General features: G+C 70.4%; 35 protein-coding genes and 1 tRNA gene. 16 read left to right on the top strand and 20 right to left on the bottom strand.

Translation table 11 applies throughout. From position 1 onward, the window contains the following. Positions 1-92 precede the first annotated feature (92 nt). Together ABS52_14910 and ABS52_14905 are read left to right on the top strand one after the other, a co-directional pair. On the top strand, positions 93-1,178 hold the full coding sequence (locus tag ABS52_14910; protein ODT02220.1) for a cysteine synthase: 1,086 nt from the start codon (positions 93-95) through the stop codon (positions 1,176-1,178). Positions 1,179-1,184: 6 nt separating this feature from the next. Next, entirely contained in the window at positions 1,185-2,687 is a 1,503-nt protein-coding gene (locus tag ABS52_14905) for a hypothetical protein (protein ID ODT02219.1), read from the top strand. An 82-nt stretch (positions 2,688-2,769) separates the two neighbouring features. Here the strand turns inward: ABS52_14905 and ABS52_14900 are convergent, their stop codons facing one another. The 4 genes from ABS52_14900 to ABS52_14885 form a co-directional block, all read right to left on the bottom strand. Further along, the gene (locus tag ABS52_14900; protein ID ODT02224.1) at positions 2,770-3,441 is read right to left on the bottom strand and encodes a di-trans,poly-cis-decaprenylcistransferase; all 672 of its coding nucleotides are present in this window, start codon (positions 3,439-3,441) and stop codon (positions 2,770-2,772) included. An 83-nt stretch (positions 3,442-3,524) separates the two neighbouring features. Further along, positions 3,525-3,851 (bottom strand): transcriptional regulator, encoded by a 327-nt coding sequence (locus tag ABS52_14895; GenBank protein ID ODT02218.1) that lies wholly within the window; start codon positions 3,849-3,851, stop codon positions 3,525-3,527. An 82-nt stretch (positions 3,852-3,933) separates the two neighbouring features. Beyond that, complete coding sequence (locus ABS52_14890; GenBank protein ID ODT02217.1) at positions 3,934-4,587, bottom strand: hypothetical protein; 654 nt, start codon at positions 4,585-4,587, stop codon at positions 3,934-3,936. A 177-nt stretch (positions 4,588-4,764) separates the two neighbouring features. After that, positions 4,765-7,851, bottom strand: coding sequence for a hypothetical protein (locus tag ABS52_14885; protein ID ODT02216.1), 3,087 nt, complete (start codon positions 7,849-7,851; stop codon positions 4,765-4,767). A 387-nt stretch (positions 7,852-8,238) separates the two neighbouring features. Here ABS52_14885 and ABS52_14880 point away from each other — a divergent pair, with 387 nt between their 5' ends. Next, positions 8,239-9,591: a peptidase M24 gene (locus ABS52_14880; protein ODT02215.1), complete on the top strand. Its 1,353-nt coding sequence runs from the start codon at positions 8,239-8,241 to the stop codon at positions 9,589-9,591. Between the two features lie 64 nt (positions 9,592-9,655). Further along, on the top strand, positions 9,656-10,888 hold the full coding sequence (locus ABS52_14875) for a hypothetical protein (protein ODT02214.1): 1,233 nt from the start codon (positions 9,656-9,658) through the stop codon (positions 10,886-10,888). Positions 10,889-11,048: 160 nt separating this feature from the next. Here ABS52_14875 and ABS52_14870 read toward each other — a convergent pair whose 3' ends face one another. Beyond that, positions 11,049-14,354: a protease gene (locus ABS52_14870; GenBank protein ID ODT02213.1), complete on the bottom strand. Its 3,306-nt coding sequence runs from the start codon at positions 14,352-14,354 to the stop codon at positions 11,049-11,051. Between the two features lie 116 nt (positions 14,355-14,470). Further along, on the bottom strand, positions 14,471-15,010 hold the full coding sequence (locus tag ABS52_14865) for a hypothetical protein (protein ODT02212.1): 540 nt from the start codon (positions 15,008-15,010) through the stop codon (positions 14,471-14,473). A 382-nt stretch (positions 15,011-15,392) separates the two neighbouring features. Here ABS52_14865 and ABS52_14860 point away from each other — a divergent pair, with 382 nt between their 5' ends. The 8 genes from ABS52_14860 to ABS52_14825 all read left to right on the top strand — a co-directional run bounded on the left by ABS52_14860 (position 15,393) and on the right by ABS52_14825 (position 24,569). Beyond that, positions 15,393-17,132 (top strand): peptidase M28, encoded by a 1,740-nt coding sequence (locus ABS52_14860; GenBank protein ID ODT02223.1) that lies wholly within the window; start codon positions 15,393-15,395, stop codon positions 17,130-17,132. A gap of 80 nt (positions 17,133-17,212) precedes the next feature. Then, complete coding sequence (locus ABS52_14855) at positions 17,213-18,751, top strand: peptide ABC transporter substrate-binding protein (GenBank protein ODT02222.1); 1,539 nt, start codon at positions 17,213-17,215, stop codon at positions 18,749-18,751. 10 nt (positions 18,752-18,761) lie between these two features. Continuing rightward, positions 18,762-19,715: a diguanylate cyclase gene (locus ABS52_14850; GenBank protein ID ODT02211.1), complete on the top strand. Its 954-nt coding sequence runs from the start codon at positions 18,762-18,764 to the stop codon at positions 19,713-19,715. Beyond that, positions 19,712-20,515, top strand: a complete 804-nt coding sequence (locus tag ABS52_14845; protein ID ODT02210.1) for a hypothetical protein — start codon at positions 19,712-19,714, stop codon at positions 20,513-20,515. Before ABS52_14850 ends, ABS52_14845 begins: the two co-directional genes overlap by 4 nt. Before the next feature lie 11 nt (positions 20,516-20,526). Continuing rightward, entirely contained in the window at positions 20,527-22,119 is a 1,593-nt protein-coding gene (locus ABS52_14840) for an amidase (protein ODT02209.1), read from the top strand. Positions 22,120-22,145: 26 nt separating this feature from the next. Then, a complete protein-coding gene (locus tag ABS52_14835; protein ODT02208.1) occupies positions 22,146-23,231 on the top strand; it encodes a hypothetical protein in 1,086 nt (361 codons plus the stop codon). A gap of 88 nt (positions 23,232-23,319) precedes the next feature. Beyond that, positions 23,320-23,796, top strand: coding sequence for a molybdenum cofactor biosynthesis protein C (locus tag ABS52_14830; GenBank protein ID ODT02207.1), 477 nt, complete (start codon positions 23,320-23,322; stop codon positions 23,794-23,796). 80 nt (positions 23,797-23,876) lie between these two features. Continuing rightward, positions 23,877-24,569, top strand: coding sequence for a hypothetical protein (locus tag ABS52_14825; protein ODT02206.1), 693 nt, complete (start codon positions 23,877-23,879; stop codon positions 24,567-24,569). A 54-nt stretch (positions 24,570-24,623) separates the two neighbouring features. Here ABS52_14825 and ABS52_14820 read toward each other — a convergent pair whose 3' ends face one another. Further along, entirely contained in the window at positions 24,624-26,363 is a 1,740-nt protein-coding gene (locus ABS52_14820; protein ID ODT02205.1) for a hypothetical protein, read from the bottom strand. Between ABS52_14820 and ABS52_14815 the strand changes: the two genes are divergently transcribed. Beyond that, positions 26,362-26,598 carry a hypothetical protein gene (locus ABS52_14815; GenBank protein ID ODT02204.1) on the top strand — a complete coding sequence of 79 codons (237 nt, stop codon included), beginning with the start codon at positions 26,362-26,364 and terminating at the stop codon, positions 26,596-26,598. The genes ABS52_14820 and ABS52_14815 overlap by 2 nt on opposite strands. Positions 26,599-26,715: 117 nt before the next feature. Here ABS52_14815 and ABS52_14810 read toward each other — a convergent pair whose 3' ends face one another. After that, positions 26,716-27,195: a hypothetical protein gene (locus ABS52_14810; GenBank protein ID ODT02203.1), complete on the bottom strand. Its 480-nt coding sequence runs from the start codon at positions 27,193-27,195 to the stop codon at positions 26,716-26,718. A 133-nt stretch (positions 27,196-27,328) separates the two neighbouring features. Between ABS52_14810 and ABS52_14805 the strand changes: the two genes are divergently transcribed. Next, entirely contained in the window at positions 27,329-28,237 is a 909-nt protein-coding gene (locus ABS52_14805) for a serine hydrolase (protein ODT02202.1), read from the top strand. A gap of 29 nt (positions 28,238-28,266) precedes the next feature. On the opposite strand, the gene ABS52_14800 is transcribed toward ABS52_14805, so the two are convergent. The 11 genes from ABS52_14800 to ABS52_14750 all read right to left on the bottom strand — a co-directional run bounded on the left by ABS52_14800 (position 28,267) and on the right by ABS52_14750 (position 35,790). Beyond that, a tRNA-Lys gene (locus ABS52_14800) sits at positions 28,267-28,339 on the bottom strand. 150 nt (positions 28,340-28,489) lie between these two features. Next, positions 28,490-29,128, bottom strand: a complete 639-nt coding sequence (locus ABS52_14795; GenBank protein ODT02201.1) for a hypothetical protein — start codon at positions 29,126-29,128, stop codon at positions 28,490-28,492. A 222-nt stretch (positions 29,129-29,350) separates the two neighbouring features. After that, on the bottom strand, positions 29,351-30,199 hold the full coding sequence (locus tag ABS52_14790; protein ID ODT02200.1) for a hypothetical protein: 849 nt from the start codon (positions 30,197-30,199) through the stop codon (positions 29,351-29,353). A gap of 4 nt (positions 30,200-30,203) precedes the next feature. Continuing rightward, complete coding sequence (locus ABS52_14785; GenBank protein ID ODT02199.1) at positions 30,204-30,860, bottom strand: ribonuclease HII; 657 nt, start codon at positions 30,858-30,860, stop codon at positions 30,204-30,206. A gap of 18 nt (positions 30,861-30,878) precedes the next feature. Continuing rightward, on the bottom strand, positions 30,879-31,253 hold the full coding sequence (locus ABS52_14780; GenBank protein ID ODT02198.1) for a 50S ribosomal protein L19: 375 nt from the start codon (positions 31,251-31,253) through the stop codon (positions 30,879-30,881). 112 nt (positions 31,254-31,365) lie between these two features. Continuing rightward, positions 31,366-31,917, bottom strand: a complete 552-nt coding sequence (locus ABS52_14775; protein ODT02197.1) for a hypothetical protein — start codon at positions 31,915-31,917, stop codon at positions 31,366-31,368. 81 nt (positions 31,918-31,998) lie between these two features. Further along, positions 31,999-32,700, bottom strand: coding sequence for a tRNA (guanosine(37)-N1)-methyltransferase TrmD (locus ABS52_14770; GenBank protein ODT02196.1), 702 nt, complete (start codon positions 32,698-32,700; stop codon positions 31,999-32,001). Then, on the bottom strand, positions 32,697-33,206 hold the full coding sequence (locus ABS52_14765) for a 16S rRNA processing protein RimM (GenBank protein ID ODT02221.1): 510 nt from the start codon (positions 33,204-33,206) through the stop codon (positions 32,697-32,699). The genes ABS52_14770 and ABS52_14765 overlap by 4 nt, the downstream gene beginning before the upstream one ends. A 43-nt stretch (positions 33,207-33,249) precedes the next feature. Continuing rightward, positions 33,250-33,627: a 30S ribosomal protein S16 gene (locus tag ABS52_14760; GenBank protein ID ODT02195.1), complete on the bottom strand. Its 378-nt coding sequence runs from the start codon at positions 33,625-33,627 to the stop codon at positions 33,250-33,252. Between the two features lie 90 nt (positions 33,628-33,717). Further along, positions 33,718-35,055 carry a signal recognition particle protein gene (locus tag ABS52_14755; GenBank protein ID ODT02194.1) on the bottom strand — a complete coding sequence of 446 codons (1,338 nt, stop codon included), beginning with the start codon at positions 35,053-35,055 and terminating at the stop codon, positions 33,718-33,720. 48 nt (positions 35,056-35,103) lie between these two features. Then, positions 35,104-35,790: a MarR family transcriptional regulator gene (locus ABS52_14750; GenBank protein ID ODT02193.1), complete on the bottom strand. Its 687-nt coding sequence runs from the start codon at positions 35,788-35,790 to the stop codon at positions 35,104-35,106. Between the two features lie 193 nt (positions 35,791-35,983). On the opposite strand from ABS52_14750, the gene ABS52_14745 reads away from it, so the two are divergent. Together ABS52_14745 and ABS52_14740 are read left to right on the top strand one after the other, a co-directional pair. Further along, on the top strand, positions 35,984-36,817 hold the full coding sequence (locus tag ABS52_14745) for a hypothetical protein (GenBank protein ODT02192.1): 834 nt from the start codon (positions 35,984-35,986) through the stop codon (positions 36,815-36,817). Between the two features lie 285 nt (positions 36,818-37,102). Then, positions 37,103-39,577 carry an endopeptidase La gene (locus ABS52_14740; protein ODT02191.1) on the top strand — a complete coding sequence of 825 codons (2,475 nt, stop codon included), beginning with the start codon at positions 37,103-37,105 and terminating at the stop codon, positions 39,575-39,577. A gap of 166 nt (positions 39,578-39,743) precedes the next feature. Here the strand turns inward: ABS52_14740 and ABS52_14735 are convergent, their stop codons facing one another. Then, on the bottom strand, positions 39,744-40,622 hold the full coding sequence (locus tag ABS52_14735; GenBank protein ID ODT02190.1) for a hypothetical protein: 879 nt from the start codon (positions 40,620-40,622) through the stop codon (positions 39,744-39,746). Between the last annotated feature and the right edge of the window lie 110 nt (positions 40,623-40,732).

Genomic DNA, 40,732 nt, shown 5'->3' with positions numbered 1-40,732 from the left:
CCCATGGAACCAACACGCGAGTCGTACCGCGTCGGGCGTGTCCATCCCGGCCGTCGTCGATTCCGCGCCGCTGACAACCAGAGGAGCGCCGCATGACGTCGAACGGATCCCGCAGGACCGAGGGGCAGGGCCGCCTGTACGACAGCGTGGTCGACACCATCGGCAACACCCCGTGCATCCGCATCAATCACCTGGCCCCCGCGCACGTCCGCCTCTACGTGAAGGCGGAGTACTTCAACCCCGCCGCCTCGGTCAAGGATCGCCTCGCCATCAGCATCATCGAAGAGGCCGAGCGTCGCGGTGACCTCAAGCCGGGACAGACGGTGGTGGAAGCGACCAGCGGCAACACCGGCATCGGGCTCGCCATGGTCTGCGCGGCCAAGGGGTACCCGCTCGTCGTCACCATGGCCGACTCCTTCTCGATCGAGCGCCGCAAGCTGATGCGCTTCCTCGGGGCGAAGGTCGTGCTGACGCCCCGGGCGGCGAAGGGCGTGGGGATGTACCAGAAGGCCAGGGAGCTGGCCGACGCCAACGGCTGGTTCCTCGCTCGCCAGTTCGAGACGCCCGACAACGCCACGATCCACGAGAACACCACGGCGCGCGAGCTGCTGGCGGACTTCGCGGGCGAACGGCTCGACTACTGGATCAGCGGCTATGGAACGGGAGGCACGGTCACCGGCGTCGCGCGCGTCCTGCGGCGGGAGCGCCCGAACACGCGCATTGTCCTGTCCGAGCCGGAAAATGCGCAACTCCTTGGCAGCGGGATTGCGCAGGAGCGAGGGACCGACCACTCGCCGGCCGCCAGCCACCCGGCCTGGCAGCCGCACCCCATCCAGGGGTGGACGCCGGATTTCATTCCGCACGTCCTGCAGGAATCGGTCGACCGGCACTACTACGACGAGCTGGTCCCGGTCTCGGGGCCGGTGGCGATGGAGTGGTCGCGCAAGCTCGCGCAACGGGAGGGGATCTTCACCGGCATCTCCGGCGGCGCCACGTTCGCCGTCGCGATGCAGCTGGCGGAGAAGGCCGCTCCCGGCTCGGTGCTGTGCTGCATGCTCCCCGATACCGGCGAGCGCTACCTCTCCACTCCGCTGTTCGACGGCGTCGCCGCCGACATGACGGAGGAAGAGATGGCCCTCTCGCGCTCGACCCCCAGTCACCAGATGGAACCCGCGTAGGAGACGATGGACGAACGTTCGCCGCAGGATCGGCACGCGCCGATCGAGATTCCCCCGGAGCGCTTCCGCGCCGCGGGGTACGCCCTGGTCGACCGCATCGCCGACCTGCTGGCGAACATGCGCGACCGCCCGGTCACCGGCGGGCTCTCCGTCTCGGAGATCCGCGAGGTGATCGGCGCCGGCGCGCGGGTGCCCGAGGACGGGAGCGACGTGGAGGAGATCCTCGCGCACGCCACCGACCTCCTCACCCGGCATTCGCTCTACAACGGGCACCCGAAGTTCCTCGGGTACATCACCTCGGCCCCCGCCCCGATCGGGATGCTCGCCGACCTCCTCGCCGCGGCGGTCAACCCCAACGTGGGGGCGTGGACGCTCTCCCCGGTCGCGACCGAGATCGAGGCCCAAACGATCCGCTGGATCGCCGAGCTGCTCGGCTATCCGAGCGGATGCAGCGGGCTGTTGGTCAGCGGCGGCAACGTCGCCAACTTCGTCGGGATCTACACCGCGCTTCGCGCCGCCTTTCCCCGGGACGCGGACGACCGCAGTGCCGAGCGGCTGGCGCGGGCGACGATCTACGCCTCGACCGAGACCCATACGTGGATCGAGAAGGCGATCGACATGTACGGGCTCTCTCCCGACGCGCTGCGCCCCATTCGCGTCGATGCCGAGCGTCGGCTGGTGCTGGACGACCTGGCGTCGGCGCTCACCGCCGACCTGCGCGAAGGGCGCATCCCGGTCGCGGTGGTCGGATCGGCGGGAACGGTGAGCACGGGCGCCATCGACCCGCTGCGTGCCATGGCGGAGCTGTGCCGCCAGCAGGAGGTCTGGTTCCACGTCGATGGCGCGTACGGCGGATTTGCCGCCATGCTCCCATCTGCCCCGGACGACCTTCGCGCGCTGGCGCTCGCCGATTCCGTCGCGATCGACCCGCACAAGTGGCTGTATGCGCCGCTGGAAGCCGGGTGCGCGCTCGTGCGCGACCCGGCCAGGCATCGCGCGGCATACAGCTACCATCCGCCGTACTACCACTTCGGCCAGGAGGCGACGAACTTCGTCGACTTCGGCCCCCAGAACTCGCGCGGCTTCCGCGCGCTCAAGGTGTGGATGGCGCTGCGACAGGTGGGGCGGCGCGGCTACCAGCGCATGATCGCCGACGACATCGCGCTGGCCGGGGCGTTGCATGCACGGCTGGCCACCGACCCGCGCTTCGAGGTGGCCACGCTGAGCCTGAGCATCTCGACCTTCCGCTACGTCCCGGAGGGGTACCGGCTGCGCGTGGGCGACGAGGCCGCCGAGCACTACCTCAATGAGCTGAACCGGGCGATACAGGCACGGCTGGAGGTGACGGGAGAGCTCTTCGTCTCGAACGCGGTGATCGACGGACGCTACGTGCTGCGCGGGTGCATCGTGAACTTCCGCACGTCGGAGCGGGACATCGCGGAGATCCCGGATATCGTCGCCCGCCACGGCGACGCGGTGCATCGGGAGCTACAGGGCCGGCGCACGTAGGGGCGCTTGGCGGCACGCGCGCCAGACGGGACGAGGAGCGGGTGGGCCCACGCTCGTCGTCCCGTCTTTCCGCCTTCTCTCGCTAGATCGCCTTCGACAGCCCGCCGAAGCGCCGGTCGCGCGCCCGGAAGTCGTCGACCGCGGCGTCGAAGTCGGCGTTGGAGAAATCGGGCCACATGCGGCGCGAGAAGGCCAGTTCCGCGTAGGCGCACTCCCAGAGGAGGAAGTCGCTGAGGCGCTGCTCGCCCCCGGTGCGGATCATGAGGTCCACGTCGGGGACGCCGCCCGGGCAGTGATTGGCCTGCGCCATGGCCCGCGCGAAATCGTCGCGCGTCAGCGGCGCGCCCTGCGGCATGAGGGCGGCGGCGCGCCGCATCGAGTCGCGCGACGAGTAGTCAACCGCCAGCCGCAAGCGCATGCCGTCGCACCCCGCCGTCTCGCGCTCCGACGCCTCGATGGCGCGGCACAGTTCGGGCGAGAGGCGGTCGCGGCGCCCGATGACGCTGAGGCGGATGTCGTTCTCGAGCAGGCGCGGCGTCTCGGACGCCAGGTGACGGCGAAAGAGCTTCATCAGCGCCTGCACCTCGTCCGGCGGCCGGTTCCAGTTGTCCGACGAGAAGGCATAGAGGGTCAGGAAGCGCACCCCCGAGCGCCGCGCATGCTCCACGATGCGCCGCACGGTCTTGGCCCCCTCCACGTGTCCCATCGTCCGGGGCTTTCCCCGCTGCTGCGCCCACCGCCCGTTGCCATCCATGATGATGGCCACGTGCTGCGGCCCGAACGGCGAGGCCGAGACCGTCTCCCGTCTCCCGTCTCCCGGTTCCCGTCTGAATGCTGTCACCGATGATTCTCGCGCGTGGCCTTGATGATCGCTTCCATGTGTCCCAGGTACCGTTCGAGCGCCTTCCGTCCGGTGGCGGTGAGGGCGAAGTCGGTCTTGGGGTGGCGTCCTTCAAACGACTTGGTGCAGCGGATGTAGCCCGCGTCCTCGAGCTTGCGCGCGTGGACGGAGAGGTTCCCGTCCGTCGTCCCCATCAACGACTTGAGGGCGTTGAAGCTCAACGACTCGTTCACGGCCAGGGCGGAGACGATGCCCAGCCGGATGCGTTCGTGAATCAGACGATCGAGTTCGGCCGGCGTCGCATCGGGGGCATGCCCCTCCACCGCGGCGAGCCCGCTGGGGGTGGCGCGTGCACCTGCCGGATGGCGTTCCGCCGACGCCCGGGAGGAAGGAGACGGATGCCGCTTAGCCACCGTACCTCCGCGAGATGGCGAAGCCAAAGAGGATGTGCAGCCCGCCGAACCCGGCGGCCATGATGCCGTTGAGCACGATCGCCTTGTGCTCCGGCGGCCACCCGGCGAAGACCAGGGGAGCGGCGAGGGCGGCGCCGCCGAACACCATGAAGAGCGCCCCCATGACCGGGACGATGGGGACCGACATCGCGCCGCCCGCCATCACGGCGGCGCCGTACATCATGAGCCACATGCCCGGGAGTGCCGAGTACCACCCGGCGCGCAGCGCAACGGCGGTCAGGATCGCCCCGGCCACGAGCGAGGGGAAGAAGGCGAGGGCCAGCTTGCGGGCGAGGGCGGCCGTGACGTTCGCCTGCGACGACCTGGCCTTGAGGACGGTCAGCGTCGCCGCGGCGGAGAAGGCGACCGGGGCGGCCGCGATCCACGTGAAGAGCCAGCGAGGGGAATTGAGCTGCGTCCCCGCGACGAGGGTGGCGACGAGCGCCAGGATCCCGGTGAGGGTGATCCCCGTCCCCGAGATGGCGGTGAAGGTCCCCGCCCGCTCCATCGTCTCCCGGATGAACTTGAGATTGTCGATGGCGCGATCCGACAGCGCCGGGGGAGGCGCGGGCGGTTCGAGCCGGAGCGGACGGTCCTGGCGCGTCATGGGTGGAGGATCGCCTTCAGGCCTTGGTTCGTCAAGTGCTTTGCCATGTAAAGACGATCACGGGGGGCCGGCCGTCACCCCCCTCCCCCTCGTCCGGCGGCCCCCCGTCCTGGGCCCCCCCCGTCCGGGGGCCCCCGTCCGGAGGGGCCCTCCGTCCGCCCTCCCCCGCTCAGCCCGTCAGGGGCGCCCTCCAGCCGCGTCGTCCGAGACCGCGGGGGTCCCCAGCACCCGCCGCAGCTCGGCGATGCGCTCGTCCAGCTCCTTGCGGAGCACCCCGTACCGCGTGATCGCGTCGCGCCCGATCTTCTGGTCGGCCTGCATGGTCATGCCGTAGAGGTACTGGATGTGCGCCTGCAGCTCCGGCTTGGAATAGCGCACCGCCGGCGTGACGATCTTCGCCCGCAGCGCCTCGAGCGCCCGCAGCGTGTCGGCCGCGCTCGCCGCTCCGCCCAGGCGCCGGCGCCCCTCCTCGATCTGGGCCGCGACCTGGTTCACCTCCGTCACCATGTCGCGCACCTTGACGTTGTGCCGGAACTGCTCGCGCAGGTCGGCCAGGGTGACCCCGTCACGTGCAACGCGCGGATCCATCCGGAGCTCGAGCGGCTTCGTGGCCGACCAGCTCCCGGCCGTCAGGCGCACGCTGTACCGCCCCGGGACCACGCGCGGGCCGTTGCGCCCGCTGCGCGCCGGGTTCGCGTCCCACGGCCCGGCGAGGGTGAAATCCCAGTAGAAGCGGTTCATCCCCGCCGACGCCGGGAGGCGCGGCGTCCCCAGGCGTTCGGTGACCATCTGCCGCATCGACGGCTGCACGGTCGCGGTCTCCCCCGCCCCCGCGCTGCTGAACGAGCGGATCACCGCCCCCGTCGCGTCGAGGATCTCCAGCGTGACCGGCGACGACGGCGCGCTCGCCAGCCAGTAGTCCACCTGCGCCCCCGCGGGCGGATACTGCGGGTCGGCGGGGTCGAAGCGCGACGACTCCACGCCGCCGAACGACCCCGCATACCGCTGCATCACCGCCACGCGCGGCGCCAGGAGCTCGGCCGGCGCCGACACCAGCCGGTCGGAGAGCTGGTGCAGCGACGACAGGTTGTTGAGGATCCAGAACGAGCGCCCCTGCGTGCTGACCACCAGGTCGCCGTGCTGCACGCGCAGGTCGGTGATGGGGACCACCGGGAGGTTGAGCTGGAACGGGTGCCACTGCCCGCCGTTGTCGAACGAGATGTACATCCCGAACTCGGTCCCCGCGTACAGCAGCCCCTCGCGCGCCGGGTCCTCGCGCACCACGCGCGTCGGCGTGCCGGCCGGGATCCCGTTGGTGCCGGGGGTCAGGAGCGTCCAGCTCGCCCCGTAGTCGTCGGTGCGGTAGAGGAACGGGCGGAAGTCGCCTAACAAGTAACAGTGCACCGCGTAGTACGCCGACCCCTTGCGGTGCGGCGAGGGCTCCACCTGCTGCGTACGGCACCCGTCGGGCGGCCCCTTGAACAGGTTGCGCGTGAAGTGCTCCGACGTCGGCACGAGCCCGCGCGGCGTGATGTCCTTCCAGGTCCTCCCGCCATCGCGCGTCACGTGGAACGGCCCGTCGTTGGCGCCGACCCAGATCACGCCGGGCTCCAGCACCGACTCGCGGATGGCGTAGGTGACCGAGAAGTACTCCTCCCCGGTCACGTCGATCGTGATGGGCTCCCCGCTCGGCGACTGTTGCCGCTCTTTGGGATTCAGCGTGAGGTCCGGCGAGATCGTCTGCCACGTGACACCGCCATCGCGCGTGCGGTGCACGTACTGCGAACCGTAGTACACCGTGTTCGGCTCGTGCGGCGACACCTCCATCGGCGACACGCGCTGGAAGCGGAGGATCAGCTCCTTGCCGGGATTGCCGTACAGCGACTGCCCGCCGTTCCAGTAGGGCTGCTCCTGCCCGCTGCGCATGTTCATTCGCGAGAACTGCCCCTTGCACGCGCCGTAGACCGTGTCCGGGTTGGTGCGGTGCGGCATGATGGGCCCCGTCTCGCACCCCGGCCCCTGCATCCACTCCTGCATCGGCGAATCCGGGCGCCCCGACGTGAGCGGGAGCGAGGGGACGATCAGCGTCGAGTTGTCCTGCTGGGCGCCATACAGCCGGTACGGAAACTGGTTGTCGGCGACCACCTGGTAGATCTCCGCCGTCGGCTGGTTGTACAGCGTCGACCAGGTGCGCCCGCCGTTGATCGAGACCGTCGCCCCGCCGTCGTTGGATTGCACCATGAAGTCCGGGTGCTCGGGATTGATCCACAAGTCGTGGTTGTCGCCGTGCGGGATGTCCTGCGCCCGGAAGCTCTTCCCCCCGTCGGTGCTCTTGTAGAAGCCCTCGCTCATCGTCCAGATGACGTTGGGATCACGGGGGTGCACCACCACGCCGGTGTAGTAGAACGGGCGCGTCAGCATCGGGGCAAAGGCGCTCACCAGCGTCCAGTGCTCGCCGGCATCGTCGGAGCGATAGAGCCCGCTCCCCGGCTTGGCCTCGATGATCGCCCACACCGCGTTGGGGGCCGCGGGGGTGACGGCGATGTTGCTCTTCCCGAACAGGTCGTTCGGCAGCCCGGCGGTGAGCTTCTTCCAGGTGCTCCCCCCGTCCGTCGACTTGTAGATCCCCCCTTCACGCGCCCCCGAGATGATCGTCCACGGCTTCCGCTCGGCGCGCCACATCGAGGCGTACACGACGCTCGGGTTGCCGGGCATGAACTCGACGTCCACCGCCCCCGTCGAGTCGGAGACGTACAGGACGTTCGTCCATGTCTTCCCCCCATCGGTCGTCCGATACAGGCCGCGGTCCCTGTTGGGGCGGAACGGGTTCCCGATCGCGGCCACGAAGGCGATGTCGGGATTGGTCGGGTGGATCTCCACGCCGCCGATGTTCCCGACGCTGTCGAGGCCGACGTGCGTCCAGCTGGCGCCCGCATCGGTCGACTTGTACACGCCGTTCCCGATCGAGACGTTCGACCGCAAGCCATCGGAGCCGGTCCCGGCGTAGATGACCTTCGGGTCGGAGTCGGCGACGTCGATGTCGCCCATCGACCCGACCGTGAAGTACTTGTCGCTGATGTTGCGCCAGCTCTGGCCGGCATCGGTCGTCTTCCAGACCCCGCCCCCCGTGGAGCCCATGTAGAACGTGAGCGGCTCCTGCGCCACGCCGGTCACCGTCGTCACGCGCCCGCCACGGGCGGGGCCCACGTTGCGGTACTGAAGGTTGGCGAACAGCGACTGGCTCACCTGCGTGAGCGGCGCCACGGGCGAGGGGCGCGCCACGGCAGGCCGAGATGCCGGACGCGCCTGGGCAAACGCCTCGGGAGCCAGCAGCTGCGCGACAAGGAGGGTGACACCGGCGGTGCACAGGACACCGGAAGTCGGACGGCGATGCAGCATCATGCGCCTCGGGTTCTGGGACGAGTGTGCCCGTAAAACGTGCGGTCCACGCGACGCGTTGGCGGGCGCGGTGGCCGCGCGACAATCTGCCCCGCGGACTCGGCGACGGCGAGGGCGCGTGGCCCCGCCCCCGCCCTTGCGCACATCGGTGGCGTGGCGTTGCATTGCCGCCCCCCACGCCGCTCCCGCCGGTCGATGCCGTCCATCCCGATTCGCGACTTCGTGCCTCCCTCCCGCCCCTCCCCCGCTGCCATGCGCCGCCCCCTTCCCCATCGCTGGCGCCTCCAACTCGCCGCCTGCGCGCTCGCCGTCCCCGTGCTCGCCGCGGGGACGCCGCGCCGGATCGAGGGACAGGGCGCCAACCAGGCCCGGGTGCGCTGGGAACGCCTCTGCCAGATCCGCAAGGACAAGTTCGACCGCATCCTCCCCGAGGCGATGCGCGAGAACGGGATCGACATGTGGATCGTGGCCATGAAGGAGGGACACCAGGACCCCCTGTGGGACCTCCTCGGGCGCGGCTACACCGGGGCGATCGGGTACTTCATCTTCACCGATCGCGGTGGCGACCGCATCGAGCGTGCGGCGTTAGGCATCACCGACCACCATCGCGCCGCCTGCGGCGCCTACGACATCGACGAGGAGGGCGTGGACCTCGCCGCCTTCGTGCGCGCGCGCAACCCCCGGCGCATCGGGCTCAACATGTCCGAGGAGATGGGGATGGCCGATGGGCTCAGCCATACCCTCCATGGCCACATCGTGAAGACCCTCGGCGCGCCGTTCGCCTCGCGCCTCGTGTCGGCCGAGAAGCTCGTGTCCGACTTCAGCTCGCGCCGCACCGCCTCCGAGATCGTCGCCTTCGGCGAGGCCGGCGAGATCGGGCGGCAGATCGCCGAGCGCGCGCTGTCCAACGAGGTGATCACCCCCGGGGTCACCACCCTCGCCGACGTGGCGTGGTGGATCCAGGACGAGATGCTGCGCCGCGGGCTCGGGACGTCGTTCGAGGTCCCGTCGATCTACGTCACGGGGCCGAACGGGATCGAGGCCACGTCCAACGACCGGATCATCCAGCGCGGCGACCTGCTGATGATCGACTTCGGCGTCGGCTACCTGAACATGTACACGGACCAGAAGCGCATCGCGTACGTGCTCGCGCCGGGCGAGGTGGCGCTCCCCGCCAGCTACAAGCGGGCCTTCGACGAGGCGGTGAAGGTGCGCGACGTCATCCACCGCACGGCGCGCGCGGGGACGACGGCGCAGGCCATGATGGACGAGGTGAACGCGGCCATCACGCGGGCGGGCTTCTCCCCGATGCGCGCCTTCAACCAGGTGCGCGACGACGCCTCGGTCGAGTTCATCATCGGGTGCCACTCCGTGGGCGACTGGGGACACGGGATCGGGCCGTCGATGGCCTTCTTCAACCCCGGCCGGTTGCGGTACGAGATCCGCCCGACCAACCTCTTCTCCATCGAGCTGTTCGCCTACACCCCCATCCCGGAGTGGGGCGGCAAGAAGCTGCGCATCCCCCTCGAAGACGACGCCATCATCACCACCCGCGGCGTCGAGTGGGTCTATCCCGTCAACCCGCGCATCCTGCTCGTCAAGTGACGCCCGTGCCCCGCGCATCCGCCCCGTCCGCCCTCGCCCCGACCCTCGCCACGCCGAGCACGTCATGACCAGCACTCGCCGAGACTTCGTCAGGAGCGGCGCCGCCACGCTCGCCCTTGGCTCGCCGCTCTCCGCGCTGCTCGCCCAGCCGGGCGGCGCCCCCGAGATCCTGATCCCGAGCGACGTTCGCCCGGTCGTCATCTCCGACTACTCCGGATGGGAATACCGGAACGGGGGAAGGGAGAACGCCGTCGAACGCGCCTTCCGGGGGATCGTCGCCGGCGAGGACGTCCTCGACGCCCTCATCGCCGGCGTGAACATCCCCGAGCTCGACCCGCTGGAGATGGGGATCGGCTACGGGGCGCTCCCCAACGCCGACGGCGTGGTGCAGCTGGACGCGTCGTGCATGCACGGCCCCAAGCGCCGCGCCGGCGCGGTGGCCGCCATCGAGGGGGTGCGCACCCCGTCCAGGGTGGCCAAGGCGGTCATGGACTACACCGACCACCACCTCATCAGCGGCGCGGGGGCCCGCGAGTTCGCGCGCGCCCTCGGCTTCACCATCGAGGACGACCTGAACACTCCCGCCAGTCGCAAGGCCTGGCTGGAGTGGAAGCGCCGGGTAGACGCCGAGCACTGGCTCGACCCCGAGGGGAGCGGGCGCAAGCCCCGGCCACGGCACGAGCGCGACCCCGGCAACGACGCGGCACTCGCGAGCGCCGGCGCGCACCTTCGCACGCACCTCGCCACGCGCGACTGGGAGTCGCGCGCCCTGGCCGCCGGACGGTCGATGGTGCGCGACGGCCTCATTCGGGAGGGCTCGTTCTGGGGGACGATCAACTGCAACGGGATCTCGCCGGCAGGTGACCTGTGCGGCGTGACGACCACCAGCGGCCTCGCGTGGAAGATTCCCGGGCGCACCGGCGACTCGCCGATCCTCGGCGCCGGGCTCTATGTGGACAACGAGGTCGGCGCCGCCGGGTCGACCGGGCGCGGCGAGGCGAACCTGTACAATCTCTCGTCGTACCTCATCGTGGAGCAGATGCGCCGCGGGATGTCGCCCAAGGATGCGGGGATGGAGGCACTGAAGCGGATCCGTGCCAACACCGTCGAGGCGCGCCTCCTCAACTCGAAGGGGAACCCCAACTTCAACATCCGCTTCTTCATCCTGAACAAGCGCGGGGCGCACGCCGGCGTCTCGATGTATCACGCCGGCGAGACGCAGTTCGCCCTGTGCGACGAGAACGGCGCCCGGCCCCTCGACCTCGAGCCGCTCATCGCCGGGGCGCCCGACGACTGACGGCGCGCGCAGGGCCCGGCATGCCACCCGCGGCCGCGGCGCTCCCCACAGCCGTTGTGCAGCTGACGACACGAGGGCCGGCGCATCGCCGGCCCTCGCGTCGTCCTCCATGGGCGGTGGCGCCCTGGGCGCCCTCGCCCTGGGCGGCCTCGCCCTGGCGTCAGGGCTTCCGCTTCCCCCACGTCGGCGGTGGCGGCTCGGGCTTGAGGCGCACCGGATTGGCCTGCAGCAGGCGCAACGCCTCCTCCACCGCCCGCTCGAGCTGCGGATCGCGCCCGGCAATCACGTCCTTCGGCATGTTCTCGACGTCGATGTCGGGGGCGACTCCCTCGTTCTCCACCGCCCACTTCCCGTCGCGGTCGAAGAAGCCGCCGCGCGGCGCGATCATCGTCCCGCCGTCGATGAGGACCGGGGTGTCCCACGTCCCCACCAGCCCGCCCCACGTGCGCTTCCCCACCAGGGGCCCGATCTTGCGGCGCTTGAACATGTACGGCATGAGGTCGCCGCCCGAGCCGGCCATCTCGTTGATGATCATGACCTTCGGCCCCCAGATACCCGCAGCCGGACTGGTGAACGGCACCCGGTCTCCCTCGCGGTTGTTGAAGTAGCCGTCGAAGTCGCGCTGGAGGATGTCGATGATGTAGTCGGCGGCCGACCCGCCGCCGTTGTAGCGCTCGTCGATGATCGCCCCCTGCCGGTCCTGCTGGGCGAAGTAATAGCGGTTGAACGAGGTGTACCCCGGCTGGGCGGTGTTCGGGACGTAGACGTACGCCAGCTTCCCGTGCGAGAGCGAATCCACCAGTCGTCGATTCCCCTCGACCCAGGGGCGCTGGCGCAGCCCCATCTCGTTGGCCACGGGGACGACGGTGACGCGACGGGCCCCCGCCATGTCGGGCGTCGTATTCACCATCAGCGTCACCTGGCGATTGGCCGTGCCGTCGAGGAGACGGTAGATGTTGTCCGGCGCGCGCAGGTCGACGCCGTCGACGGCCAGGACATACTCGCCCACACGCACATCCATCCCGGGGCCGCTGAGGGGGGCGCGCAGTTCCGGGTTCCAGCTCTCCCCGTCGTAGATGCGCGTGATGCGATAGCGCCCGTTCTCGACGGCGAAGTCGGCGCCAAGGAGGCCGACGTTGGCGGGCGGGATCTCGGGATAATCGCCGCCGCGCACGTAGGAATGCCCCACCGCCACCTCCGCCCCGGTCATGTCCAGCAGGTATCCGAAGTCCTCGCGGTGGGCCACGTGGGCGACGAGCGGTTCGTACATCGCCTTGACCTTGTCGTAGTCGGCGCCCTGCAGGTTGCTCACGTACAGGTACTCGCGCTGGTTCCGCCACCCCTCGGCGAACATCTGCCGGTACTCGGCGCGCGGGTCGACGAGCATGCGGATGCTGGCGGTGAGCCGCCCCTGCCCGGCCTGCGGGACCGGCCCCTCGGTGTTCACGATCGCCAGCGCCCCCTGCGGTCCCGCGCCGCGCCACAGGAGCTTCTTTCCGTCCTGCGACACGGTGTACTGCGCGACCCCCTGGGCGAAGACCGTCGCCTTGCGCTCCTTGAGCGAGTAGCGGTGCAGGACGCTCCCGCCCCCGCCCGGGCCGCTGGCCGGCCCCGTCCCGCTCTGGGGGACGCTCTCGAGGAAGAAGATCGTCCCCGCCGTCGCCGCCTCGAGCGCGCCGTAGTCGCGCGGCGCCATGCCTAACGAGATGACGCGCTGCGCCAGCCCGTCGAAGTCGATGGTGACCGCCGGCGGCGCCACCCGCGCATCGCGGTTGCCGGCACCACCCGAGGGCGGCACCACCGGCGCGCCCACCCCCGTCTCCCGCTTCCCGTCGCCCGTCCCCTCCTCGTCACTCTCGGGGGCCAGCGGCGACGGCTCACCCTTCCGCAGCACCGCCGCGTAGATCGCGCGCGTCACCGGATGGTCGTACGACGACATGTCCAGCCACCCCGTGCGCGGACCGTAGTCCGTCGAGGCCATCCAGTAGAGGTACTTCCCGCTCGCGTCCCAGGCGGGCGACGTGGCGTCGGCCATTCCGTCGGAGAGCTGCCGGGTCGTCCCGCCCTGCACGTCGTGGACGAAGATGGCGCGGAAGTACGACGGCAGGCGGCGGGCGTAGGCGATCCAGCGCGAATCGGGGCTCCACACCGGGTCGATCGACCGATCGGGCTGCATGAAGGGATCGGTGTCGACCTTCGTCGATCGCCCGGACGCGATGTCGGTCACCCACAGGCGCAGGTGCGCGTCGGTGTACAGGATCTTCGACCCGTCGGGCGACCAGGCCGGCGTGTAGTAGAACGACGGCTCCGGGAGCGCGATCGCGCGCGGGGGCGTGATCCCGTCCTGTGCTGCAATCATCAGTTTGTACTCGCCGCCGGCGTCGGAGAAGTACGCCACCTGGCGCCCGTCTGGCGACCAGGCCGGCGTGCGTTCGGCGCTCCCCGCCGCGCGCGTGAGGTTCCGCCAGTCACCCTTCTCGGCGGGGATGGTGAAGATCTCGCCCCGCGCCTCCACCGCCGCGCGCTTCCCGGTGGGCGAGAGGGCGATGTTGGTGATCCGGCTGCCGACGTCCTTCCACTGCGGGACGAGCCACGGGAAGTCGCCGCGCACGGTGATGTCGAGGCGCCGGTGCTGCCTGGTGCGTGGGTCGAGCGTATGCAGGTACCCCGCCTGCTCGAATACCACCATGCCGCCGCCGGCGTCGAGCGCCTTCACGTCGAAGTCGGTGAACTTCGTCAACTGCGCCAGCGCCCGACTTCGCGTGTCGTACGACCAGACGTTGTGCACTCCGTCCCGGTCGGACAGGAAGTAGACGACGTCGCCGATCCAGGCGGGGGCGATGTCCTTCGAGTCGGTCCAGGGCGGCGATTGCACCTCGTGCGTCGCCAGGTCCATGATCCAGATCGGGCGGTTCTGCCCGCCGCGATAGTTGCGCCGCTCGTCGTCCCACGAGCCATTCATGCGATAGGCCACGCGCTTCCCGTCGGGCGACAGCGTTCCCTGGAAGGCCCGCGGCATGGACAGCGCCACCTCGACGTCGCCCTGTGGAGCGACGCTCCAGAACTTCATCTGCCCATTCGGCGAGCTGCGCGCCGACGCGAAGACGATGCGTGACCCGTCCGGCGTCCACCCCTGGGTGACGTCGGCCCCCGGATGCCACGTCAGTCGCCTGGGCTCTCCCCCCTCGGCCGGGACGACGTACACGTCCGTGTTTCCGGCGTACTGGCCGGAGAAGGCGATCCACTTGCCGTCGGGCGAGAAGCGCGGGTTGGTCGTGACCCCCTGGAAACTCGTCAGGCGGCGGGCGTCGCCTCCGTCGCGCGGAGCGACCCACAGGTTGTTGGCGTACGCGAAGGCGACCTGCGTCGCACTGATGGTCGGTTGCCGGAGGAGGCGCGTCTGCGCCCCCGCACCGGGGGCGGCGGCGGCGCAGGCGAGCACCGCCAGGGCTATGCGTCGGTCCATCGGGGTCGGGGAAATCGGGAAGGGTCCCCCGACCGGCGTGGTCGGAGGACCCTTCAAGTTCGCCCGCGGGACGTGCCGCTGGCTACCGGCGCCCGGCGTGCGCGATGCCAGGCCCGCTACCAGCGCATGCGCCCGACGCGGCTCTCGCAGTAATCGCGAATCCGGATCCGCTCGCGCATCGCCTCACGCTGGCCCGCATCGTAGCGGTCCCAGCGCGAGCGACGGTACATGTCGCGCTCGCACTCGCGATACGCCTCCCACTGGTAGCGACTCCAGTTGCGGCTCCGGCGCTCGAAGTCGCGCTGGCTGCGCTCCCATGCCTTCTGTTCCTGCTTGCTGATCCCCCATCCATAACCGCGCCCCTTCCCGCGGTTGTAGACGCGGTCGTCACGACGATCACGGTCCCGGTCGCGCTCCCAGTCACGGTTGCTGGAACGATCCGCATCGCGCGAGCGCTCCCAGTCCCAGCTTCCGTCACGGCCGCGCGACGCAGGCGCGTTGCCGCGGTCGGTGATGACGTCGCGCACGCGGGACGGAAGGTCGCCGCCACGCGGCTGGGCATTCCCCGCCACCGGGGAGATCGCGAAGACGGCGCTGGCCATCAAGACGGACAATGCGGTGCGCATGGTTGCTCCTGCGTCGTTGGTGAACTCCACCAGGTGGCGACCGCACCGTCGCGGTCGGCGCCTGCGCCAACGAATAGGGCAGCATCGGTGCCACGTGGCACGCGCAACGTATCGCGCCGTGCAAGTCGTTGTGGCATGGCGTCGTACGCATTCGTCGCATGCGTCGTCATGGCGCGCGGTGTCGCCGCGGGTGGACGCGACGGTGTCCTTTCGGGGGCACTGCGTACCCCGGCGCGGCCCGTCCGGGCCGCCGCGCGGATGAGACGTTCCACACCAATGGCGCTCACCCTTGACAGTCCCTCGCGCCACCCTGCAATTGCTCACGGCGTTTCCGCGCACCCCCGCCTCCTCTCCTCCCGCGGCGCGACGCCCTCGCGCCTCGCGCCCCCCCCCGGCAGCCGCTCCCGTGTCCCTGTCGCCCGAACAGTCCGCCGCCCTCGCCAGCGTCACCCTCGACGAACCCTGGTCGCTCATCGAGCGCTTCACCACCCTCAAGCGCGAGCACCCCCGCGACGTGGCGACGGCGGCTGGCGAGATCGTCGATCGCCTAACGCGCCTCGGGGTCCCCGTGGAGGTGCACCGGCCGACGCTCTTCCTCTCACTCCCGGGCGCGGCACGAATCACCGCCGGCGCGCAGGAGTTCCGCGCCAAGCCGATGGCGATGTCGGTCCCGTTCCCCGGCGGCGTCACCGCCCCCCTCGCCTATGTCCCGGCTCGTTATGCGCGGAACGCCGACGAGATGTTCACCAAGGGCTTCGTCAGCGACGCCGAGGTCGACCTCCGCGGCAAGCTGGTCCTGAGCGAAGGGTTCGGGATGCCGGGCAAGGTGGCGTACTTCCAGGAGCGCGGCGCCATCGGCATGATCGCGGTGAACCCCGGCCACAACGCGCACTGGGGGATCTGCACCACCGTCTGGGGGACCCCCGACCTGCGGGACCTGCCGCGCAAGCCCCGCATGGCCGTCGTCGCCGTGAACAACCCCGATGGCCTTGCCCTCATCGCGCTCGCCAAGGCCGGCGGCAGTGTCACCCTCACGAGCGTGGTCACCGAGGGGTGGTGGGAATCGCCGATCCCCGTCGTGACGATCCCCGGCACCGACGAGCCCGACGACTTCGTCCTGCTGCACGGGCACTACGACTCGTGGGACTTCGGGATCGGCGACAACGCCGTCGGCGACGCCGCCCTCCTCGAGATCGCCCGGGTGCTGTGGGAGCACCGCCGCGCCCTCAAGCGCAGCGTCAGGATTGCGTGGTGGCCCGGACATTCCACCGGCCGCTACGCCGGCAGCACATGGTTTGCCGACGCCTTCGCCCTCGACCTCTACGAGCACTGCATCGCCCAGGTCAACTGCGACTCGCCGGGATGCCGCTGGGCCACCGAGTACAAGGACATCTCGTGGATGGACGAGACCGAGGCGTTCTGCCAGGGGATCATCCGCGACGTCACCGGACAGGAGTCGCACGGCGAGCGCCCCCACCAGGCCGGCGACTACTCCTTCAACAACATCGGAATCTCCTCGTTCTTCATGCTCCTCTCGACCATGAAGGATGCGCACCGGGACGAGCTCGGGTACTACGCCGTCGGCGGGTGCGGCGCGAACATCGCCTGGCACACGGAGGAGGACCTGATCCACATCGCCGACCGCGACATCCTCCTCAAGGACATCCGCATCTACCTGGCCGCCGTGATGGGGGTGGCCAACGCCACCGTGGCGCCGTTCGACTTCCGGCATACGCTGCGCACCTTTTCCGGGACGCTCGACCGGTACCAGGAGGCGGTCGCCGGCACCTTCGACTTCGGCCCGGCGCGCACCGCCATCGCCGAGCTCGATGCCACGCTTCAGTCGTTAGGCGCCCACGCCGCCACGCTGGCGACGCGCCCGATCGCCGATCCCCGCGTCCAGCGCGTGAACCGCGCCGTCCGCCGGCTGGCACGCCTCCTCGTCCCGGTCAACTACACGCGCGGGCCGGCGTTCTTCCACGACCCCGCCGAGACCACCCCCCCGCTCCCCGACCTGTCGCCGGCGCTCGCCGCTCCCGCCATGGCACCGGAAGACATCGGCTTCCTGCGCACGCACCTCCTGCGCGGCCAGAACCGGCTGGTCGCGGCGCTCCGCGATGCCCGGCGCACGGTGGAGGAGGCGATGGCGTGAACCATCGCGCCTGTCCCCGTCGCCCCCGGCCGCGAAGCGTGCTGCACCGGTCGCTGCGCTGCGGCGTCGTGCTCGCCCTCATCGCCTGCGGCGGCGCAAGCGAGGCACGACGCGGCGCCGACGAGGCGCGAAATGGCGGGACGCTGCGCATCCCGCTCATCAACGACCCGATCCTCGACCCGGTCATCGCCCCCGACATCGGGTCGGTGATGGTCAACAAGGTGCTCTTCCCGGGACTGGTGCGCCCCGACGAACAGCTCCGCCCCACGCCGGACCTCGCCGAGTCGTGGGTCACGAGCGAGGACGGGCTGCGCATCACCTTCAAGCTGCGCCGCGGCGTGACGTGGCACGACGGGGCGCCCTTCAGCGCCCACGACGTCAAGTTCACCTTCGACCAGGTGGTCGACCTCGCGTCCGGCTCGCGCCTCCGCTCCGACTTCGCCGCGCTCGCCGGGGTCGACGTCGAGGACTCGCTCACCGTCACCTTCCGCCTGCGCGCCCCCTTCGCCCCGTTCCTCACCCTCCTCGGCTACAACGCCGGAATCCTCCCCAAGCACCTGCTGCAGGGGAAGCCGCTGACCGCGGCGACGAACTTCAATCGCCGGCACCCGGTCGGCACCGGACCGTTCATGGTCCAGGAAGTCGTCCCCGGCGCGTCGCTCACGCTGGTCCGCAACCCGCGCTACCACGGCGAGGCGCCCCGGCTGGATCGCATCCTCTTCAAGGTCGTTCCCGACCTCAATGCCCAAGTGGCGCAGCTGCGCGCCGGTGAGCTCGACCTCGTCACCATCGAGCCGTCCAACCTGGCCAGCGTGCAGGGAGCACGGGGCGTCGAGGTCCTGCAGGTCCCGGTCGTCCAGCACTACTACGTCGCGTTCAACCTCCGGAAGTCACGATTCCGGCCCGCCGAGGTCCGGCGAGCGTTAGGCATGGCGGTCAATCGCGAGGCCATCATCAAGGGAGTGCTCCGCGACTACGCCGACATGCCCCGGGGGACGATCCCGGTCGCCCTCGAGGCGTACTTCGCCGACTCCCTCCCCCCGATCCCCTACGCCCCCGACTCGGCCCTCCTCCTGCTGCAGCGTGCCGGATGGCGTCGCGGGCATGACGGCACGCTGCGCGATGCGCGCGGCACGCCGTTCGACATCGAGCTCCTCGTGGACAAGGGAAACCCCACGCGCGAGCAGTCGGCGCTGTCGGTGCAGCAGGACCTGCAGAAGATCGGGATTCGCGTCTCCATCCGGACGATGGAGTTCGCGGCGCTGGTGCGCGACCGCATCCTCCCCGGAACCTTCGACGCCACGCTGATCTGGTGGACGACTCCGCCAGACCCCGACCAGTACGCGTTCTACCACTCGGGGCAGGACAACAACAACGTGCAGTGGTCGAACCCGCTGGCCGATTCGCTCCTCGCGCTGGGACGGATCACCCTCGACCCCGCGAAGCGCCGGGAGATCTACCACGCCTTCCAGCGTATCGAGATGGAGGATCCGCCGGTCATGGTCCTCTTCTACCCGCGGGAGATCCAGGCCGTCTCGGCGCGACTCGAGGGGTTGCCGTCGCTAGGGATCCGCGACGCGCTGCGGTACAGCGAGCGCCTCGCCAAGCGAGCGCGCTAGGCGCCCGGTCATGGCAGCGTTCCTCCTTCGCCGCCTGGGGCACGCCCTCCTCGTCCTGCTCGTGGTGAGCACGGTCACCTTCGCGATCGTCCACGCCGCCCCCGGGGGTCCCTCGCTGCTGGCCGATCCCAAACTGAGCGTTGCAGAACGGGCGGCGATCGCCGAGCGGCTCGGCGTCGATCGCCCGCTCGCCGAACAGTACGGGCGCTGGCTGGCGCGACTGGCGCGGGGGGACCTCGGGAACTCCTTCCTCTACGAGACGACCACGCTGCAGACCATCCGCGAGCGCCTCCCCAACACCATCATCCTGGCCGGGGCCGCGCTCCTGGTCACGATCGTCGTCGCCATCCCGGTGGCGGCATGGAGCGCCGAGCATCCGGGCGGGTGGGTGGACCGCACGGCGGGCGCGCTGGCGATGGGGGCCATCTCGGTCCCGGTGTTCTGGCTGGGGATCGTGTGCATCCTGGTCTTCGCCGTGCGCCTCGGGGTGCTTCCGGCCGGCGGGGCGACGAGCGCCGAGGGTGGCGCCACCGTGAGCGACCGGCTCCGGCATCTCGTCCTCCCCGCCCTGGTCCTGGCCGCCGCCGGGACCGCCGAGCTGCTGCGCTACACGCGGGCGAGCGCCCGGCAGCAGTTCGCCCGGGCATTCGTGCGCACCGCCAGGGCCAAGGGGGTGGGCGAGCGGGGGGTGCGGTGGCGCCACGCCATGCGCAATGCCCTCATCCCGGCGGTGACCGTGATCGGGTTGCAGCTCCCCCGCCTCGTCGGCGGGGCAGCCATCACCGAGACGGTCTTCTCGTGGCCGGGGATGGGGCGGCTCGGCATCGAGGCGGCGCTGGCCCGCGACTACCCACTGGTCATGGGGATCACCCTCGTCGTCTCGGGCGGGGTCCTGCTCGCCTCGCTCCTCGTCGACCTGGCGTACCTGGCCCTCGACCCGCGCATCCGCCCCGATCCGACGTGAGCGCGCGCCGCCGATTGCACCTGGCCGGGGGAGTCCTCCTCGTCCTTGCCGCCGCCGCGGTGGCCGGGCCCACGCTGTACGGCGTGGACCCCAACGCCCTCGACTTCGCCCGCGCCGCGAGCCCGCCCGGCGGCCTCTACCCGTTAGGCACCGACGAGGGCGGGCGCGACGTCCTGGCCCGCCTCCTGGTCGGCGCCCGCGTCTCGCTGGCCGCCGGCGCGGCCGCGATGCTCCTCGCCGTCCTCGTGGGGACGGGCGTGGGCGCCATCGCCGGGCTGGCCCGGCCCCGCATCGACGCCGCCCTCATGCGCCTCACCGACGCCGCCCTCGCCGTCCCCACGATCTTCGTCGTCATCACCATCCTGGCCTTCGTGGGCCCGTCGGTCCCGACCCTCGTCGTCGCCATCGGCGCCACCTCGTGGATGGGGCTCGCCCGGCTGGTCCGCGGCGAGCTCCTCACGCTGCGCCAGCAGGAGTTCGTCGAGGCCGCCATCGCCCTCGGCGACCCCCCGCTCCCGCGGTTCGTGCGGCACCTCCTCCCGCACCTCTGGCCCACCATCCTGGTCAACGCCACGTTAGGCATGGGGGGCGCCCTCCTCACCGAGTCGGCGCTCTCGTTCCTCGGCCTCGGCGTCCAGCCGCCGGCCGCCAGCTGGGGAAACATGCTGAGCGGGGCCCAGAGCTCGCTCTTCACCGCCCCATGGCTCGCCATCTTTCCCGGCCTCATGATCCTGCTGGCCGTCGCCACCATCAACGTGCTGGGCGATGCCCTGCGCGACACCCTCAACCCGGGCGACTGAGCCCGATCGGCATGCGCCCTCGCCTCGCCCTCGCGCTTCGCGCGCTCGCGGCCGCCACCGTGGCCGTCGTCCTCGCCCCCCCCGCCCTCCCGGGGCAACCCCCGGGCGCGCGCCAGCCCCCCCCGTTCATCATCGAGGAGGCCACCATCGCCGACCTCCACGCCGCGATGCGCGCCGGCGCCCTCAGCTGCCGGCAGTTGGTGCAGGGCTACCTGCGCCGCATCGAGGCGTACGACCGGAACGGGCCGGCCATCAACGCCCTCATCGTCGTGAACCCGGCCGCCCTCGCCACCGCCGATTCGCTCGACCGCCGGTATGCGCGCGAGGGCTTCGCCGGGCCGCTCCACTGCGTCCCGGTGATCGTGAAGGACAACTTCGAGACGAACGACCTCCCCACCACCGCCGGCTCGCTGGCGCTCCAGGGGTGGCGCCCCACCCGCGATGCCTTCCAGGTGCAACGCATTCGTGCCGCGGGCGCCATCGTCCTGGCCAAGAGCAACATGGCCGAGCTGGCGTTCTCCCCCAACGAGACCGTCAGCTCCATCCTGGCCGGCTACACGAAGAATCCGTACGCCCTGGACCGCGTGACCGCCGGCTCCAGCGGCGGGACCGCCGCCGCCGTGGCCGCCTCGTTCGGCGCCGTCGGCCTCGGGAGCGACACCGGCAATTCCATCCGCGGCCCATCCGCTCACCAGGCGCTCGTCGGGATCCGCTCCACCATGGGCCTCACCTCGCGCATGGGGGTCGTTCCGCTCTTCGACTCCCAGGACATCGCCGGCCCCATGGGGCGCACGGTCGCCGACGTCGTGGCGGTATTCCAGGTCGTCGCCGGCGAGGATCCCGCCGACCCGGCCACGGCCGCAGCCCGCGGGCGCCCCATGCCTCGTTATGCGGACTCGCTCCGCGCCGACGGCCTCCGCCGCGCCCGCATCGGCGTCCTCCATGCCGCCTACGACACCCCCACCCTCGACGCCGAGGTCGGCGCCGTCTTCCAAAGCGCCCTGGCCGACCTCCAGCGCCTGGGGGCCACGGTCCTCGACCCGGTCGCCATCCCCGCCCTGGACTCGATCCGCCGGCTGCAAAGCGGTCCCTGCTCCCCCTTCAAGCACGACTTCGAGACGTACCTGGCCAGCGTCGCCGACTCGCGCCCCCCGGTGCGCACGGTCGACGAGATCCTCGCGTCGGGGCGCTACCACCCGTCGGTGCAGGCGCGCCTCGAGGCCGCCCAGCGCGTCACCGAATCCCCCGCCGAGAGCGCCGGGTGCCGCGCCAGGGAGCAGTACCGGGCGGCCCTGCGCGTCGCCGTCCGTCAGCTCATGGATTCGCTCCGACTCGACGCGCTCGCCTATCCCACCTGGAGCAATCCGCCGCGCCTCATCGGCGACCTCAACACCCCCGGGGGCGACAACTCGCAGCTGTTCTCGCCGGCCACGGGATTCCCGGCCATCACCGTCCCCATGGGCTACACCCGCGGCCAGCTCCCCGCCGGCCTCCAACTCCTCGCCCGGCCGTTCGCCGAAGCGACGCTCTTTCGCCTGGCGTTCGCCTACGAGCAGGGGACCCACCACCGCCGCCCCCCCGCCACCGTCCCCCCGCTTCGCTGACGTGGGCAACGCCACATATTTGGCGCATGCCCATCGTCCCGCTGCACGGTCACGACGCCCTGCGCGCGCGCCTCGCCGAGGCACGCGACCGCGGCGCCCTCCCCCAGTCGCTCCTGTTGCACGGGGAGAGCGGCGTCGGCAAACAGCGGCTGGCCCTCTGGCTGGCGCAATCGATTCTGTGCGAAGGCGACACGCGGCCCTGTGCAAGTTGCCGGCAGTGTCGATACAGCCTGGAACTGTCGCACCCTGACCTCATCTGGGCCTTCCCCCGCCCCAAGCTCAAGGATTCCGATCCCTCGCTCGACGATATCAAGTTCGACCTCGGCCAGGCGGCGCAGGATCGCGCCAAGGCGGGGGGGCTGTACCCCCCTCCCCCGGGGAGCGATGGGATCTTCGTGGCCACGACGCGTCTCCTCGTGCAGATGGCATCGGTCACCCCGGCCATGGCCCGGCGCAAGGTCATCGTCGTCGGCGAGGCCGATCGCATGGCCCCCCCGCTCGAGAACGCCGAGGCGCCCGCCGCCAACGCCTTCCTGAAGCTCCTCGAGGAGCCCCCGGCCGACACGAACATCATCCTGACCAGCAGCGCCCCCGGCGCCCTCCTCCCCACCATCAGGTCGCGCGTCGTCGCCATCCGCGTCGCGCCGCTGGGCGAGGATGCCATGCGTGCATGGCTGGAGGAGCCGCTCGTGAAGGAGACGCTCGACAAGGCGCACCTCCCCGGAAGAATCGACGAGCGGCTCCGACTGGCCGGGGGAGCCCCCGGGCGCCTCCTCGCGTCGCAGCAATCCAGCGCCGCAGCCAATGCCGCACGCCGCCTGCTCGAGGTGGCCCTCAGTGGCGACCGGGCGAGGCTGTTGCGCGTGTCGCTGGCGCAGGGGAGCAGCGGAGCCCGTGGCGCCTTCACGGACATTCTCGACGCCCTGACCGTCGAGCTCCATGAGCGGTCGCGAACGGCGGTCGAGAGTGCCGACGAACGCACCGCCCGCAACGCGGCCCGCGCGGTCTCGGTGGTCGAGGAATCGAAGGTGCTGGCGGCCGGCAACGTGAGCCCACAGCTGATCACCGCGTCGCTGTTGAGAGACCTGTCGCGCGTTCTGGCCCCCCCCTGAGCGCCCCCCTACCCACCCGCCAACTCCCCGTCACGCTCCCCCCTCCCCATCACCGCGTCCTCTCGTCTTCTCGTCTTCTCGTCCTCCCATGTCCAACCTGACCCACGTCGACCCCTCCGGCCACGCACGGATGGTCGACATCACGGACAAGGCCCCGACGGTCCGCATGGCGCGCGCCCGGGGGGCCATTCGCATGCGTCCCGAGACACTGACGCTCATCCGCAACAACCAGGTGGCCAAGGGCGACGTCCTCGCCGTGGCAAGAATTGCCGGGGTGATGGGGGCGAAACGGACCGCCGAACTCATCCCGCTGTGTCACCCCATCGCCTTGTCCGACATCCAGATAGCCTTCGACCTGGACGATGCCCTCCCCGGCGTGTGGGTGGAGGCGACGGCAAGAACCACCGGTTCCACCGGGGTGGAAATGGAGGCCATGACGGCCGTAAGTGTGAGTTTGATCACAATTTACGACATGGCTAAAGGGGTGGATAAGGGCATGGAACTCGCACAGATTTCTCTCATCGAGAAGCGCGGCGGGAAGAGTGGGGATTGGGTGAGGACGTAAAGTTCGCCCGCCGCATCCATCAGGTTCCGAGGTCCTCGGCTTGCCGGACTTAGGGCCTCGACTGACGATAGAGGGCATCTATGAAGGATCTCAGCAAGTCGTACGTGCACCGCGGCGACACGGAGCGACGAAAGCGGAGAGTCCAAGGCGTCATCATGCTGGCGGGGGTGCTCACCGCCGGGACCACCGCCGCAAGGAATTGGGAGCCCGCGGTGGCGGCCGCCACCCCAGTCTCCAGCGCCGCCGCCGAGCAGCGGGAAATCCGTCGGCTGCAGGGACAGATCGAGCGGGCGCGCGGCGACCTGCGCCTTGCCTCGGCCCAGCTCGAGCGCTGGAACCGGATCTTCCACTTCTCGCACAAGTACCGCATCCCGGCCGACATGGCCGGCGCGATCTACGACGCCGCCGTCATCGAGCACATCGACCCGGAGCTGGCGTTTCCGCTGGTGAAGCTCGAGAGCGGGTTCATCGAACGGGCAAGGAGCGAGGTGGGGGCCATCGGCCTCACCCAGCTCATGCTGTCGACGGCCAAGTACTACGACCCCACCCTGACGCGCGATCGGCTGTACGATCGTAACACCAACCTGCGCATCGGCTTCCGCTACCTGCGCGACCTCATCAAGGAGCAGCGGGGCGACATCCAGATGGCGCTCCTCGCCTACAATCGTGGCCCTGCCGCGGTCGAGGTCGCCAAAGAGCTCGACCTCGACGCGTCGAACGGCTACGACCGGATCGTCCTCAAGGGATACCGCGGGAAGGGAATCCTCGACTAGCCCCCATCCCCGACGGCTCACATGGGCGGCCGCCTTCGATTCGGAGGCGGTCGCCTACTGCTTTCCGGTGGGCTTGGCGGCGGGTGCCGGCGCTTTCGAGGAAGCAGCCCCACCCTTCGCGGTCGACCGCTTGCTCCCGGTTGCCGCCGCCTGCCCCTTGGCAGCCCGCCCCTTGGCAGCCCGCCCCTTGGCAGACGACGCGCCCTTGGCAGACGACGCGCCCTTGGCAGACGACGCGCCGTTGGCGGACGTGCCCATGGCGGACGCGCCGTTGGCAGGCGATCGCTTGGCAGCAGTCGCGGCCGGCGCTACCCGCTTCTTCACGCCCCCTTTCGCGACCGGCCGCGCCTTGTCCGTGCGTCGCGCGGCCGAGGCTTTGCTCCCGCCCCGCGACACGGCGCCCTTCGAGCGGCTCGACGCGCTGGCGGTCGTCGCGCCCGCCTCGCCCCCCCGCACGATGATCGACTGACCGGGATAGATGACCTGCTTCTTGAGCCGGTTCAGGTGGACCAGGGTGGCCACGGACGTGTGATAGCGCTTGGCGATGAGCCCCAGCGACTCGCCGCGGCGGACCACGTGGGTCACGCGCCCCGGCCGAGCGCTCCCGGCAGACGTTCCGTACCGTTCGATCGAGGGATCGGGTACGTCGAAGGCGCCCTGCACCACGGCGGCGCTCGGAACGAGCAGGAGCTGCCCGGCGACGAGCCTCCCTCTGCGGACGGCGAGCTTCGGGTTGTACCACTGAAGGTGCCGCGACGTGAGCCCGTGCCGCTTGGCAACCGCCGCCAGCGTCTCGTTCTTCTTGGTGCGGATGCTGGTGAAGCCCACTCGCTCGTCCGGGGGGAGGGCGGCGAACGCCGAGTCGAAGCCCACACCCGCCCCGACCGGGAAGCGGACCGCCATCCGTGTGCCCGGTGGGGTCACCCCGCGTACCAGGTGCGGATTCAGGAGCTGCACATCGGTGACCGGGACCCCGAGCGCCTTGGCGACGGCGGCGAGCGGCGTCCCCCCGGGGACCATCGCCGAGTCGTAGGCAAAGCGCGGGGCCGAGTCGAGCGAGATTCCGTACCGCTCGGGGGTCTTGCCGATCAGCGCCGCGGCAATGAGCTGCGGGACGTAGTTCTTCGTCTCCGACCGCAGGTAGTCCTGCTCGGCCAGGGCGAAGAAACAGTCCTCGCCCGACACGTTCTCGAGTTCGTCATCGAAGCGCTTCAACCCCCGCGAGACGCGCCCGGGCCCCCCGTTGTAGGCCGCGGCAGCCAGGTACAGTGAGCCGAACTGCCCGCGAAGGTCGCTGATGAAGCGCGCCGCCGCTTCCGTGGATCGCACGGGGTCACGCCGCTCATCGACCCACCAGTCCACGCGGAGGCCCACGCCGCGAGCCGTGGAGCTCATGAACTGCCAGATGCCGACGGCGGCGGCGCGAGAATACGCGTGCGGGTCGTAGCCACTCTCCACGAGCCCCAGGAAGTACATGTCCTCCGGTATCCCCGCAGCGCGGAACTTCTCGCGGATCATCGGCTCGTACTGTTTCCCGCGCTGGAGGCGCTCCACGAATCGACCGCGAGCCGTCCCCAGGAAGAGGTTCACGTAATGGGAGACCTTGTCGTGCGTGACGTACGAATCGACGTCGATGTCCCACGTGGGCTCGCCGTCGCCCAGCACGTTGGAGGTCGAGTCGACGTCGAAGAACCCGCGCAGGGTCCGCCCCTGGACGATCGAATCGGGGACGTCGAAGAGGGCGCTCACCTGCTCGATCGCGCTGCGCATCGCGGCGTCGATCGAGTCGCGCATGGCGGCCGTCGCGAGCGCCGCCCCGGCCGTATCGCTCCCCCGCGCTCCCGACGGCGAGGCGGAGACGGTGCCCTCGCTCCCTCTCGCCGCGCCCGCCCCGGCGCGCGCGGGAGACGGCGGTGGTGACGACGGCCGGGGCCCCGACGCGCACGCTCCCACCGCAGTGAGCGCGAGCCAGGTCGCTATGGCACGGGCGCGGGTGGAATGTGTGATGGCGACCTCCAGCGGGACGTGAACGACGACGCCGCAATCTGGCCCGGCGTCCGGTGAATGGGAACCTGTACCCGCGTTCCCTCCCGGTGTTGCCCCGACGACACTCGTCAGGCAGCGCGGCGCCTATCGAGTCGCCCTGCTAGTATCGGGTGGCGATCGCGTTGCCGAGAAGGCGGTTGGTCGCCTGGAGCGTCGCGATCACCGCCCCGCGCAGCGAATCGTCGCCCGCGAGGTGACAGCCGAGGAGGCGCCGTTCCCGGGAGGCTTCGTCGCCGGACGTGCAGACGACGCTGACGATCACCACGTTGGCGTCGAAGGCGCGCATCTGCTTGACGCCCAGGAGGTCGAAGCGGAGAGCCCCGGCCGTGAACTGCTCGATGGCCCGCAGGGTGGCTTCGGCGGCCAGGCGCACGTCGCCGAGCGGCGTCGCGATCCCCTCGGCCCGGCCGATGACCGAGTCGCCGGGTTCGTACTCGAGCTCCACCTCGGCGCTGCAGCGCGCGGTGGGGGTGCGCTCGAACTTGAAGCGCGTGAACCGGAGGCGCTCGCGGCGCCCCGCGGCGGCATGCCCCCCCGGGTTCGATGGGTCCGACGCAACTGCGCTCTTGGGATGGTCCACGTTGCGGCTCGTTCGGCGACGCCGGCGCCGGGGCGTTCGGCAGGAAAGCGCGATCCCCTGTAACACGACCCAGCGGCCGGAGTGGCAACAGGGACGATTGCCCCGCGACGCCCCTCCCTCGATCTTCCGGTGCATGACTCGCCTCGTCCTCTTCGCCCTTTTGTGCGCTACGTCACTTTCGGCGCAGTCTTCGACCGACTCCCTGCGGGAGCGGATCGCGGCGCGCGTCGCGCGGCACCCCGGCGCCCTGGCCGGCGTGTACTACCGGGACCTTGGCAGCGGGGAGGAGCTGGCATGGCATGCCGACTCGACGTTCCACGCCGCGAGCACGATGAAGGTCCCGGTCATGATCGCGTACTTCCGCGGCGTCGACGAGGGGCGCTTCGGCGCTGGTCAGCGGGTCACGCTCGCCAACCGGTTCCGGTCGATCGTGGACGGGTCACCCTACGCACTGGACGCCGGCGACGACTCGGACAGCGCCCTGTACCGGCGGGTCGGGGAGGAGGTTGCCGTGCGCGAGCTGGTGGAGCGGATGATCACGCGCTCCAGCAACCTGGCCACCAACGTGGTGATCGAGCTGGTGGGGGCCGAGCGGGCGCAGGCGACGGCGCGTTCGTTAGGCGCCTCGACGATGATGGTGCGGCGCGGCGTGGAGGACGGCCTGGCCTTCCGCGCGGGGTTGAACAACACCACCACGGCGCGCGACCTGGGGGCGTTGTTCGAGGCCATCGGGCGTGGCGCCGCCGCGTCGGGCGCCTCCACGCGCGCCATGCTGGAGATCCTCGAGCGCCAGGAGTTCAACGACGAGATCCCCGCCGGGCTCCCGCCGGGGACGCGAGTGGCGCACAAGACGGGGTGGATCACCGGAATCCTGCACGACGCGGCGCTGGTGCTCCCCGAGGGTCGACCGCCGTTCGTCCTGGTGGTGCTGACCAAGGGGATCCCCGACGAGAAGGTGGCGCAGCGCCTGATCGCCGACATCGCGGGGATGGTGTGGGCGCATGCGACGGCCGGGAACCACGTTCCCGGGCTTCTTCCCTGACCCCTCGGGGGGAGGGGGCGGCACCTCGATGACCCGGGCGGGTCTCGAACCCGCGACCTACGGATTAAAAGTCCGTTGCTCTACCGACTGAGCTACCGGGTCTGACACGGCTCCGGCAATCTACCGCGCATCGCCCCGGGTGTGTACCACGGCGAGGCGCCCCGACCGCCCTCGCCGCATCCGTCGCACGCGAAAGGGGCCCCGGCACGTGCCGGGGCCCCTTCGGATGGTGCGGTGCGGAGCGGGGTCCGCTTACTGGATCGAGGCGGTGGTGGCGGCGCCGCCCTGGGTCTCGACCACGAAGACCACGCGGCGGTTGGCCTGCGCCCCCGGCTGGTCGCGCTCGGCGCCCTCGACCACCTGGCGCGCCTCGCCCATGCCGACGGTGCGGATGGTGACGCCCTGCACCCCGGCCTGCGCCAGGTACGCGGCGACCGACTCGGCGCGGCGCTTGGAGAGGTCCTTGTTGTAGCTGGCGGAACCCGCCGGGTCGGTGAAGCCCTCGACCGTCAGCAGCGAGCCGCCGTAGTACTTGTTCACGACGGAGACGAAGCGATCCAGCTGCGGGCGATCCTCGTCACGGACCGTGGCGTCGTCGAACGCGAAGGTCACCGGGAAGGCGAACTTCATCCCGTTCTCCATCGCCGTGATCTTGGCGCCGAACTCGGTGCGGAGCGCGGTGAGGTCGCGGCGGAGCGCGGCGACGTCGTTCTTCAGCGTGGCGACCTCACCCTTCACCGCGGTGATGTCGCCGGAGAGGGCGCTGTCCCCCTGCGCGCGGGCGACGCGCTCGGTCGACAGACCCGTCTCGACGGTGTTGCGGACATATCCCTTGGTGGCGCAGGCGCTCAGGGCCACCGCCGCGGCCGCAGTCGCGGCCAGCTTGTACATACCGTGCATTGATGAACTCCTCAGGTAGGCTGAGTGTTGGCTTCTCGTGCCGCGCGCCCCGTCAGGTGGACTGTCCGCTGGGGAGCAACGAGCACGGGAGGAGTATAGCAGCGGCAGGGAATTCCGCGTGTGACCACAGTCACACCGTAACCAACGACTAATGCGGCAGAGCCGGACGCCCCGTCTCGTGTGAGGCGCGTCACACCCCGACGGCCGCCGGCCTCACGCCGGCGGGGGCGCCGCGGGGGCCTGGGGCTTCCAGAGCCACTCGCCGCCATCGACGACGAGGATCGCGCCCGTGATCCACGATGCCCCGCCCGACGCCAGGAAGGCGACGGCGTTGGCGACGTCGGCCGGGGTCCCCCAGCGCCCCAGCGGGATCGTCTGCCGGGCGTAATCCCCCATGGCGCGCTCGACGGCGAAGACGTCGGTGGCCCCGCTCCCCGACGGCGGGGTGAAGGCCTTCCGCACCCCCTCGGTGGGGATGGGGCCGGGGGCGATGGCGTTGACGCGGATCCCGTGGGGCGCCCACTCCACGGCCAGCGTCCGCGTGAGCGCGTCGATCCCCGCCTTGGCCGCCGTCGCGTGCGCCATCAACGGCCACCCGCGGTAGTGCAGCGTCATCGAGATGTTCACGACGTTCCCCCCACCCTGGCGCTGCATCACGGGGAAGACCGCCTGGGTGCAGTAGAAGGTCCCGAACAGGTCGATCTCGAGCACCGAGCGCCAGGCGTTGGGCGACATCTTCTCCGAGGGGACGTAGAAGTTGCCGGCGGCGTTGTTCACCAGGAGGTCGATCCGCCCATGGGTGGCGGCCACCGATTCCACCACCCCGCGCACCGCGTCGGGATCGCGCACGTCGAGGGTGGCCGCGTGCACGCGGCCTCCCCCCTGCCGCAGCCGCTCCACCGCCTGCGCCAGGCGCTCGGCGTTGCGGCTGGCGATCGCCACCGTCGCGCCTAACGACGACAGCAGCTCGGCGATGCCGAAGCCGATCCCGCTCCCGCCCCCGGTGATGAGGGCAACCTGGCCGGCGTACAGGTCCGGACGGAAGGGCGAGGGAGTCGTCATGGCGCTACTCGTCGATGGGGGGATGGGGCGCCTCGAGCCCCAGGGTCAGCTGCTTCACGCAGAACGAACGACGATGATGCGGCGTCGCCCCGAGCGCGTCCAGCGCCGCGATGTGCGCCGGGGTCCCGTACCCGCTGTTCTGCTCCCAGGCATACCCCGGATACCGCGCCGCCAGCTTCCGCATCAGGCGATCGCGGGTCACCTTGGCGACGATCGACGCGCACGCCACGGCGTAGCACTTCCCGTCCCCGCCCACCACCGCGGTGTGGCTGACCCCGAGCGTCCGGATCGGACGCCCATCCACGATGACGTGATGGGGGACCTGCGCGAGACGGGCCAGCGCCCGGCGCATCGCCAGCGTCGTGGCCCGGTAGATGTTCAGGCGATCGACCTCGCGCACCGACGCCGCCCCGAGGGCGAGGGCCACGGCCCGCTCGCGAATGCGCACCGCCAGCGCCTCACGCGCCTCCGGCAACAGCCGCTTGGAGTCGTCCACGCCGGCGATGGCACGCGTGTTGGCGGGCATGATCACCGCACATGCGACAACGGGGCCCGCCAGGGGGCCCCGTCCGACTTCGTCGATCCCGGCAATCAGCTCGCCGTACGCCTCGCGCGCGTCACGCTCGATGCGCGACCACCGGGGCGAACGCCGGCCGGGCATGCGCCCCGCCCTGCCCCGCTACGCCTTGGCGGGCGCCTCGGTGCCAGGAACGCGCGCCTTCTTCTCCTTGATGCGCGTCGCCTTCCCGGCCAGGTGGCGCAGGTAGTACAGCTTGGCGCGACGCACGCGCCCGCGCCGCACGACCGAGATGTCGGCCAGCATGGGCGAGTGCACCGGGAAGATGCGCTCCACGCCGACACCGTTCGACACCTTGCGCACCGTGAAGGTCGCGCTCACGCCGCTACCGCGACGGGCGATGCAGACCCCCTCGAACGCCTGGAGGCGCTCCTTGTCGCCTTCCTTGACGCGAACGTTGACGCGAACGGTGTCGCCCGCACGGAACGGCGGCACTTCGCGGAGCCACTCTTTCTGGGTTTCGATGAACGGATGCATATGACGCTCGGGTCGGTGAGGCTGGGCCCGGTTTCGGACGATTCTCGGGAGACTCGTAACGTAAGCGGCCGGTTGGCCGTCCGCTACCCTCGCGCTCCGCGAAATCCCCGCCCTACTCGACCCCCCCGCGAATCGTCCCCCCCTTGGCGGACGGCGACGCGTGGACGCTCACGCCAAAGGCATGCGGGTTCTCCCGCAGCTCCTCGGCCAGCGCCCCGGCGCGCTCGTTCCGGGCCAGCGAGATGGTCCCGCGGACCTGGATGTACGGCGTGCGGAGCGCCACGTCCGAGAAGAGCGTCGCCACGATCACGCCATCCGCGCTCGCCCCGCCACGCCGCAGGTATGCCGTGGAGAACGTCTCGCCCCGCGGGTTGTAGATCGTGGCCAGGTATTCCAGCGCGTCATCGTCCTTGACCATGAGGCGCACGGTCCCCCACGCCTCCGATTCCCGCACCGCAGGTGCAACGGACGCCGGCGACGACGACGACGACGGCGACGGCGACGCTGACAGGCGGCTGGTGAAGACGCTCTGCACCGACGCCGGGTGGTAGCTCCCCAGCAGCGGCGACGAACGCGACACGTTGACCTGCGTCGCCATGGCAGCGCAGCCGACGCAGGGACCGAGCGTGAGGAACGTGAGGAAGATCGAGCGCAGCACGATCACAGGGTACGGGAAGGTCCGCCGAGCCTGCCGCAGTATGCATCACAGCGGGTGTGTCGTAAAGCCGCGGTCGCCCGTGTGATCTTACCCGGTACCCCGATCCCGGGTTTCGTCGGCGCGCGCGCGCGTGCGCCGCTCCCCTTCCTCCCGCCGCCACCGCGCGATCTCGGCATGGTTTCCCGAGAGGAGCACATTGGGAACGCCCAATCCGCGGTACTCCGGCGGCCGGGTGTAGCTCGGGGCGCTGATGCCGCGCTCCTCGTAGAACGAGTCGGTGCGGGCGCTGTCGTGATCCGACATCGCCCCCGGGAGGAGTCGCACCACGGCGTCGACGATCGCCAGCGCCGCGGGCTCTCCCCCGCTCAGGACGAAGTCACCCAGCGAGACCTCCTCGGTGGCCAGGTGATCGGCCACCCGCTGGTCGACGTCCTTGTAGTGCCCGCAGAGGAGGGTGAGCTCCTCGCCGGCCGCGAAGCGCATGGCGTCGCGCTGCCCGAAGACGCGCCCGCGCGGCGAGAGGAGGACGATGGGCGCCGTCGCGCCTAACGATTCGACGGCCTCGAAGAACGGCCCCGGCTTCATCACCATCCCGGCCCCGCCCCCGTACGGGTAGTCGTCGACGGTGCGGTGGCGGTCGTGCGTGAAGTCGCGCAGGTCGACCACGTGGTACCGCACGCTCGCCGCCGCTTCCGCCCTGGCGGGAATCGACAGCCCCAGCGGGACCCGGAAGTACTCGGGGAAGATGGTGACGATGTTGATGCGGAGCGGCGCCTCGCGGGGCGTCATTCGAGGAGCCCCTCCGGCGGCGCGACGACGAGCACGCCGCCGTCGACGTCCACCTCGGTGACGAACTCCTCGCGGTAGGGGACGAGGACGGTCGAGCCGTCGCGCTGGATCTCGAGCAGGATGTCGTGGGGAAGCTCGTAGTAGGCGACCACCGTCCCGACCGGCGTCCCGTCGGCACGTTGCACCCGCAGCCCCACCAGGTCGTGCAGGAACACCTCGTCCTCGCCCGGGGGCGGGAGTTCGTCGAGGGGGAGGAGGAGGTAGCGCTCGCGCCAGAGGTCGGCCGCGTTCCGGTCGCGGATCTCCTCGAAGGTGACGAGGAGCCCGTCCTTGAACGGGCGCACGCCGGACACCGTGAGCGTCGCACCATCCCGCGCCAGGTCGCCGGCGGTGGTGCCGGCGAAAAGGCGCGCGCCGGGCGCGAAGATCGCGTCCGGCGCGTCGGTCATCACCTCGAGGTACAGCTCGCCCCGCACCCCATGGGCGCGCCGCACGCGACCAACGATGGCGTGCGACGCCCCGCCGTGCGGCGACGCGGACACGCGTCCCTTACTCGGCGTCCTTCTCGCCCTCGGCGAGCGGCACCGCCGCCGCCTGCAGCTTGCGGGCGAGGCGTGCCTCGTGGCGGGTCTTGAGGATCCCCGCCCGGCGCAGGATCGAACGCACCGTGTCGCTCGGCTGCGCGCCGACGTCCAGCCAGTGGTTGGCGCGATCCTGCTTCAGCTCGACCGCCCCTTCGGTCTTGCGGGGGTGGTACGTGCCGATGATCTCGATGAAACGCCCCTCGCGCGGCGCCGTCGACTCGGTCACGACGATACGGTACATCGGGTTCTTCTTGCGCCCTTCACGGCGGAGTCGAATGCGAACCATGACCTGCTCCTGGTAGTGCGTGGATCCTGCTCCCCGAGCTCCTCGCGTCTCCGGCATCTCCGGAGCGCGCCCGGGTCCTGCCGAGCCGACGAGTCGACGAACACCCGGTCGTCTTCCCGCCGGCTCGTCTTCCCGTCCTCCCGTCCTCTATCGTCCAAACATGCCCGGCGGCATCCCCGGGAAGCCCATCCGGCCGCCACCGGCGGCCTTCTTCATCATCTTCTGCATGTCGCGGAACTGCTCGAGCAGCCGGTTGACCTCGCTGATCGGGCGCCCGCTCCCCTTGGCGATGCGCGCGCGCCGCGACCCGTTGATGAGGTTCGGCGTCTTGCGCTCGGCCCTCGTCATGGAGAGCACGATGGCCTCGACATGCTTCAGGCGCTTGGGGTCCATGTTGGCGTTCTTCAGCATCTTGCTGTTCACGCCCGGGAGCATCTTGAGGATGCTCTCCATGGGACCGAGCTTCTGCATCTGCTTCATGGCCGTGAGGAAGTCCTCCAGGTCGAGCCCTTCCTTGCGGACCTTCTTCTCGAGCTTCTTCGCCTCGGTGGCATCGAAGGCGTCCTGCGCCTTCTCGACGAGCGAGACCACGTCGCCCATCTGCAGGATGCGTCCCGCCATGCGCTCGGGGTGGAACTCCTCGAGCGCGTCGGGCTTCTCGCCGACGCCGATGTACTTGATCGGCTTCTTCGTGACGCCGTAGATGGACAGGGCGGCGCCGCCCCGGGCATCGCCGTCCATCTTGGTCAGGATGACGCCGGTGACGCCGAGCGCCTGGCTGAAGCCGTCGGCGATGCGCACTGCGTCCTGGCCGGTCATGCCGTCGGCGACGAAGAGGATCTCGTCGGGGCGGACTGCCTCCTTGAGGCGGACCAGCTCCTGCATCATCTCGTCGTCGATCTGCAGGCGGCCGGCGGTGTCGAGGATCACGACGCGGTCGCGGGCGCGCTTCGCCTCGTCGATGCCGGCGCGCGCGATCTTCACCACGTCCCTCGTGGAGCGGTCGGCGTAGACCGGGACCTCGAGCGACGCGCCTAACGTCTCCAGCTGGTCGATGGCCGCGGGACGATACACGTCGGCCGCCACGAGGCGCGTGGGGCGCCCTTCCCCCTTGAGCCGGCGGGCGAGCTTGGCCGCCGACGTCGTCTTCCCCGACCCCTGCAGCCCGACCATCATCACGACGGTGGGAGGGACGGAGCTGAGCTTGAGCGGCTCGCGGCGCTCGCCGAGCATGGTGGTGAGCTCGTCGTAGACGATCTTCACCAGCTGCTGCGCCGGCTGCACCGTCTTGAGCTGCGTGACGCCGACCGCCTTCTTCTCGACGCGCTCGAGGAACTCGCGCGTGAGCTGGAAGTTGACGTCGGCCTCGAGCAGCACGCGCCGCACCTCCCGCAGCCCTTCCTTGATGTCCGATTCGGTCAGGACACCACGGCCGCGGAGCTTGGCGAAGACGCCAGAGATCTTGTCGGAAAGCTCGTCGAACATAGAGCCTGTAAGGCTAGCTAAGTCACGCTGGAAATACAACCTACGGCGTCAGCGCCGCGCGACCTCGTCGCCCGCGTCGAACGCCGCCCAGCGCGCGCGCATCCCGTCGGGATCGGCCGCCTCGAAGTCGCGACAGTCCAGCCGCAGCCCCCCCTCGCCGAACGCGGCCCCGACGAAGTCGCAGTGGTGCGGCCGCGCCGTGTCATCGGGGTGCGCGAACGGCCGAAAGAACCGGCAGGCGACGCACGTCCGCGCCGGTGCGATGTCGCCTCGCTCCTGCAGCGTCCGCACCATCTTGACGAGGATGCGCATGAGCATGCGCTGCTCGTCGGGGGTGAGTGCAGCGACGGCGGCGACGACGAACTCCGGGCCGGCCGTGCGCGACGCTGCCTCCTCGTGACCGCGTGTCGTGAGCGTGAGCGCCACGGCCCGCGCGTCGTCGGCGGCACGCCCCTTCGACACTAGCCCCTTGGACACCAGCGCCTTCACCGCGTCGCTCGCCGTCGGGAGCGTCACCGCCATCTCCTCCGCCACGTCCGACAGCCGGCGTGGAGCGCCGCTGGCCTTCAGGAGTGCCAGGACCTGTGCCTGCGTCGGCGTGAGCCCCCGTGGGATCGACTCGCGCCAGGCGTGCGTCCGGAGCGCGAGGCCGAGCTTGTAGAGCCCGGCGGTGACCTGCTCCGCCACCGGGGGCGGGGGGGACGAGGCATCCGGCTGGACCGACACGTCGCTCATGGCTGGAAAGTGGGTGAAGCGCTCCCGGCGGCGATGCCCGCACCGGCGGCGATACGCGTCGAGGGGGGGCGAGCGCTCCCGGCATTGGCCTTCGGGACGCCCCTTGCCCTTGACCAGAAAATAAGGAGTCCTTAGGATTTCGCCACTTGCTTAGGAGTCCTAAGCAATTTCACTCCTCACCCAAGAGCACCCCATGTCCTGGAATCCACCCCCTCGCGCGTATCGCACGACCCTCGCCGTCGTGACCGTCGTCGGACTCGCCGCCACGGCAGCGGGGGCCGCCGGCTTCGATCTCTTCGGGTCGCCCGGCGAGATCCGCTCGGCCAGCGGCGACGCCAGAAGCGCGCGGACGCCCAAGCCCGAGCTCGCGCCATTCGACCTGGTCCTGACGCGCGTGCATCGCGAGGGGACGAAGCTCGTCTTCATCGAGCGGGTGGCCGGACGAGCGGGGGCGACGCGCCCTGCCGCCAACGGCAAGCTCGCCGGGAGCGAGGTGTTCAGTTACGTGTGGCCCACGAGCCTCGATCCGGCGGCGGTGGGATTCGAGGAGAAGACGGGGACGCTGGCCCTCGCCGCCACCGCACATCCCGACTTCGACGATACGCCGCGCTTCGACGAGAACGGCGATGGTGACCCCACCAACGACGGAGAGCTCTGGCACTCGCACTGGGTGGTGCTGGTCCCGGATGATGCCTGCGGCGCCGGGGCGCTCAAGGTACGCGACATTCCGGAGGGGGCGAAGCCGAAGCTCCCGGCCACGTGGCCGGGACTCCCGCTCTTCATCGACAGCCCGGGGTACGAGCCGGCCATCGAGGGCAACGAGATCCGCGTCGAGGTTCCGCTGAAGGAAGTGGGGTTCCCCACCGCCTTCCAGTTCGACGGCGTCACGGCGGCGCTGCGCGTCAACGGCAGCGTGCACAGTCCGCTCCTGTGCGTCGTCGACGTCTTCGACATCGCCTCGGGGAAGCTCACCCTGCCGGGCCAGGTGACGACGACGGCGCCGCGGGGCGACACCGAACCGCGCTGATGCGCGCGCGCACCGCCGCTCACTCCACGTGGGAGGCGGTGCGTGATCGGGACGGCGTGCGTGTGGAGCGGTGCGAGGGGCGCGTGCATGTCGTACATGTCGCGCGTGTCGCGTGTGTAGCATGTCGCGCGCCTCGCGCAGGTCGCGCGTGTCGCGCATGTCGCGCGTGTCGCGCCCGCCCCGTACCTTTGTCCGCGGCGCATGGGGCTCTCCCCCGACGCGCCACGGCCCGAGGACGGGAGCCTGCGGACTCCCGTCTCCCGACTCCCGACTCCCGTCTCCCCGATGATGTCCCGTCCCCAGCGTCGCGACGAAATCCTTGGCCAGGAACTCCCGCCCACGCTCCCGCTCATGGCGTTGCGCTCCACCATCGTCTACCCCCTGGGGACGATCGCGGTGCAGATGGGGGCGCCGGAGAACCTGGCCCTCCTGCGCGACAACGAGGACCCGGGGCTCATCGTCGCCCTCCTCGTTGCATCTGGCGACGTCGACGATCCCATCGACAACCAGAAGCTGGTGGGACGCGTCGGGGTCGCGGCCCGCGTGCACGAGCGGATCAACCTGCCGGGCGACACCGTCCAGATCACGCTGCAGGGGTTGCGGCGCATCACGGTGGAATCGGTGGAACAGGAGGAGCCGTACGTCATCGCCAGGGTGCACGCCGCCAAGGAGCTCCCCGCCGACCCCGACGAACTGAACGACCTCGTCGCCCGCATCGTGAGCGCGGCCGAGACGCTGGCCGACCTGGTCGACCGCATCCCGGACGAGGTCCCGCAGATCCTGAAGATGAACGTCTCCGACCCGGGGCGCTTTGCCGACCTCGCGGCGACGAACATGAACTTCCGGATCTCCGACAAGGACGAGGTGCTGCAGCGCCTCGACGTGGGGCAGCGTCTCCGCTTCATCCTCTCCCGGCTCGAGCGCGAGGTGGCGCGCGCCCGGGTGATGGAGGACGTGAAGAAGCAGACCGAGGTCAAGATCGAGCAGCACCAGCGCGAGTTCTACCTGCGCCAGCAGCTGCGCGCCATCCAGGCCGAGCTGGGGGAGACCGATCCGGGGGAGAAGGAGGCGATCGAGCTCCTGAAGAAGATCGACGACGCCCGGCTCCCCGAGCGGGTGGGGCAGGAGGCGCGGCGCGAGACGGAGCGGCTGCGGATGCTCTCCCCGGCATCGAGCGAGTACCAGGTGATCCGCACCTACCTGGACTGGATCCTTTCCCTCCCCTGGCACAAGCGGTCGGGCGACGAGGAGATCGCGCTGTCCCGGGTGGAGGAGGCGTTGGACGGGCGGCACTACGGGCTGAGCGAGGCCAAGGAGCGGATCGTCGAGTTCCTGGCGGTGCGCAAGCTGCGCGGCGGCGACCCGCACGGCCCGATCCTCTGCTTCGTGGGGCCGCCGGGGACGGGAAAGACGTCGTTAGGCGAGGCGATCGCCAAGGCGATCGGGCGCGAGTTCTACCGCATCGCGGTGGGCGGGGTGCGCGACGAGGCCGAGATCCGCGGGCACCGGCGCACCTACGTGGGGGCCATGCCCGGGCTCTTCCTCCAGGCCCTGCGGCGCGTCGGCGTCAGCGATCCGGTCCTGATGATCGATGAGATCGACAAGATGTCGGGCGGGGGCGCCTCGGGCGACCCGACCGCGGCCATGCTCGAGGTCCTCGACCCGGCGCAGAACCACGACTTCGTCGACCACTACCTCAACCTCCCGTTCGACCTCTCGCGTTCGCTCTTCATCTGCACGGCGAACAACCTGTTCGACATCCCCGCCCCGCTGCGCGACCGCATGGAGGTGATCCGGATCGCCGGCTACACGGTGGAGGAGAAGGTGGAGATCGCCTGGCGCTACCTCCTGCCGCGCCTGCTCGAGGAGCACGGGATTACCGACAAGGACATCCAGTTCACCGACGAGGTGCTGGGGTTCATCTCGTCGCGCTATTCGCGCGAGGCGGGGCTGCGCAACTTCGAGCGCAACATCTCGTCGCTCATGCGCAAGCGGGCGCGCAGGAAGGCGGAGGGGGAGGAGGGGGCGTGGATCGTGGACAACGCCCTCGTGGAGGAGATCCTCGGCGCCCCGAAGTACGCCAACGAGGCGGCGGAGAAGGAGCCCGAGGTGGGGGCGGTGACCGGGCTGGCCTGGACATCGTTAGGCGGCGACATCATGACCATCGAGGCGCTCCGCATGCAGGGGTCGGGAAAGCTGACCGTGACCGGGCAGCTGGGCGACGTGATGCGCGAGAGCGTGGACGCCGCCCTCTCGTTCGTGCGATCGCGCGCCGACGCGCTGGGGGTGACCCCCCAGGACTTCAAGGAGAGCGACCTGCACATCCACTTCCCGGCCGGGGCGGTTCCCAAGGACGGGCCGAGCGCCGGCGTGGCGGTGACGCTGGCCATCGGCTCGGTGCTGAGCCGGCGTCCCGTGCGGCGCGACGTGGCCATGACCGGTGAGGTGACGCTGCGCGGCAAGGTGCTGGAGATCGGCGGGGTGAAGGAGAAGACGCTCGCCGCCTATCGCGCCGGGCTGCGCGAGGTGATCCTCCCGGCCGGCAACCAGAAGGACCTGCGCGACGTGCCGGACGAGGTGCGCGGGAACATGGCGTTCACCTTCGTGAGCAGCATGGACGAGGTGTTCCGGCTGGCGCTCCTCTCCTACGCGGCGGGAGGGCTGGCCGACGCGGTGCCGGTGAGGGAATCCGGAATGAGCCAGGGTGACGAAGCGTCCAAGACCAGCGCCCAATCACCGGCCCCAACGCCGGCAGGGTGATCGGCGCACCGACGGCCGATATCCTCTCGACGTGCAGTCGTCGTCCTGAGTCGCGGTCGGCCGCCCGCGTGGGTGGACGCATCGTCCCAGCCCGAGCTTGGCGCCGCTCAGCCTTCGCAGGCGGATGACGCCGCCGACCAGGACAGCTTCGCATGCGCCCTCGCCATCACGGATGCCGCCACAAGCGGTACACGACGAGCTCCGCCCCCTGAAGGTGATGTATGCCATAGACCGACGTTCCGTCGCGTGACGCGTCCACAATCGCAATCGGAGAGTCGAACGCTTGGGCCCTGCCAATTCGAAGGTCTGGCAGGAGTCGTAGCACCACCGACTGATCGGTCCGGAGATTCTGCAGCGATAGCAGGAAGCCAGGACCAACCCTTACGAGCGGACCGGCATACCACGATGGAATGTCGCCGCGAGCGCTCAGCATGCTGTCGAGTGTCGCATCATCGGAGAGCGCTGACGATACTCGCAATGCACCTGTGCTGTCGATGCTCCACATGCGAAACGGCCAGCGTCGCTCATTGACGACAATGTGTGTCGGCGTCGTCGTGATCGCGAACGCATCCGGCGACGCCAGGCGCTGATCTCGTGCGAACGGGATGCGCGACGGAGTGGCCACGCGCGCGCCCCGCCGCAACAAGACCGCGCGTCCGCCGCGATCGATCGCCACGACTCGAACACCTTCGCCGTCGACTGCTGCCGCGATCAGTCGGTACTGAGCCGCCAGGGCGTGGCCGACCTGCGGAGCCTCCGAAGATCCATCCACTCGCACGCGTGCGATCCATGCTTCTCCGAGCGCGATCACCGCATCGTCGGAAGCACAGCCGACCGCCAGCGGAGCCCACCCGAGCACGTGCCGCGCGTGGATCACGCGTGCGCCCGGATCGACGAAGTACAGTGTGTCCGATCGGCCGCTCCACAACGTGATCGCCGCGCCGCAGTCCACGACTCCCCAGGGAACACTCTGCTCCGCCAGCTGCAGCCGCCAGTCCTCGATGAGCGCATCGCTGCCGTTCTCATGTCCACAGGCGCCAAGCATCGCCAGGCACAGTGGACCTGACCCGGTTTGATGGACACCTCACCAGCCCCAAATTGAGGGCGGAGGTGTTCAATGGCAGCACGACGGAAGCAGACCGCAGGGGACCAGCG

The organism is Gemmatimonadetes bacterium SCN 70-22, assembly GCA_001724275.1.
Lineage (GTDB): Bacteria > Gemmatimonadota > Gemmatimonadetes > Gemmatimonadales > Gemmatimonadaceae > SCN-70-22.
This window is presented reverse-complemented; position numbering and strand designations above follow the sequence as displayed.

What these genes read in the sequence shown, in the direction of transcription:
- ABS52_14770 (ODT02196.1), bottom strand. Translation starts at nt 32,700, where the DNA reads ATGACGCCCCGCGAGGCGCCGCTCCGCATCAACATCGTCACCATCTTC.
- ABS52_14805 (ODT02202.1), top strand. Translation starts at nt 27,329, where the DNA reads ATGACTCGCCTCGTCCTCTTCGCCCTTTTGTGCGCTACGTCACTTTCG.
- ABS52_14795 (ODT02201.1), bottom strand. Translation starts at nt 29,128, where the DNA reads ATGTACAAGCTGGCCGCGACTGCGGCCGCGGCGGTGGCCCTGAGCGCC.
- ABS52_14880 (ODT02215.1), top strand. Translation starts at nt 8,239, where the DNA reads ATGCGCCGCCCCCTTCCCCATCGCTGGCGCCTCCAACTCGCCGCCTGC.
- ABS52_14780 (ODT02198.1), bottom strand. Translation starts at nt 31,253, where the DNA reads ATGCATCCGTTCATCGAAACCCAGAAAGAGTGGCTCCGCGAAGTGCCG.
- ABS52_14890 (ODT02217.1), bottom strand. Translation starts at nt 4,587, where the DNA reads ATGACGCGCCAGGACCGTCCGCTCCGGCTCGAACCGCCCGCGCCTCCC.
- ABS52_14760 (ODT02195.1), bottom strand. Translation starts at nt 33,627, where the DNA reads ATGCCGGAGACGCGAGGAGCTCGGGGAGCAGGATCCACGCACTACCAG.
- ABS52_14870 (ODT02213.1), bottom strand. Translation starts at nt 14,354, where the DNA reads ATGGACCGACGCATAGCCCTGGCGGTGCTCGCCTGCGCCGCCGCCGCC.
- ABS52_14830 (ODT02207.1), top strand. Translation starts at nt 23,320, where the DNA reads ATGTCCAACCTGACCCACGTCGACCCCTCCGGCCACGCACGGATGGTC.
- ABS52_14820 (ODT02205.1), bottom strand. Translation starts at nt 26,363, where the DNA reads ATGCGCGACTCGATCGACGCCGCGATGCGCAGCGCGATCGAGCAGGTG.
- ABS52_14905 (ODT02219.1), top strand. Translation starts at nt 1,185, where the DNA reads ATGGACGAACGTTCGCCGCAGGATCGGCACGCGCCGATCGAGATTCCC.
- ABS52_14790 (ODT02200.1), bottom strand. Translation starts at nt 30,199, where the DNA reads ATGACGACTCCCTCGCCCTTCCGTCCGGACCTGTACGCCGGCCAGGTT.
- ABS52_14850 (ODT02211.1), top strand. Translation starts at nt 18,762, where the DNA reads ATGGCAGCGTTCCTCCTTCGCCGCCTGGGGCACGCCCTCCTCGTCCTG.
- ABS52_14745 (ODT02192.1), top strand. Translation starts at nt 35,984, where the DNA reads ATGTCCTGGAATCCACCCCCTCGCGCGTATCGCACGACCCTCGCCGTC.
- ABS52_14785 (ODT02199.1), bottom strand. Translation starts at nt 30,860, where the DNA reads ATGCCCGGCCGGCGTTCGCCCCGGTGGTCGCGCATCGAGCGTGACGCG.
- ABS52_14750 (ODT02193.1), bottom strand. Translation starts at nt 35,790, where the DNA reads ATGAGCGACGTGTCGGTCCAGCCGGATGCCTCGTCCCCCCCGCCCCCG.
- ABS52_14910 (ODT02220.1), top strand. Translation starts at nt 93, where the DNA reads ATGACGTCGAACGGATCCCGCAGGACCGAGGGGCAGGGCCGCCTGTAC.
- ABS52_14900 (ODT02224.1), bottom strand. Translation starts at nt 3,441, where the DNA reads ATGGATGGCAACGGGCGGTGGGCGCAGCAGCGGGGAAAGCCCCGGACG.
- ABS52_14815 (ODT02204.1), top strand. Translation starts at nt 26,362, where the DNA reads ATGGCGGCCGTCGCGAGCGCCGCCCCGGCCGTATCGCTCCCCCGCGCT.
- ABS52_14835 (ODT02208.1), top strand. Translation starts at nt 22,146, where the DNA reads ATGCCCATCGTCCCGCTGCACGGTCACGACGCCCTGCGCGCGCGCCTC.
- ABS52_14735 (ODT02190.1), bottom strand. Translation starts at nt 40,622, where the DNA reads ATGCTTGGCGCCTGTGGACATGAGAACGGCAGCGATGCGCTCATCGAG.
- ABS52_14755 (ODT02194.1), bottom strand. Translation starts at nt 35,055, where the DNA reads ATGTTCGACGAGCTTTCCGACAAGATCTCTGGCGTCTTCGCCAAGCTC.
- ABS52_14825 (ODT02206.1), top strand. Translation starts at nt 23,877, where the DNA reads ATGAAGGATCTCAGCAAGTCGTACGTGCACCGCGGCGACACGGAGCGA.
- ABS52_14875 (ODT02214.1), top strand. Translation starts at nt 9,656, where the DNA reads ATGACCAGCACTCGCCGAGACTTCGTCAGGAGCGGCGCCGCCACGCTC.
- ABS52_14740 (ODT02191.1), top strand. Translation starts at nt 37,103, where the DNA reads ATGATGTCCCGTCCCCAGCGTCGCGACGAAATCCTTGGCCAGGAACTC.
- ABS52_14840 (ODT02209.1), top strand. Translation starts at nt 20,527, where the DNA reads ATGCGCCCTCGCCTCGCCCTCGCGCTTCGCGCGCTCGCGGCCGCCACC.